Annotated in this window: 51 protein-coding genes (2 of these 51 cut by a window edge); 30 read left to right on the forward strand and 21 right to left on the reverse strand. The window is 63.5% G+C overall.

The genetic code is table 11. The features are described 5' to 3' along the window. Positions 1-10, reverse strand: the start of a protein-coding gene (locus AU381_RS20480) for a DUF3175 domain-containing protein (protein ID WP_064243572.1). It extends 290 nt beyond the left edge of the window; 10 of the gene's 300 nt are visible here — the first part of the coding sequence; its start codon is at positions 8-10; its stop codon lies beyond the left edge, outside the window. Positions 11-27: 17 nt separating this feature from the next. Beyond that, a complete protein-coding gene (locus tag AU381_RS20485; RefSeq protein WP_064244162.1) occupies positions 28-243 on the reverse strand; it encodes a hypothetical protein in 216 nt (71 codons plus the stop codon). A gap of 164 nt (positions 244-407) precedes the next feature. On the opposite strand from AU381_RS20485, the gene AU381_RS20490 reads away from it, so the two are divergent. Further along, a complete protein-coding gene (locus tag AU381_RS20490) occupies positions 408-734 on the forward strand; it encodes a hypothetical protein (protein ID WP_064243573.1) in 327 nt (108 codons plus the stop codon). Between the two features lie 171 nt (positions 735-905). On the opposite strand, the gene AU381_RS20495 is transcribed toward AU381_RS20490, so the two are convergent. Beyond that, entirely contained in the window at positions 906-1169 is a 264-nt protein-coding gene (locus AU381_RS20495; protein WP_064243574.1) for a hypothetical protein, read from the reverse strand. A 114-nt stretch (positions 1170-1283) separates the two neighbouring features. Beyond that, complete coding sequence (locus AU381_RS20500) at positions 1284-2567, reverse strand: DUF763 domain-containing protein (RefSeq protein WP_064243575.1); 1284 nt, start codon at positions 2565-2567, stop codon at positions 1284-1286. A 155-nt stretch (positions 2568-2722) separates the two neighbouring features. On the opposite strand from AU381_RS20500, the gene AU381_RS20505 reads away from it, so the two are divergent. Then, the gene (locus AU381_RS20505) at positions 2723-3271 is read left to right on the forward strand and encodes a DNA-3-methyladenine glycosylase (RefSeq protein ID WP_064243576.1); all 549 of its coding nucleotides are present in this window, start codon (positions 2723-2725) and stop codon (positions 3269-3271) included. Positions 3272-3372: 101 nt separating this feature from the next. Here AU381_RS20505 and AU381_RS20510 read toward each other — a convergent pair whose 3' ends face one another. The 3 genes from AU381_RS20510 to AU381_RS20520 form a co-directional block, all read right to left on the reverse strand. After that, the gene (locus tag AU381_RS20510) at positions 3373-4467 is read right to left on the reverse strand and encodes an ATP-dependent DNA ligase (protein WP_064243577.1); all 1095 of its coding nucleotides are present in this window, start codon (positions 4465-4467) and stop codon (positions 3373-3375) included. 16 nt (positions 4468-4483) lie between these two features. After that, positions 4484-6601, reverse strand: coding sequence for a catalase (katE, locus tag AU381_RS20515; protein ID WP_064243578.1), 2118 nt, complete (start codon positions 6599-6601; stop codon positions 4484-4486). A 116-nt stretch (positions 6602-6717) separates the two neighbouring features. After that, positions 6718-7179 carry a YbhB/YbcL family Raf kinase inhibitor-like protein gene (locus AU381_RS20520; RefSeq protein WP_064243579.1) on the reverse strand — a complete coding sequence of 154 codons (462 nt, stop codon included), beginning with the start codon at positions 7177-7179 and terminating at the stop codon, positions 6718-6720. A gap of 253 nt (positions 7180-7432) precedes the next feature. Here AU381_RS20520 and glgA point away from each other — a divergent pair, with 253 nt between their 5' ends. Together glgA and AU381_RS20530 are read left to right on the forward strand one after the other, a co-directional pair. After that, complete coding sequence (glgA, locus tag AU381_RS20525; RefSeq protein ID WP_064243580.1) at positions 7433-8887, forward strand: glycogen synthase GlgA; 1455 nt, start codon at positions 7433-7435, stop codon at positions 8885-8887. 143 nt (positions 8888-9030) lie between these two features. After that, on the forward strand, positions 9031-9939 hold the full coding sequence (locus tag AU381_RS20530; RefSeq protein ID WP_064244163.1) for a DMT family transporter: 909 nt from the start codon (positions 9031-9033) through the stop codon (positions 9937-9939). A gap of 194 nt (positions 9940-10133) precedes the next feature. On the opposite strand, the gene AU381_RS20535 is transcribed toward AU381_RS20530, so the two are convergent. The 5 genes from AU381_RS20535 to AU381_RS20555 form a co-directional block, all read right to left on the reverse strand. Further along, entirely contained in the window at positions 10134-10973 is an 840-nt protein-coding gene (locus AU381_RS20535) for a fumarylacetoacetate hydrolase family protein (RefSeq protein ID WP_064243581.1), read from the reverse strand. Between the two features lie 150 nt (positions 10974-11123). Further along, positions 11124-11906, reverse strand: a complete 783-nt coding sequence (locus AU381_RS20540; protein WP_064243582.1) for a BA14K family protein — start codon at positions 11904-11906, stop codon at positions 11124-11126. 206 nt (positions 11907-12112) lie between these two features. Then, complete coding sequence (locus tag AU381_RS20545; RefSeq protein WP_064243583.1) at positions 12113-13342, reverse strand: adenylate/guanylate cyclase domain-containing protein; 1230 nt, start codon at positions 13340-13342, stop codon at positions 12113-12115. A 38-nt stretch (positions 13343-13380) separates the two neighbouring features. Then, on the reverse strand, positions 13381-13944 hold the full coding sequence (locus AU381_RS20550; protein ID WP_064243584.1) for a methylated-DNA--[protein]-cysteine S-methyltransferase: 564 nt from the start codon (positions 13942-13944) through the stop codon (positions 13381-13383). Between the two features lie 98 nt (positions 13945-14042). After that, positions 14043-14933 carry a GNAT family N-acetyltransferase gene (locus tag AU381_RS20555; RefSeq protein WP_064243585.1) on the reverse strand — a complete coding sequence of 297 codons (891 nt, stop codon included), beginning with the start codon at positions 14931-14933 and terminating at the stop codon, positions 14043-14045. Between the two features lie 246 nt (positions 14934-15179). Between AU381_RS20555 and AU381_RS20560 the strand changes: the two genes are divergently transcribed. The 12 genes from AU381_RS20560 (at position 15180) to AU381_RS20615 (ending at position 29899) form a co-directional block, all read left to right on the forward strand. Further along, positions 15180-16508, forward strand: a complete 1329-nt coding sequence (locus AU381_RS20560) for an NAD(P)/FAD-dependent oxidoreductase (protein ID WP_064243586.1) — start codon at positions 15180-15182, stop codon at positions 16506-16508. Positions 16509-16515: 7 nt separating this feature from the next. Then, positions 16516-17643 (forward strand): acetylornithine deacetylase, encoded by a 1128-nt coding sequence (gene argE / locus AU381_RS20565; RefSeq protein WP_064243587.1) that lies wholly within the window; start codon positions 16516-16518, stop codon positions 17641-17643. 122 nt (positions 17644-17765) lie between these two features. Next, positions 17766-18689, forward strand: a complete 924-nt coding sequence (locus AU381_RS20570) for a 2-hydroxyacid dehydrogenase (RefSeq protein ID WP_064243588.1) — start codon at positions 17766-17768, stop codon at positions 18687-18689. 129 nt (positions 18690-18818) lie between these two features. Then, on the forward strand, positions 18819-19175 hold the full coding sequence (locus AU381_RS20575; protein WP_064243589.1) for a cupin domain-containing protein: 357 nt from the start codon (positions 18819-18821) through the stop codon (positions 19173-19175). Next, entirely contained in the window at positions 19175-19639 is a 465-nt protein-coding gene (locus AU381_RS20580) for a GNAT family N-acetyltransferase (RefSeq protein WP_064243590.1), read from the forward strand. The genes AU381_RS20575 and AU381_RS20580 overlap by 1 nt, the downstream gene beginning before the upstream one ends. 91 nt (positions 19640-19730) lie before the next feature. Further along, positions 19731-21776 (forward strand): hydantoinase/oxoprolinase family protein, encoded by a 2046-nt coding sequence (locus tag AU381_RS20585; protein WP_064243591.1) that lies wholly within the window; start codon positions 19731-19733, stop codon positions 21774-21776. A gap of 1 nt (position 21777) precedes the next feature. After that, on the forward strand, positions 21778-23745 hold the full coding sequence (locus AU381_RS20590) for a hydantoinase B/oxoprolinase family protein (RefSeq protein WP_064243592.1): 1968 nt from the start codon (positions 21778-21780) through the stop codon (positions 23743-23745). A 48-nt stretch (positions 23746-23793) separates the two neighbouring features. After that, positions 23794-24684, forward strand: coding sequence for a LysR substrate-binding domain-containing protein (locus AU381_RS20595; RefSeq protein WP_064243593.1), 891 nt, complete (start codon positions 23794-23796; stop codon positions 24682-24684). Between the two features lie 102 nt (positions 24685-24786). Continuing rightward, complete coding sequence (locus AU381_RS20600; RefSeq protein ID WP_064243594.1) at positions 24787-26250, forward strand: aldehyde dehydrogenase family protein; 1464 nt, start codon at positions 24787-24789, stop codon at positions 26248-26250. Between the two features lie 19 nt (positions 26251-26269). Further along, positions 26270-27313 (forward strand): tartrate dehydrogenase, encoded by a 1044-nt coding sequence (locus AU381_RS20605; protein WP_064243595.1) that lies wholly within the window; start codon positions 26270-26272, stop codon positions 27311-27313. A gap of 15 nt (positions 27314-27328) precedes the next feature. Then, positions 27329-28783: an NAD-dependent succinate-semialdehyde dehydrogenase gene (locus AU381_RS20610; RefSeq protein WP_064243596.1), complete on the forward strand. Its 1455-nt coding sequence runs from the start codon at positions 27329-27331 to the stop codon at positions 28781-28783. A gap of 99 nt (positions 28784-28882) precedes the next feature. Beyond that, complete coding sequence (locus tag AU381_RS20615) at positions 28883-29899, forward strand: aldo/keto reductase (RefSeq protein WP_064244164.1); 1017 nt, start codon at positions 28883-28885, stop codon at positions 29897-29899. Positions 29900-29980: 81 nt separating this feature from the next. Here the strand turns inward: AU381_RS20615 and AU381_RS20620 are convergent, their stop codons facing one another. Together AU381_RS20620 and AU381_RS20625 are read right to left on the reverse strand one after the other, a co-directional pair. Further along, positions 29981-31258: an NAD(P)/FAD-dependent oxidoreductase gene (locus tag AU381_RS20620; protein WP_064243597.1), complete on the reverse strand. Its 1278-nt coding sequence runs from the start codon at positions 31256-31258 to the stop codon at positions 29981-29983. Positions 31259-31270: 12 nt separating this feature from the next. After that, on the reverse strand, positions 31271-31939 hold the full coding sequence (locus tag AU381_RS20625) for a haloacid dehalogenase type II (protein ID WP_064243598.1): 669 nt from the start codon (positions 31937-31939) through the stop codon (positions 31271-31273). Between the two features lie 322 nt (positions 31940-32261). On the opposite strand from AU381_RS20625, the gene AU381_RS20630 reads away from it, so the two are divergent. The 7 genes from AU381_RS20630 (at position 32262) to AU381_RS20660 (ending at position 40772) form a co-directional block, all read left to right on the forward strand. Then, positions 32262-33098 (forward strand): GNAT family N-acetyltransferase, encoded by an 837-nt coding sequence (locus AU381_RS20630; RefSeq protein ID WP_064243599.1) that lies wholly within the window; start codon positions 32262-32264, stop codon positions 33096-33098. 13 nt (positions 33099-33111) lie between these two features. Beyond that, positions 33112-34485: an aspartate aminotransferase family protein gene (locus AU381_RS20635; RefSeq protein ID WP_064243600.1), complete on the forward strand. Its 1374-nt coding sequence runs from the start codon at positions 33112-33114 to the stop codon at positions 34483-34485. Positions 34486-34777: 292 nt separating this feature from the next. Next, entirely contained in the window at positions 34778-35494 is a 717-nt protein-coding gene (locus tag AU381_RS20640) for an HAD-IA family hydrolase (RefSeq protein WP_064243601.1), read from the forward strand. A gap of 80 nt (positions 35495-35574) precedes the next feature. Continuing rightward, positions 35575-37185 (forward strand): ABC transporter substrate-binding protein, encoded by a 1611-nt coding sequence (locus tag AU381_RS20645; RefSeq protein WP_064244165.1) that lies wholly within the window; start codon positions 35575-35577, stop codon positions 37183-37185. Between the two features lie 112 nt (positions 37186-37297). Further along, positions 37298-38248: an ABC transporter permease gene (locus AU381_RS20650; protein ID WP_064243602.1), complete on the forward strand. Its 951-nt coding sequence runs from the start codon at positions 37298-37300 to the stop codon at positions 38246-38248. Between the two features lie 2 nt (positions 38249-38250). After that, positions 38251-39111, forward strand: coding sequence for an ABC transporter permease (locus tag AU381_RS20655; RefSeq protein ID WP_064243603.1), 861 nt, complete (start codon positions 38251-38253; stop codon positions 39109-39111). Further along, positions 39111-40772, forward strand: coding sequence for an ABC transporter ATP-binding protein (locus AU381_RS20660; protein ID WP_064243604.1), 1662 nt, complete (start codon positions 39111-39113; stop codon positions 40770-40772). The genes AU381_RS20655 and AU381_RS20660 overlap by 1 nt, the downstream gene beginning before the upstream one ends. A 161-nt stretch (positions 40773-40933) precedes the next feature. Here AU381_RS20660 and AU381_RS20665 read toward each other — a convergent pair whose 3' ends face one another. Then, the gene (locus tag AU381_RS20665) at positions 40934-41410 is read right to left on the reverse strand and encodes an Lrp/AsnC family transcriptional regulator (RefSeq protein ID WP_064243605.1); all 477 of its coding nucleotides are present in this window, start codon (positions 41408-41410) and stop codon (positions 40934-40936) included. A gap of 244 nt (positions 41411-41654) precedes the next feature. On the opposite strand from AU381_RS20665, the gene AU381_RS20670 reads away from it, so the two are divergent. After that, positions 41655-42980, forward strand: coding sequence for an NAD(P)/FAD-dependent oxidoreductase (locus AU381_RS20670; protein WP_064243606.1), 1326 nt, complete (start codon positions 41655-41657; stop codon positions 42978-42980). A 270-nt stretch (positions 42981-43250) separates the two neighbouring features. Here AU381_RS20670 and AU381_RS20675 read toward each other — a convergent pair whose 3' ends face one another. The 3 genes from AU381_RS20675 to AU381_RS20685 all read right to left on the reverse strand — a co-directional run bounded on the left by AU381_RS20675 (position 43251) and on the right by AU381_RS20685 (position 46989). After that, a complete protein-coding gene (locus AU381_RS20675; RefSeq protein WP_064243607.1) occupies positions 43251-43688 on the reverse strand; it encodes a hypothetical protein in 438 nt (145 codons plus the stop codon). Between the two features lie 227 nt (positions 43689-43915). Continuing rightward, entirely contained in the window at positions 43916-45232 is a 1317-nt protein-coding gene (locus AU381_RS20680; RefSeq protein ID WP_064243608.1) for an HlyD family type I secretion periplasmic adaptor subunit, read from the reverse strand. Further along, positions 45232-46989, reverse strand: coding sequence for a type I secretion system permease/ATPase (locus tag AU381_RS20685; protein ID WP_064243609.1), 1758 nt, complete (start codon positions 46987-46989; stop codon positions 45232-45234). Before AU381_RS20685 ends, AU381_RS20680 begins: the two co-directional genes overlap by 1 nt. Positions 46990-47416: 427 nt before the next feature. On the opposite strand from AU381_RS20685, the gene AU381_RS20690 reads away from it, so the two are divergent. The 5 genes from AU381_RS20690 to AU381_RS20710 all read left to right on the forward strand — a co-directional run bounded on the left by AU381_RS20690 (position 47417) and on the right by AU381_RS20710 (position 53229). Further along, positions 47417-48658: a capsular polysaccharide export protein, LipB/KpsS family gene (locus AU381_RS20690; RefSeq protein ID WP_064243610.1), complete on the forward strand. Its 1242-nt coding sequence runs from the start codon at positions 47417-47419 to the stop codon at positions 48656-48658. 4 nt (positions 48659-48662) lie between these two features. Next, a complete protein-coding gene (locus tag AU381_RS20695; RefSeq protein WP_064243611.1) occupies positions 48663-49433 on the forward strand; it encodes an ABC transporter permease in 771 nt (256 codons plus the stop codon). Further along, positions 49430-50089: an ABC transporter ATP-binding protein gene (locus AU381_RS20700; protein WP_064243612.1), complete on the forward strand. Its 660-nt coding sequence runs from the start codon at positions 49430-49432 to the stop codon at positions 50087-50089. The genes AU381_RS20695 and AU381_RS20700 overlap by 4 nt, the downstream gene beginning before the upstream one ends. Next, the gene (locus tag AU381_RS20705; protein WP_064243613.1) at positions 50090-51427 is read left to right on the forward strand and encodes a KpsE/RkpR family capsule polysaccharide export protein; all 1338 of its coding nucleotides are present in this window, start codon (positions 50090-50092) and stop codon (positions 51425-51427) included. It abuts the gene before it with no gap. Between the two features lie 173 nt (positions 51428-51600). Beyond that, positions 51601-53229 (forward strand): calcium-binding protein, encoded by a 1629-nt coding sequence (locus tag AU381_RS20710; protein ID WP_156528642.1) that lies wholly within the window; start codon positions 51601-51603, stop codon positions 53227-53229. A gap of 29 nt (positions 53230-53258) precedes the next feature. Here AU381_RS20710 and AU381_RS20715 read toward each other — a convergent pair whose 3' ends face one another. Both AU381_RS20715 and AU381_RS20720 read right to left on the reverse strand, forming a co-directional pair. Continuing rightward, the gene (locus AU381_RS20715; protein ID WP_064243615.1) at positions 53259-54686 is read right to left on the reverse strand and encodes a mannose-1-phosphate guanylyltransferase/mannose-6-phosphate isomerase; all 1428 of its coding nucleotides are present in this window, start codon (positions 54684-54686) and stop codon (positions 53259-53261) included. Next, positions 54683-56131: a phosphomannomutase gene (locus AU381_RS20720; protein ID WP_064243616.1), complete on the reverse strand. Its 1449-nt coding sequence runs from the start codon at positions 56129-56131 to the stop codon at positions 54683-54685. The genes AU381_RS20715 and AU381_RS20720 overlap by 4 nt, the downstream gene beginning before the upstream one ends. A gap of 172 nt (positions 56132-56303) precedes the next feature. Here AU381_RS20720 and AU381_RS20725 point away from each other — a divergent pair, with 172 nt between their 5' ends. Beyond that, complete coding sequence (locus AU381_RS20725; protein ID WP_064243617.1) at positions 56304-57179, forward strand: DUF1698 domain-containing protein; 876 nt, start codon at positions 56304-56306, stop codon at positions 57177-57179. Positions 57180-57241: 62 nt separating this feature from the next. Here the strand turns inward: AU381_RS20725 and AU381_RS20730 are convergent, their stop codons facing one another. Next, positions 57242-57671, reverse strand: the end of a protein-coding gene (locus AU381_RS20730; RefSeq protein WP_064243618.1) for a hypothetical protein. The gene runs 1100 nt beyond the window's last position; 430 of the gene's 1530 nt are visible here — the last part of the coding sequence; its start codon lies off the right edge, out of view; its stop codon occupies positions 57242-57244.

Consider the following 57671-nt stretch of genomic DNA (forward strand, 5'->3'; position numbering starts at 1 on the left):
TCTTGCCCATCGGGCTTTACGGGCGGTTCAGCGCAGCCACACGGGCACCTCGGAAGCCTGCCGAAACTCGCGCGCCCGGTCCTTCCAGCCGAGCTTTTCCCAGGCGAATTTCTGGGCGGCCATCCTTGCCGTTTCCTTCGTGGGATAAATATCCGGCAACACATAGTCCTTGTCGCCGCAGGAGAGCAGCGCTCTACCGCTCTTCAGATCAAAATGAAGCTGCAGGCATTCCTCCGCATGCATCGAATCCCTCCCGGACATGATCAATAACAACGGCTGCTGCGGGTAGATGGTTCCCAAGATCGTGAAGGAGATCCGCGGAAAATCAGCATTGTTTCCGTGAAGCATCCCTGCTGCGGGAACAACGTTGGCTGCCCGGAGTTTAGAGCGCTTATGGGAGGCCAACCATGAACAAGCACGGAAAAGCGCGATCCTCGACCGTGGCACGCCCCCTCGACCCGCCCGGTGTCGACGAGCCGATCGATGCATTGGGACGTCATGCGAGAAAGACACGAAGCCCGGTCCGGCAACAGATCACCGATATCGGCGAGCGCATCGCCGAACTCGAGGCCGAGATCGATGCCATCGCCACCGAGGCGCATACGGCCGTCGGGACACTCCCGGGCGCCGATCGGATAGAAACCGCGAAGGATGTGGTCGCCGAGAAGCGAGAGGAGATCCAGAGGCTGAAGGCGCGCCTGAAAGAGATCGAACGGCTTGTCGCGACACGGTAGCGGCTCCAGGAATTCGCGTATCCGCGGCGCGACCAACGCTACTGCATGCTTCCTTAAATCGTAGCCGACTTAAGGATAAATCGGTATGTCACCGGCCGCGAGCTCGGGAAGCAAGCTGCTTTGCTTCTCCGCCGGCCAGAAAAGCGTTCCGTTGCAGCAGCGTCCGCAAACTCAGTCGCGGTCGATGAACTTGAAGAAGCGGCTGACTTTCCCTTCCGCAGTCCGGTCCTGGTAGAGGAAGGCAAGCTTGTTCTCGTCGAATATCCTGAAAAAATCTTCCCAGGAGATTTCCTCCAGCCTCTGCTCTGGCTTGCCGAAGTCGATGCGCAGCAGACCGCCGTCGGATGCGCCCTTGACGCGTGCCGGATGGCCGTCGCGGCCCTCCGCCCATTTTCGGATCGTGTCGTGATCGGTCGTGGTCTTCGAAGCGCTCACCGAAACCTCCTTCAGCTATTGGGTCTCCCCGCAGCGGAGACGCAGCGGGCAAGTGTGCCGCCGCCCTCCGCTCGTCGACTCTAATCTACCGGTACGGTGATTGTTCCCGTCAGCTCAGTTTCGGGTACGGCCTTTGAGCGCGGCTGCCGCGCCGTCTGTGCCGGCTCCCTCTCCCTCCCAGCCGAATACGCTGCGCCCGCCAAATCGGGACGAATCCCTGAACTCCCCTGCGACGATCTCCTTCAAGTCCGGCCCGGTGACGTAGCGCTCCATCCGGCGCGACTGCTCGTCGAGGCGCCTCAAGGCGGCCAGTTCTTCCTCTCGCCCGAGCCGACCCTTCTGCACTGCCGATTTCATCACATTGATCGTCTCGTCATAGACCTTGAGCGGCACCGGAAAGGGATGCTGGTCCTTGCCGCCATGGGCGAGCGAAAAGCGCGCCGGATCGGAAAAGCGGCAGGGGGTACCGTGGACCACTTCGGCGACCATGGCGAGCGCCTTGACTGTGCGTGCGCCGACGCCCGGCACGAGAAGCAGTTCCTCGAAGTCCTTCGGCCCCCGATCGGCGGCGGCGGCGAAATTGCCGTGCAGGCGCCGCATGTTCACGTCGCTTTCGCGCACATCGTGATGGGCCGGCATGACGAGGTGCGGCAGCATCGGCTGGGCCGGGGCCGCCATGGCGGTACCGCGAGATTCGATCGTCGCCACCTCGCGCACGAGCCCATCCGGGCCGAGCGCGCTCAGAAGATCGAGCTGGCTTGCCCGAGAGCGAGCCGCGCGCCGGTCCGCCAGATTGATGATCTCGCCCTGTCCCCGCCCCTCGATCGCCGCATGCGGCGAATCGACGAAGCTTTCCAGGCCCTCGGAAAGCCAATGATAGCGCCGCGCCTGCCGCCGATCGCCGTTCATACCCTGCTGGACGACGACCCACTTCGCATCGTCCGTGACGATGAAACCGTGCAGGTAAAGATCGAAGCCGTCCTGAACGGCGGCACTGTCGACCTTGGCGACGAGGCGGCTCGCATCGGCAAGCGCCGCACCGTCGAAGCCAATGCGATCGCCAATCGTGACAAGTTCACCCGGCGTCTTTCGGGAATGCTGGCCACGGCCGCCACAGACGTGAATGCCGAGTTCGCCCGAAAGCGGCGTCAGGCCGCGTTTCAACGCACCTATGACGCTGGTGGTGATCCCCGACGAATGCCAGTCCATGCCCATCACCGCGCCGAAGGACTGGAACCAGAACGGATGGGCAAGCCGCCTCAGGAACTCGTCGCGGCCGTAGTGGTGCACGATCGCCTCGGTGATCAGCGCGCCGAGCCTTGTCATGCGGTCGCCGAGCCACTTCGGGACCCGCCCGCCATGCAGCGGTAGATCCGCATTGCCTGCGCGTTGCGCCATTAACTGAGTCCTTCGTATGTGGTCTTTATTCCAGACTACATGCTTCGGATGTTCGCGGAAAGTTCTCAGTGGCTGCGTGAGGAATCCAGGTGCAACGTTGGCGAGCGTGATGGACAAGACTACATAGAGCCGGCACAAAAGAAGGAGCCCATCAGGTGCAGTGGGATGACAGCTTCTTTGCACGGGACGCCGTCGCGGTCGCCGCTGATCTGATCGGCGGCGAATTCGCCGTCTCAGGCATCGGCGGCATCATCGTCGAGACGGAAGCCTATCTGCCGGACGATGCGGCCTCCCACAGCTTCGCCGGCGCCACGAACCGCAACCGCTCGATGTTCGGCCCGCCGGCGCATGCCTATGTCTACCTGTCCTACGGCCTTCACTGGTGTCTGAATTTCGTCTGTCTGCCCGGCAGCGCCGTCCTCATCCGCGCCATCGAGCCGAGATGGGGGCTGGAGACGATGCGGCAGCGGCGGGGCGTTTCGCAAGAAAGGCTGCTCTGTTCCGGCCCGGGTCGGGTCGGCCAGGCCCTGGCGATCGGCAAGGAGGAGGACGGCTTGCCGCTCAACGGAGAACCGTTCCGACTGAGCCCGCCGGTCAAACGGCCCCCCGTTTCCGCTGGCCTTCGCGTCGGGATCTCCAAGGCCGTCGAACACCCCTGGCGCTTCGGACTTAAGAACTCGCCCTTCCTCAGCCGCAAGTTCTAGATGCATGTCGCCCAAAAGTGCGCAGCGGTTTTGGGACAACGACATGCATAAAAACAAAGACCTAAAGCGCGTCGCATGCACCCGTTTGCACGCGACGCGCTTTAGATGCGGGGTTCGATCTGCTCGTAGGTGCATTGGCGCGGGTCCTTGTCGGGACGCCAGCGCATCAGCTTCGTGCCGTGGCGAAAGCGGCGGCTGCTGGCGTGATCGAACCTCACCTCCACGACCAGCTCCGGACGGACCGGTTCCCATTCGCCGCTGCGCTCCGTGCTCCAGCGGCTGGGGCCGCCGGGGGCCTTGCCGGTAAAGCCAGGCGGCTCGCACAATGCCTCGAGGCGACGCGTCAATGCAGGCCGTTCCTTATCGGCAATTGTCGCCGTGAAGCCCACGTGGTTCAGAGTCCCGTCAGCATCGTAAAGCCCGAGCAGGAGGGAGCCGACAAGCGCACCGTTGCTCTCATAGCGAAAGCCGCCCACCACACAATCGGCGGTCTTCAGGCGTTTGACCTTCACCATCGCCCGCTCGCCGCATTCGTAGGGACCGTCTCGACGCTTGGCGACGACCCCGTCAGTAGCCCCCGCTTCCCACGAGCTGAGCCATCGCTCGGCCTCCTGCCGGTCCAGAGTGAAGGGCGAAAGCTCGAGCTTATCCTGAATGGCATTCTCGGCTGCGAAGGCTTCGAGTGCCGCTCTCCGGGTCGCAAGAGGCTTGTCGGTCAGGATTGCTCCCTTCGCGTCGACCAGCATGTCGAACAGGATGAGGCGGGCGGGCGTCTGCTGCGACAGCTTCTGGACGCGGCTTGCCGCCGGGTGCAGGCGCATCTGCAAGGCGTCGAAGGAGAGGCGCCCGTCGACTTCGATCACCAGTTCACCGTCAAGGACGAATTGTGACGCGCCAAGCCGGCGCAGCAAAACGATAACCTCCGGGAAAAAGCGCCCGAGCGGCTTGCCGGATTTGGCCCTAAGGTCGACGTCCCCGCCGGATCTGAAGGCAAGGCAGCGGAAGCCGTCCCATTTCGGCTCGTACTGCCATGCGCCAGCGCTCGGGAGCTCCGTAGCCGTGCGCGCCTCCATCGGCGCAGTGCTGACCGGCAGCGGAAAGCCGCCAGTCGATGCCCCGCCGCTGACCGCCTTTGCCGCACGGGTCAGCGGCGGCCCGCTCCCCCTTGTAGCTCTTCCCTGAGCAGGCGACGCCATCCTCCGACTCCTTGGCCTACTTCAGTTTGACGGAGGGCTCTCTGGCCCAGACACGCAGCTTGCCGAGTTCCTTGAGGAAAGAGGCGACACTTTCCGCGTCTGTGAGCTCGATCGTTCCCTCGTCGAGGGTTTCTGCAATGCCGGCCCTCTGCAGAAGGGGAAGTGCCGCACCCGCATAGCCGATATATTTGCAATGGGCGAAGGCGTCGGCCACGAAATCGCGGGCGGTGGCGACGTCGAGCAGATCGGCAACCGCCTCTGCCGAGGGGAGCAGGGCCACCGCGTCGTAGAGCACGGATGGCCCGCCATCGAGCATCTGGTGGGCGACGATCCACTTCCCATCCGAGGCGGTGAAGCCGCCGACCTTCGGAGAGACCAGCTCAAAGGCGGCCTTTTGCTCCGTGACCGCAGCGATCAGGGCATTGACAAGCGCCGCATCCGCGCCATCCGTCGCCAGAATTCCGAGCTTGCGACCCTCGAAGCGCTTCGGTCCTCGCTCGATGATGCTCAGCGCCGGCGACGGATCGAGATCCTGCCGGGTTGCCACCGCGGCTTCGGCCGGCTTCGGCATAACTTTGAGACCGAGCGCATGGCCGACCTTAGTTCCAAGCGTCTCGTCTATGTTCAGCAGATGGGCGATCATGCGCTCGCGAATCACCGGAGCCTGTACCTTGCTCAATTCGAACGTCAGGGCGTCGGCGATATGCCGCTGCTCGGGCGGCGTCTGGCTGATGAAGAACTGGCGGGCCTGACTGTAATGATCCGCAAAGCTTTCGGCCCGAATGCGCAGCTTCGGCCCCTGCTCCTCCGACGCGAAGTGGCGGAAGCCCTTCATCGGCGACTCGCGCGGTCCCTCACCCCAGGAATTCGGCTGGTAGTTCACCCGCCCGACCGGATTGCGCATGGCCATATGGCCGTCCTGCTGAAAGTGCTGGAAGGGACATTTGGGGGCGTTGATCGGCAGATGCGTGAAGTTCGGACTGCCGAGCCGCTTCAGCTGCGTGTCGAGATAGGAAAAGTTGCGTCCCTGCAGCAGGGGATCGTCGCTGAAGTCGATGCCCGGCGGCACGTTCTGGGTCATGAAGGCGACCTGTTCGGTCTCGGCGAAGAAATTCTCCGGCATGCGATCGAGAACCAGCCGCCCGACCGGCTTCGTCGGCAGGACCTCCTCCGGAATGATCTTGGTCGGATCGAGAATGTCGAACTCGAACTTGTCGGCAAAATCCTGGTCGAAGAGCTGCACGTGCAGCTCCCACTCCGGGAAGTTGCCGGACTGGATGGCCTGCCAGAGATCGCGCCGGTGGAAGTCCGGGTCCGCGCCGTTGATCTTCACGGCCTCGTTCCAGGCGACCGACTGCAGCCCGAGCTTCGGTTTCCAGTGAAACTTGACGAAGGTCGACTCGTCCTTGGCATTGACGAAGCGGAAGGTGTGAACGCCGAAGCCCTCCATGAAGCGGAAGGAACGCGGGATAGCCCGGTCGGACATGACCCACATGATCATGTGCATGCTCTCGGGCGTCAGGCTGATGAAATCCCAGAAATTGTCATGGGCCGATTGCGCCTGCGGGAACTCCCGGTCCGGCTCCGGCTTGACCGCGTGAATGACGTCCGGAAACTTGATCGCGTCCTGGATGAAGAAGACCGGGATGTTGTTGCCGACGAGGTCCCAATTGCCCTCCTTGGTGTAGAACTTGACCGCGAAACCGCGCACGTCCCGCGCAAGATCGAAGGAGCCCTTGCTGCCGGCGACCGTCGAAAAGCGCACGAAGGCCGGCGTCCGTTCGCCCGCTCGCTGAAACACGTCCGCCCGCGTGTAGGCGGCAAGCGATTCATAGGTCTCGAAAAAACCATGGGCGCCATAGCCACGGGCATGCACGACGCGCTCGGGGATGCGCTCGTGGTCGAAGTGAAAGATCTTTTCACGGAAATGGAAATCCTCGATCAATGTCGGGCCGCGCTCGCCGGCCCGCAGGCTGTTCTGGTCGTCGGCAACCGGCCCGCCCTGAGCCGTCGTCAGGACCGGAGTATCCCCTTCGGCAATCTGATGAAGCTCTCCGCCGTTACCGCGGATGGCTTTCTGGTCATGAATTGCGGCCGGCTTCGAGTTGTTCGGCGCAGAGGGTTTCTTGGCCATTGCAGCACTCCTTGAGCGAGGACGGAATGGGCACGAAACCGTGCTCGTCGCGGTTGGTTCCCCCCACGAACGGAATTTTGGAAAGGCATGGGCGACCGACGTCGTTCCCGGCGCCGTCAGCCTTGACAGGTACCGACGAGATCGGCCTCTGCGATCCGGTGCTTGCGAGCCTCGGCCCAGGCCTGAGCGGCCCCGACATCGTCCGAGATCGAGATGTTGCGTGTGTTCAGAGCGGCGAGTTTGAAGTGATAATGATGCACGCCTGTCCCCGCCGGCGGCTGCGGCCCGTCATAACGCGCGTTGCCGAAGTCGTTCCTGATGAATTTGATGGCATGCTCCGGTCCGGTATCGGCGGCCTGCGAAAGCTCGGTCCAGTCGGCGGGTATGTTGACGATGGCGCAATGCCGAAACACCCCCCTGACGGCGTCCGGATCCTCGACGATCAATGCGAAGCTCTGCGTTCCGTCTGGCGTACCGGTCCATTTCAGCGGGGGGAAAATGTTCTCGCCAAAGCGTGTGTACTTCTTCGGGATCGTCTGGCCTTCGGCGAAGGCGGGGCTCATCAAGTTTAAAGTCATCACCTGTCTCCTTCCATGTTGGGCACATTGAACGAGCGCGCGATCGATTTCGATTGTACTCTCAAAGCGGATCGGTGTTGAGGTCTCGGCAGGCAAATAGGCCGCGTGAACGGACCGGCCACCCCGAAGCCGAGCTTTCCAAAATATCTATTGGGGGGTGGAACTTTGCCCACGGGGTTTGTGTTGAAGGAGGTGCAAAGTGGGGCGGCGATCGGCCAGCAGCGGCCAACAGATTTTTCCGGAAACGCGATCTATGAACGTTCTCTCCGTGGCTGCCGAAATTTTCCCTTTGGTGAAGACCGGCGGGCTGGCCGATGTTGCCGGATCGCTTCCCAAGGCATTGAAATCGCACGGGATTCGCATGCGTACCCTGGTGCCGGGCTACCCTTCCGTGGTCGGGGCTCTCGACGAAGCGACCCCGATTGCGCGCTATGAATGTCTTTTCGGAGAGAGTGCGACGCTCCTGGCCGGACGGGTCGCCGGGCTGGAGCTCTTCGCGCTCGACGCGCCGGGGTTCTTCCACAGGTCAGGGGGTCCCTACACTGATGAGCACGGGATCGATTATCCGGACAACTGGAAACGCTTCGCCGCCTTTTCCTTCGTCGCTTCGCAAGTCGCAGCCGGCTTCGTGCAGCACTGGCGGCCGGACATCATTCACGCTCACGACTGGCACGCGGCCTTGAGCCTCGTCTATCTCAAATACGCATCCGACGTGCAAATCCCGCGCGTCCTGACCGTTCATAACATCGCCTTCCAGGGACAGTTCCCCGCCCATCTCTTCTCCGCGCTCGGCCTGCCGGACAAGGCCTATTCCATCGACGGCCTCGAATATTATGGTGATCTCGGATACCTCAAGGGCGGCCTGCAGGCCGCGGATGCGATCACCGTGGTCAGTCCCACCTATGCTCGCGAAATCATGTCACCGACCTTCGGAATGGGCCTCGAAGGGGTGATGAATGCGCGTCACGACGACGTGGTCGGCATCGTCAACGGCATAGACACCGACGTCTGGGATCCTGCGGCCGATCCGTATATCGGGCATTGCTATTCGGCGAAAACACCTCTCCCGCGGCTGCCCAATCGCGAGGCGCTGCTCGATCTTTTCGGCCTGCCGCAAACCAGCGGTCCGGTGTTCGCCAGCATCAACAGGCTGACCTGGCAGAAGGGCATGGATCTCCTGGCAGCCGTCGTCGACGAGATCGTCGCGCTGGACGGCCGGCTGATCATTCACGGAAACGGCGACGCCGATATCGAAGAAGCCTTCCTGGACGCCGGCCGGCGTTTCCCGCGACATATAGCTGTGCGGCTCGGCTACGAAGAGGAGTTCGCCCACAAGATTCATGCCGGGGCCGACGCCATGCTCGTTCCCTCCCGCTTCGAACCCTGCGGGCTGACGCAGCTCTATGCGCTCAGATACGGCTGCGTGCCGATAGTGGCGCGCACCGGCGGCCTGTCGGAAACGATCATCGACGCCAATGTCGCCGCCCTGCAGGCGCAGGCCGCCACCGGGGTACAATTCTCTCCGGTCGATACGAACGGATTGCGACATGCTCTACGCCGCACCGTCAAGCTCTATCGGCACCGGCACGTCTGGGAGAGCCTGCAGCGGCAGGGGATGAAGACGGACTCGTCCTGGCACCGCAGTGCGGCGAAATATGCGGAGCTCTACGGGGACCTCACCGCGGCCGACATGCGCTTGGCCGGTTAGAGCATCCAGTATCATCCCGCCCGAAGCAGCTGATCCGCTGGAATTGACATCTCATTCGCAACGCTGATGGGTTGATCAAGAACGAAGAATGGATTGCCGCGCCGGAATATGGCAATGGCTGCGCGCTCCAAGAGGACCACGCCATGGCCGTCGAGACCGTACCCGCAGCATCCACCGCATCAAACGCCGCCCGCACGGGCGTGCTGGTCATGCTTCTCGGCATGCTGATGTTTTCGCTCAACGACGTCATGGGCAAATGGTTGGTGGCGACTTATTCGGTCGGTCAGGTGGTGCTGATCCGCAGCCTCGCCGCGGCCGTCCTGCTCATCCCGTTCCTCTGGCTCGGCGGCCCTCGCAGGCTTCTCGCTCTCGAGCGGCCCGGCCTCCAGCTTGCCCGGGTCGTCGCTTCGACCGCGGAGGTCTTCGCCTTCTATTTCGCGGTCGTCTACCTGCCGCTCGCCGATGTCATGACCTATTGGCTGGCGGCTCCAATCTATGTCGCGGCCGCCTCTCCGCTCCTGTTGAAGGAGCATGTCGGCTGGCGGCGCTGGACGGCGATCGCCATCGGTTTCGTCGGCGTCATCATCGCGCTCGAACCGTCGTCTGAGGCCTTCACCCTGCCGGCGCTGATTTCGATCCTCGGCAGCATGTGCTTCGCCGTCATGATGGTGTCCGGGCGCTCGTTGCGCGGCACGCCGGATACGACGCTCGCCTTCTGGCAGCTCGTCGGCGCGGCGATTGCCGGCCTCCTCTGGGCGCCGTTCGATTGGACGCCGCTGAAGCCCGTCGACGCGGGGCTGCTCTGCCTGCTCGGCGTCGTCGCCATGATCGCCCATGTTCTCGTGAACCGGGCGCTGAAGCTTGCCGACGCCGCGACGGTGGCGCCGCTACAATACACGCTGCTCTTCTGGGCAATCATTTTCGGCTGGTTGATCTTCGGGGACACGCCACGCCTGTCGATGGTGCTCGGCGCCGGCCTCATCGTCGCCTCGGGCCTCTTCATCTTTTTCCGCGAACAGCAGCTCAAGCGACAGGGACGGCTGAAGGGTTAGGCAGGACGGCCTGGCCCCTCATCCGCCTGCCGGCACCTTCTCCCCGCAGGCGGGGCGAAGGACGCGTGCGGCAGCGCCTCGACTCCCTCTCCCGCAAACGCGCGCGGATCGGTGGCTGCGGCATACCCCTTCTCCCCGTCAGAACGGGGAGAAGGTGCCGGCAGGCGGATGAGGGGCAAACCCCGGCCGCCGGATCAGTCGTCAGCGACCACCATCTGCTTCTGCGTACCAAGTCCCTCGATGCCAAGTTCGATGACGTCACCGGCTTTCAAATACTGCGGTGGCTTGAAGCCCAAGCCGACGCCGGGTGGGGTACCGGTCGAGATGATGTCGCCCGGATGCAGTGTCATGAACTGCGAAAGATAGCTGACGAGATAGGCGACGCCGTAGACCATGGTCACGGTCGAGCCATTCTGCTTGGTGACGCCATTGACGTTCAGCCACATTGCGAGGTTTTGCGGATCGGCGACCTCGTCGCGGGTCACCAGCCAGGGACCGGTCGGACCGAAGGAATCGCAGGACTTGCCCTTGGTCCATTGGCCCGAGCGTTTCGTCTGGAAATCGCGCTCCGAGACGTCGTTGATGACGCAATAGCCGGCGACATGGTCCATCGCTTCGGCTTGCGACACGTATTTGGCCTTCTTGCCGATCACGACGCCAAGTTCGACTTCCCAATCCGTTGCGACCGAACCGCGCGGGATGATGACGTTGTCGTTCGGTCCGACGATCGCCGAGGTGGCCTTCATGAAGACCACCGGCTCAGGCGGAACCTCGAGGCCCGATTCCGCCGCGTGGTCCGCGTAGTTGAGGCCGATGCAGATGAATTTTCCGGTGCCGGCGACGCAGGCGCCGAACCGAGGCGTACCCTCGACCAGCGGGAGGCTTTCGATGTCGAGACCGCGCGCCCAGGCAAAATCGGCGATCGTCGGACCCGCGACGTCGGCGATCACCGCCGAGAGATCGCGAATTCGGCCGGCACTGTCCAGAACGCCGGGCTTCTCTGCCCCTTCAGGTCCGTAACGCAATAACTTCATTCTGCTCCTCCACGCGGTCGAGACGAAAGACTGCGCCTGACAAACCAAAGGACGCGGTGGATGTAAAGTTGTTTCGCAAGCTGCCGTAAGAAAAGCGGAACCTCGCAGATCCGGGTCGCGCCGGGAAAGGGCTCCCACCACCGTCTCGGCTTACCGACACTGGCGACGCGGCCCGCCATCATAAGGCTGGTAAGTGTTATCTTCCGGGCGGTATGAGCGATATCGACTAAAGCAATAGTCGACATGTTCAAGCGACAGGTTCCCAACTCCACTCGCATCGGCCGAAAGGTCCATTTCCGTTGGAAAAGCGTCGGCGTTTTCCCCAGGGGTGGGTGGCGGGAAGTCATCTTCCGACGGGGTTCCAGCCGCATCCATGTAGGGGGAGATGCAGGTCCGGCGGCCGCCGCTAAAGGATGTATAGCTGTTGTCGCGGGCGCGGTAGGACCGATAGCGGTTCGCGCACCAATCTACGTGCGCCGTCGGCCTGGTCTCGAACGCGGGTTGCACCTCGCCGGGCGCCGTTTCAATTGAGCCGGTGGGCGCCATGTCCAAAGGTTCCGAAAGGCGTTCCTTCTCGCCACCGTTGCTCGTTGTCGTCAGTTCGGGCTTCGGAGCAAGGTCCTCCGACGCCTCTTTGCCTCTTGCGGTCACTGTTGGTACCGAAGCCGGCCCCCCCGTAGACTCGTTGTCTTTTGCGTTCACCACGGGCTCGGTGGCATCGGCTGGCGCCGAGCGGGCGGGGAGCCGCTCATATTGCTGGGCCGCCGTGTTCACTGCGCGCGGCTGCTCGGTCCATATTCCCGACTGATTCATGTCGAGCCGCGGCTCGCGTGCCGGGTTCCCGTTGAGGATGAAAGTTGCGACAGCCGCTCCACTCAGGAAGAGCGCGAGGGACAGTGCGAACCCGCAAAGTCCAGCCAACAAGCCTTTCACTTGATCCTCCTTCGTTTGTACGTACGAAGAATGCGACCGCTCCGCCACAGGTTCCCCCCGAGGCGTGCGAATCCCTTGAATTTTGAAGGGTCAGAGCACTGGGGCGCTTCCGGCCGAGGTGCCTGATATACGATGAACCAGATTTTACCGCGCCGGCCGCCAGGCCGGGTAGGGAACGCGAGTCATTTCAAATACGCGGTCCCGGCCTACTTCGCACCCGAAAAGGCAAACACGTCGATCGGTTCGTCCAGCCCCCGCAAGGCGTAGGAGCCGAGATTTTCCAGCTGCCGCGCGCATCCTCCCCTCTCGACGAAGGCCCTTGACAGGAGAACCGGGCGCTTGAGCTCCTTGGTAAGGCTCTCGAGGCGGGAGGCGATGTTGACGGCCGGCCCGATGACGGTGAAGTCGAGGCGCTTGCGCGAGCCGATATTGCCGTACATCACATCGCCGACATGGACGCCGATGCCATAGCCGAGCGCATCGTGGCCCTTTTTGAGGTTTGCCTCGTTGAGCCTGGCAAGGGCGGCCTGCGCCTCGTCGATGGCGCCGAGAAGCTGACTGCAGGCGCAAGGATCCGAGAGCGGGAAGATCGCCAGCAGGCCGTCGCCCATGAATTTCAGGATCTCTCCGCCATGCCGCTCGATCGGGTCGGACATCGCGTCGAAATAGCCGTTCAAGAGTTCGATCACGTCGTCGCGTGGCCAGAGGTCGGACAATCTCGTGAAGTCCCGCAGGTCGCAGATCATGATCGCCGCGCCCACCGTGACGCCACTGCCTCGTCTTGTCGCGCCGGCCAGGATCTGTTCGCTCGCATGCGGCCCGACATAGGTTTCGAGGAGCGTACGGGCGAGGCGGTTTTTCAGCCGGATCTCGCTGACGAGCGCCAGCGCCGGCAGAATATCCGAGAAGAACGCGATATCATCCGCGTCAAAGCCGCCCGGCCTGTCGCTTGCAAAGGTGATCGCGTGGCGCTTGCCGAGCGTATGGTAGAGCGGCCAGACGATGTAGTCGGTTAGTCCCTCAGCCCGGAGTTCGGCGTAGAGCGGGTAATCCGGACCGTCGGCTGCCGGGTCGTCGAGATGCCGGCGCACCGCGTCAGCCCCATTGTTGACCTCATGAAGAGCGCTGTTCTGGTATTGCGCCGAGTCTTCGACGGCATAGTCATAGGTGTCGATCTCCGCCTCTGTCAGTCCCTTCCGCCACAGGATCCGCGCGCCAATCCATTGGGGGTTATGAATCCTGAAATGCAGGGTTGCGCGGGCAACGGGCACGCCCGCCTCCGACAGTCGCTGACATAGCTCCACGAAGATGTTGTCGATGAAGCGTTCTTCTCGCGTCTCCATCACGAGCCAGTCGAGAATCTTCCGACGCTTGGCAGGCCATCGCCCGCGGCCCTCGCGAGGGAAAACCAACCGCGCCTCAGACAAGGTCTGCATTGCTACCTCCCCGGCCGGGCTACTGTCGCGGCCATTGTTCAGAATGCCAAGGATTGTTGCGCTGGTTCCGGCGGACCGACGCGAACGCCTTCCAATTCGAGCATGCGCAGCTTCGTCGAGGCGCCGCCCGGCGCGGAAAACCCGCCGACCCTGCCGCCGGCCGCCAAGACGCGGTGGCACGGAATGATCAGCGCGACCGGATTTTTCGCCATCGCCTGGCCGACGTCGCGCGCTGCCTCCGGTCCGGCACCGAGCTCCTTGGCCAAAGCGCCATAGGTCGTCGTGCGCCCCCAGGGGATCTTTCGCGCCGCTGTGTAGATCTGCTTGAAAAAGGCGTCCTGCTCTTCGAGATCGAGCTCGACACCGGAAAAATCCGTTTCCTGGCCCTCGAAATACCGCTTCACCTCGGAGACAGCCTCCGCGACCGCCTCCGGCGGCTCATGAGGTTCGGCACCGGGCACACGCCTGAGGAGAAGGCGTTCGGTCGCCTCCGCGCTTCTCGTCGGCAACTGGAAGCGTGCAATACCGCGCTCGCTCCAGGCGATGCCACAGAAGCCGGCCGCCGTTTCGAAGATCAGATATTGGTGCGCTGTCCGGCCCATCGCCGCAGCCTCCCACGATTCTCAGCTTCCCTGAAAATCGTGCGCCGAGGCTGCGAATTCAACCCGTTTCTTGGGCTGGTAACAGGTGCGTTCGACGTCTATCCCAGGGCCTGGGTGGCCAGGGCATAAATAATCGGCGCTTCGCTACCCGCTTCTTCAGGCAACCAAGGTCGCCTGAGCGACATGCTGGTGACCGTGTCATAGACCGGAAGCCCCGATTGCGCGAGGAATTCGGCGAAGGGGCCGCTCTTCTGGCGGGTATCGAGACGAAGGAAGTTTCCCGCATGATCGGCGACATGCGGTCTCGTCACCGCAATCGCGTCCTCGTCGTTTGCCGCGACGAGCGGGCCGATCAAATGGCCGCGCCCGAACCGCCGGCAAAGCGAAAAGGCCGCAATCTGGTCGCCGCGGACAAGCGCTACGCCTTTGGATATTTCTAGCAGCCGCGCCAGCACAGGCCTGCGGTCGGCGCGATAGGCTGCGACATCGAGAGCGGCAATCTCATCGAGATCGTCCCTCGCCAGCGCGCGCAATCTCGTTCCCGGCGGCAGGGAACCGTCCGGAGGCGCGACCGCCTCGCCGTTGCATTGATAGACGGTTCGCTCGGCAATGAAACCGAGCGAACTATAGAGCCGCCGCGCCGAGCGGGTCGCATTCAGGCCGATCGCCCGTGAGCCCGTTTGCGCCAGCACGTGGTTCATCATCCACCGTCCGGCACCGAGCATCTGCAGGCGCGGCGAGGTGATGACCATGCCTATGTTCGTGAAATCCGGAGCATAATCGAACCACATCGCCGAGCCGAGGACACGGCCGATCGCATCCCGCGCCACGACCCCTTTGCCAAGCTCGCGGACGATCTGCCAATCCTCCGCCCTGTGCGGCCAGCCAACGGACATCGACAAGGCATGGAGCGCGTCGAGATCGGCGTCAGTGATATCGCTAATGGTCAGCTCGAAGGAATCCAACCGTTTCGAATTGGTTCTTTCCATGTTTGTCCTGCCCTCGGAGGCATCAGCTCGACTTGTGCAATGCGGGCACTTGGGCGTGGAGCCCGCTGTCCCGTCTCAGTTGTAGCCGCTTGCCCGCAACACAAAACGCTTCAGAACTTTCGCAATTCGAAACTTTCCACCGAAGGCTCGAGTCATTCGGCAAGCACATGCCTGCCCGGGACCTATTCTGATGCAACGAAGCGGCAATTGATGCCGTTCTCTCCTGCTCGCTTTCAGAGGTGTCCAATGTCTCCTCCCGTCCGCCGCGTCGCCAGCAGCCAGGACATTCCGAAATCTGCGGATGTCGTCATCCTCGGCGGCGGCATGGCCGGCGTGGCGACCGCCTACGAACTCGCCAAGCGTGGCACCTCGGTCGCGCTCATGGAAAAGGGCGTGATTGCCGGCGAGCAGTCGAGCCGCAATTGGGGCTGGTGCCGCCAGCAGAACCGCGATCCGCGCGAACTGCCGCTCGCCCAGCTTGCGCTTGATATCTGGGCAAACTTGAACGCTGAGATCGGCGAGGAAACCGGCTTCCGCCGCACCGGCCTCGTCTATGCGACGACCCGCAAGGCCGATCTCGACACCTGGGAGCGTTGGGGCCGGGTCGCCAGGGATTTCGGCGTCGACACCCGCATGCTCGGCGGCAGCGAGTGCTCGGCCATGCTGCCCGGCAACAGCCGCAACTGGATCGGCGGCGTCCACTCGCCGACCGACGGCCGCGCCGAACCGGAGCTTGCCGTGCCGGCGCTAGCACGCGCAGCGCAGCGCTCCGGCGCGGTCATTGTCCAGAACTGCGCCGCACGCGAGCTCGAAATGGAAGCCGGACGCATCTCAGGCGTCGTCACGGAGAAGGGCTCCATCCGAGCATCGTCCGTTCTCGTCGCCGGCGGCGCCTGGAGCGGGATGTTCCTGCGCCACCACGGCATTCGCTTCCTCCAGGCCTGCGTCAAGTCGAGCTCCTTCTATACGATCCCGTCGCCGGCGGTGACGGAAGGTGGCATCGCGATGGAGGACGTGACGATCCGGCGGCGCCTCGACGGCGGCTACACGGTGGGCATCAGCGGCCTCGGTCAACTGCAGGTCACCCCTTGGGGCATTTTGCAGGCCCGCGCGTTCTGGACGACCTTCCAGGTCCGTCGCAAGGGCCTGACCTACGCGATCGGTCGGCAATTCTTCCAGGGGCCGGAGGCGATCCTGCGCTGGAGGGCCGACGGCCTCTCGCCTTTCGAACGGATCCGCACGCTCGACCCGCGACCGGACCAGCACCTGATAGAACGCGGCATCGCCCGGCTGGTCGCCGCCTACCCGTCGCTCGCCGGCATTCGCCCGGCCCAGAGCTGGGGCGGCATGGTCGATTCCACCCCCGACGCCATACCGGTGATCTCCGCCGTCCGGTCGCATCCGGGGCTTTTCATCTCCTCCGGCTTCAGCGGCCACGGCTTCGGCATCGGTCCCGCGGCCGGCAGGCTGGCGGCGGACCTCATCCGCGGAGACAGACCCTGCGTCGATCCGGCACCTTACCGCTATGAGCGGATGATCGACGGAACCGATCTCGGCAAGCCTGGCATGCTGTGAGGAGAGAATGAAGACGCCCGAAGACATCCTCGCCCAGCTCGTATCCTTTCCGTCCGTGGTCGGAACGGCAAACCACGCGATCGTCGAATGGATTCGCGCCTATCTCACGGAACTCGGCGCCAAGGTCAGCGTGCTGCCCGGCCCGGAAGGCGACCGCTCGAACCTTTTCGCGACGATCGGCCCCGTCGACCGGCCGGGGCTCATATTGTCAGGGCACATGGACGTGGTGCCAGCCGCCGAGCCGACCTGGACAAGCGACCCGTTCATCCTCAGGCGCGAGGGCGAGCGGCTTTGCGGCCGCGGCACGAGCGACATGAAGGGCTTCCTGGCTTGCGCTCTCGCAGCCCTGCCGGCAATTGCCTCCCTGCCACTGTCCCGGCCTCTTCACCTTGCCTTCTCCTATGACGAGGAAGCCGGCTGCTGCGGCGTTCCGCACCTCATTTCCCGACTGCCGGATCTCTGCGCCAAGCCGGAGGGCTGCATCGTCGGCGAGCCGAGCGGCCTGCGCGCCGTCCGCGCCCACAAGGGAAAAGCCGCCGCACGCATCGAGATCATCGGCCGCGCCGGCCATTCCTCGCGGCCGGACCTCGGTCTCAATGCCATCCACGCCATGGCGGAAATCGTCGCCGAGGCAGTCCGAACCGCCGACGACATGACAGCGGGACCGTTCGACGACAATTTCGAGCCGCCCTATTCGTCGCTGCAGGTCGGCACCATCACCGGCGGGCAAGCGGTGAACATAATTCCCGACCGCTGCACGATCGAGCTCGAGGCGCGCGCCGTGGCGGGCGTCGATCCGGCCCGGCTACTCTCGGGCATCAAAGCGAAACTCGAAGGCCTGACCGAACGAGGCTTCAAGACAGGCTGGGAAATCCTGAGCGCCTATCCGGCGCTGTCGCTCAAGGACGATGCGCCGCTTGCCGTTCTGCTGCGCGACCTGACCGGCCAGGAGCCGCTCCCTGCGGTCAGCTACGGCACGGAGGCGGGTCTCTATCAGGCGGCCGGCATCGACGCAATCATCTGCGGCCCGGGAGATATCGCACGTGCCCACAAGGCGGACGAGTATATCGAAATCGGCGAACTCATCGCTTGCCGGAACATGATCGAGGCGCTGGGGCAAAGACTGCGCGCCTAACCACCGCTCATCCGGCAAGGCGGGAGATAAATCAGTGCCATGTGCCGTGGCGCAGGCCTGCTTCGGAGCATTCTACCGGCACGTCGAGGCAAGGATGGACTTTGAGACCAGTGGGGAAGACGATGGCATTTCTGTTCAATTCTGATGCCGAACGGGCGAAAATCTTTGCGGCCGAATTCGCCCGCGAGCTCCCCTCGCTGCCTTTCGTCACGGACGCCGGCAGCGTCGATCCGGCGGCGGTTCGCTATCTGCTGACATGGACCGCGCCGCAGGACCTCGAGCGCTACGTCAATCTCGAGGTGCTGTTCTCGATCGGGGCCGGTATCGACCAGTTCGCCCTCGACCGCCTGCCGAAGAGCGTCAAGCTCGTCCGGATGATTGAGGACGGCATCACCCGGATGATGCAGGAATATGTGACGCTCGCGGTCCTTGCGCTGCATCGCGATCTTCCCGGCTATCTCGGCCAGCAGGGCACTGGCGAGTGGCGCATGCGCCCGGTCCGGCAGGCGGCGGAGCGGCGCGTCGGCATCATGGGTCTGGGAAATCTGGGCGAGGCGGTTCTGGACCGCCTCCGCCCCTTCGGTTTTCCGCTGTCGGGCTGGAGCCGCTCGCCGCGCGAAATCCCGGATGTCGCCTGCCACCATGGCGCCGAGGGGCTGACCGAATTCCTCTCAGTCCAGGACATACTGATCTGCCTGCTGCCGCTTACTGCGGAGACGCGCGGCATTCTCGATGCACCGCTCTTCGCGAAACTCCCACGAGGCGCCGGCCTGGTGCATGCCGGACGCGGGCCGCAACTCGATATGGACGCCCTGGTTGCCGCGTTGGACCGCGGCCATCTCGCCGGCGCCGTGCTCGACGTCACGGATCCGGAACCCTTGCCGGAGGGCCACCCCCTCTGGCGTCATCCGAAGGTGATCATCACCCCGCATATCGCCAGCGTCACCCAACCGGAGACCGCAGCAAAAACCGTCGTCGCCAACATCCGCCGCCACGAAGCCGGCCTCGACCTCGTCGGCCTCATCGACCGCGACCGCGGCTATTGAGACGGAGGCTGACATGCGGCGGGCGAAAATCAGGAAAGAACGTACAGGCACCCCCCTTTGCCCGGCAGGGCAGAGGGGGGTGCCGCCGGATCGCACAACAAAGACTTTTAACAACCCGAAAGGAAAACCATGTCTCTTCTGAAGACCATCGACACCAACCCGCAATTCGAGCCTAAGCGGTCGACGCCGACGGCGGAGCGGTTGATCTCCGGCAATCCATCCTTCAAGACCTGGGCGCAAGACGTCGCCCGCGACGGCATGATCAATACTGGTGTCTGGGAAGCGACCCCTGGCGAGACCCGCTCGATCAAGGGGGAAACTTTCGAGTTCTGCCATATCCTCGAAGGCGTCGTCGAACTGACCGAAGAAGGTGGTGCGGCGCCGATCACCTATCGCGCCGGCGACAGCTTCGTGATGAAACCCGGTTTCAGGGGCGTCTGGCGGACCATCGAGACCGTCCGCAAGATCTACCTCACGGTCGGCTGATGACGACACTTCCGGATCTTCCAGTCTACGAGATCCAGCGGGACGGCTACCGGCTCAGCACCGACCGTAGCCGGCTCGACCTCGACCTGATCCACCGATATCTCGCCGAGGACTCCTATTGGGCCCGCGGCCTCGACCGCGCTTTGTTCGAGCGCGCGCTCGACGGCTCGCTGCCAGTCGCGATCTACGCACCGGACGGCAGCCTCGCGACCTTCGCCCGGGTGGTGACCGACCTGGCGGTCTTTGCCTATCTCCGCGACGTCTTCACCCTGCCCGCCCATCGCGGGCGGGGACTTGCCGCCTGGCTGGCCGAGGCCATCCGCCAGCATCCGGAACTCGCTTCCGTCACCAGCTGGATGCTCGCGACGCGGGATGCGCATGCCGTCTACGAGAAGGCTGGCTTCCGGCCGGTTCCGCATCCGGAATATTACATGAGCGTGCCGAAGCGGGAGGAGACTCCATAACCGCGGGTTATGGAACACCCCCATCTTCGTCTTGGCCCTTCGTCAGTTCCTAGCCGATGCTGGCTGGCGAAAGAACCAAGGAAGACAGGACATGAGCTATCGCATCGGCGTCGATGTCGGCGGATCCTTCACCGACTTCGCGGTCTTCGACGCAACCAATGGGCGTCTCGCCACCCTCAAGGTGTTTTCCCGGCCGGACGAGCCGGGCGCCGAAATCACGGCCGGACTAACGGCGCTGAAGGCGCGAGACGGTCTCGATCCGGCGGAGGTTGGCTACTTCACCCACGGCACGACGGTCGGCGTCAACACGGTGATCCAGCGCAACGGCCACGACCTGGCACTGTTCACGACCCGCAACTTCGAGGACGTGCTGCAGGTCGCGCGGCTGAAGATTCCGCAGATCCACAATCTCTATTCGGTGCGGCCCAAGCCGCTCATCCCCAGGGACCGTGTCTTCGGCATCGCCGAACGGACCCTTGCAACCGGTGAGGTCCTCACGGTTCCTCACCGCGAAGACGTGGCGGCGGCGGTTGATGCCGCACGACGGGGCGGCTGCAAGGGGATCGTGCTTGCCTTCCTCAACGCCTATCGCAATCCTGAGAACGAAAGAACCGTCAAGGCGATGATCGGCGAGCTCGCGCCCGAGTTGCCCGTCTTCTCCTCGGCCGAAACGTGGCCGATCATCCGCGAATATGAGCGCACGATCACCGCCGTCATCAGCGGCTATGTCCAGCCGCGGGTTGCGCGCTACCTTGACCGCTTCGAGACGGTGCTGCGCCAGGAAGGACTCACTTGCCCGCTGCTCATCACCAAGAGCAATGGCGGCGTCATGGGCATCGGCGAGGCCCGCCATGACTGTGTGCAGATGATCCTCTCCGGCACCGCCTCCGGCGTCATCGGCGCCGGCTATCTCGCCAAGGCCAGCGGCTTCAACCGGGTTCTCAGCCTCGACATCGGCGGGACCAGCGCCGATGTCGCCGTCATCATCGACGGTGAACCGCAATACGGCACCGGCGAATTGATCGGCGATTTTCAGATCCATATCCCCTCGGTTTCGGTGAGTTCGGTCGGACAGGGCGGCGGCTCGGTCGCCTGGATCGACACGCTCGGCATGCTCCAGGTCGGTCCCGACAGCGCGGGCTCAACTCCGGGCCCGGCCTGCTACGGGCGCGGCGGCATCCGACCGACGGTGACGGACGCAGTCGCCGCCTGCAACCTGATCGGTGATATGCCGCTCGGCTACGGCGCCGTCGACGTCGATCGCGCGGCGGCGCGCGCGGCGATCGCACAGCTTGCGCAAGCGCTCGGCAACAGCGTCGAGACCGTTGCCGGCGATATCATCAACATCTCCGTCTCCGGCATGTATGCCGAAGTGAGCGGGCTCATCTCCCGCTTCGGCATCGACCCGCGCGACTTCCATCTCTTCGCCTTCGGGGGCGCGGGCGCGATGCTCGCCTGTTTCCTGGCGCGCGAACTCGACATGAAAGGCGTCGTCGTGCCGCCGACACCCGGCGTCGTCTCGGCGCTCGGCGGCCTGATCGCCGATCTCAAGAATGATTTCATCCGCACCGTCTATTGCGACGTGACCGCCGAAGGACTTGCCGACGTCACCGCTCCTTATGCCGATCTCGGCGCACAAGCCGAGGACTGGCTGCGCAACAAGCAGGGGTTTGCGGGAGAAGCGAGCGTCAAGGTCCTCGCCGACATGCGCTACCAGGGCCAATCCTACGAAATCGAGGTCCCCCTTGAAGGCGCATGGCTCGCTGCGCGGAATGTCGCTGCGGTTGCGGACGCCTTCCATGCCGAGCATGCCCGCTTGTTCGGGCACTCGTCACCCACGGCGCCGGTGCAGTTGGTCAATCTGCGCCTCACGATTTCGGGCGCGACGCCGAAGCCCGCCCTCCTTCCCCTCGCCCCCGCCGAGGCCCCGGCAACGCCGCGGCTGGAGGTCGAGGCCTGGTTCGACGGTCGGGCAACGCCGACGCTTGTCTATCATCGCGCCGATCTACGGGCCGGCCATCGTTTCGACGGTCCTGCCATCGTCGCGCAGGACGATACCACAACGGTCGTCCCGCCCGATTTCGTCGTCAATGTCGATCCGTTCGGCAATCTCCTCATCACGCGCCGGGAGGCCTGACATGGCGATCGACCGCAGAAACCTCAAAGTGCTTGCCAACTTCTGCGCCGCGGCGGCCGACGCCATGGCCTTTACGCTGATGCGCACCGCTCACTCGGCCTTCGTCAAGGAAACGGAGGACTTCTCCTGCCAAATCGTGACGCGCGATGGTCTCGCCTTCGCAAGCCCCCGCCAGTTCGGCGCGCCCTGGTACAGCGGCATCGACTATGCGCCGCTCCTTAAGATGTTCGATGACTATGCCGAAGGGGACATCTGCATCACCAACGACCCCTATAGCGGTTTCGTCGCGACCCATTCGCCGGACATCCATATCTGGAAACCGGTTTTTTACGAGGGGAAGCTTGGCTGCTTTGTCGTCGGCCACATCCACAACACCGATGTCGGCGGTGCCGTGCCTGCCTCGCTTTCCCGATCGCTGACGGAGATCGAGCAGGAAGGCTTGCGCATCCCACCGGTCAAGCTCGTCCAACAGGGCATCCTGAATGAATTCGTGCTCAGCACGATGGCCGCCAATGTGCGGCTGCCGGAGCAGAATATCGGCGACCTCCACGCCCAGATCGCCTCGGTCAATATCGGCGAGCGAAAGCTGCATGAGATCATCGCCCGCTTCGGATACGACGATTTCATCGACGGCGTCGGGCAGATCCTCGACTATGCGGAACAACAGACCCGGGCGATACTCACCCGCGTGCCGGACGGGGAGTATTTCTTCGCCGACTATGCCGACGAGGACTCGGTCGGCGGCAGGCCCTGCCGGGTGGCGCTCACCCTGCGTGTGAAAGGCGACGAGGTCGAACTCGACTATACCGGCAGCGATCCGCAGCTCGGCTCGTCGCTCAACATGCCGACCGGCGGACGCGAGCGCCACCCGCTGGTCATGGTCGGGCTCACCTACGTGCTCTACACGCTCGACAACAGCCTGCTCTTGAACGCCGGCACATTGCGGCCGGCCCGCGCCGTGCTGCCCGAGGGCACCATCGTCAATTGCGAGCGGCCGGCGGCTGTCGGCATGCGATCGCTCACCTGCGCGATGACGCAGATCGTCACCGTCGGCGCGTTCGCGCAGGCGCTGCCGGAGCTCATGCCTGCCGCCTCGCCGGGCGGCAATGCGATCATGAACATCAAGACCAGCGCCCGGAACGGCCGCCCGGTCATGGCTTCGATCGGTCCTGTCGGCGGCGGCGGCGGCGGAACGCCGATCCGCGACGGCAGCGATGGTGCCGGCGGCGCCACCGGCTTCCTGCGCAACACGCCGATCGAGATCAGCGAGGCGGAAGTGCCGATCCGATTCCTGCGTTACGGGCTGCAGCCGGATACCGGGGCGCCCGGGCGGCATCGCGGCGGCCTCTCGGCCATCATGGAATTCGAGGTCTCGGCGCCTGAAACGGTTGTTACCGCCCGCAACCGCAACCGCTCGATCATGCCCTCCTGGGGGCTGAACGGCGGCCATGCGGGTGTCGTCTCCCGCTTCATCCGCAATCCCGGCAGGAGCGGCGAAACCGATCTCGGCAATACCGACGTGGTACGTTTGGATCCCGGCGACGTGATCCGCGTCATCGGACCGGGTGCCGGCGGCTATGGCGACCCCTTCGAGCGGCCGGCGAAAGCCGTGCTATGCGATGTCCGCCGCGGCGCCGTTACGCTCGAAAGCGCCCGTCGCGACTATGGCGTGGCGATAGTCGCGGGCGAAGTCGATGCCGACGCAACGGCCGCCTTGCGCTCCAAGCCCCGGCCGAAGCACGGCACCTTCACCTATGGCGCCGAGCGCATCGCTTTCGAAAAGATGTGGACGCAAGAGCGCTACGAGCTGCTCACCCGGTTCCTCGCCGACGTTCCGGTCGGCTGGCGCTTCTTCCTGAAGCATCGCATCTTCGAGGCGGTCGGCTCGCTCTGCGCGAATGACGCGACCCCGGTCGACCGACAGATGGGCGCGATCTTCCGCGATATGCGCGAGAGATATGGGCTTTGATGGCTTGCCCGCGTCGGCTAAGACTTTGGCGTGCGAGGACGGGGAGCGATGAACGCGCGCCAGCTTGAAATCTTCCGGGCGATCATGCGCGACGGCTCGATCACCGCCGCAGCCAACTCGCTCGGCATCTCCCAGCCGGCCGTGAGCAAGCTCCTGCACCATTTGGAAAGCCAGCTTGGCTACGTGCTCTTCGACCGGATCGCCGGACGGCTGGTGCCGACGATGGAAGCGAACATTTTGTTCGCCGATGCCGATCGCGTCTTCCGCGAGGTGGAGGCTTTGAAGTCGCTGGCGAGGGACATCGGCGCGCAGAAGATCGGTCTCTTGCGGCTGGGCGCCAGCCTGCCGGTGACCTATTCCGTGCTTCCCAAGGCGCTTTCCGGATTTCGCGGCCGCCACCCGGAGGTGAAGGTGCATTTGCACGCGCTGCCGAAGCGGGAGATCGCCGAGGCGCTGCTCCTCGGCGACATCGATCTCGCCGTGACGCTCTCGCTCATCCACGCGCCGACCGTGCGCAGCGAAGTCCTTTGCGAGGTACCCGTCGTCGCGGTGATGCGCGCCGGCGAGCCGTTTGCCGAGCGGTCCGAGATCACGCCCGCGGACCTCGAGGGCAAGGCCCTGATCTCCTACGGCTCGCACGCCGAGATCGGGGCGGCAATGGACTCCGCCTTTGCCGAAGCCGGCCGGCAGCGGGATGTCGCAATCCAGATTGCCTCTTCCGTCGGCGCCGCGCCGCTGGTGCGCGAGGGTCTGGGAATAGCGCTCGTCGACGGGCTCGTCGCCTGGCGCGATTTCGAGGGTCTGGTCGCCCGCCCCTTCCTGCCGCGGATCGCCATGCAGGCGGTCGCAGCGACCAACGACGCGCGCCCCGCCTCACGTTTCGTCGAGCCGTTCCTCTCCTGCCTGAGGGCGGCGCTGGAAGGCCAAAGATTGCGCTGAAACGCTCGTCGCAAACAGCTTATTCCATCACCGTCATCAATACAGTCGACCGAAACTGCCGGTGAACCGCCGCTAGTCTTGCCCGGACGGCAAGGAGCAGCGATGACCCTCAGTTTCAATCCCGATACGCTCGAACTCCCCTCCGGCCATTTCATCGATGGCCGCTACCTGCCCGCGACCGGCCGGCTCGCCATGCACCGCCCTTCCGATGGTGTTGCCTTTGCCGAATGTCCTGTGGCGGGAGAAGACCTGGTCGATCAGGCGGTCATCAGCGCTCGCCGGGCGCTCAAGGAGAGCGGCTGGTCGGGCCTGCGGCCGCGCGATAGGACCCGGGCGCTCTCGCGCTGGGCCGACCTCATCGAAGCGGAAGCGGCGACGCTTGCGCGCCTCGAAGCAGTCGCCTCGACCCGCCCTGTCGGTCACCTCGTCGAGGGCGATATCGCCATCACCGCCGAGCAGATCCGCTTCTTTGCCGAGTTTGCCGACAAGGAAGGCGGCGATCTGGTGCCGACCGACGACGACAATCTCGGCATGATCATGACCGAGCCCTATGGTGTCGTCGGCGCGATCACGCCCTGGAATTTTCCGGTCTCGATGGCCGGCTGGAAACTCGGGCCTGCGCTCGCCGCCGGCAATGCGGTCGTCTTGAAGCCGTCCGAGATAACTCCCTTCTCGACGCTCTATCTCGCCGAGCTTTCGGTGCGTGCCGGCCTTCCGGCCGGGCTCGTCAATGTCGTGCTCGGCGACGGACCTACCACGGGAAACGCCATTACGGGGCATCCGGGCATCGGCAAGGTGAGCTTCACCGGTTCGACGGCCGCCGGAGCGGCGATCATGGAGAACGTCGCCCGCACCGGCATCAGGCCGATGACGCTCGAGCTCGGCGGCAAGAGCCCGCAGCTCGTCTTCGCCGATGCGGATCTCGGGTGTACCGCTCAAGCAATTGCCCGCAACATTCTATCCAATGCCGGCCAGGCCTGTGTCGCCGGTTCGCGCGTGATCGTCGATAGGAAGATCGCCGATGCGCTGACCGAAGCACTCGTCAAGCACATGAGCGCCATCCTGCCCGGCCCGACCTGGGACGAGGCGAGCCAATATTCGCCAATCATTTCCGAGCGCCAGATGGGCCGGATCGACGCAATCGTCCGGGCAGCCGCGGCTGCCGGCGGCGAATGCCTGCTCGGCGGCAAGCCGCTCGACCGGGAGGGCTATTTCTATGCGCCGACATTGATCACCGGCGTCGACCAGTCCTCCCCGGCCGTGACCGAGGAAATCTTCGGGCCGGTGCTGACGCTGCAGACCTTCGACGACGAGGAGGAGGCCCTGGCTCTCGCTGATCATCCGACCTACGGGCTCGCCGCCGGCGTCTTCACCCGCGACCTGTCGCGCGCCGTGCGGGTGACGCGGCGGCTGGAGGCCGGTACCGTCTGGGTCAACCGCTACGGCCGCTCGCGCGACCACATCCTGCCGACCGGCGGCTACAAGAGCTCCGGCATCGGCAAGGATCTCGGCCGCGAGGCCTATCTCGCCAACCGCCGAGCCAAGAGTGTGCTGATCAATCTGTGAAAGTGGGGCACGAACGAACATGAAAACCTATTCGATCGCGCTGATACCCGGCGATGGCATCGGCAAGGACGTCACGGCGCCCGCCTGGCAGGTGCTGGAGAAGGTCTCCAGGCACGCAGGCTTCGAACTGAAGTCCACGACCTTTCCCTGGTCTTGCGAATATTACAAGGAGACAGGCGCGATGATGCCGGCCGACGGCATCGAGACGCTCCGCGCCTTCGACGCAATCCTGCTCGGCGCGGTCGGCTGGCCGGCCGAGGTTCCCGACTCGGTTTCGCTGCACGGCCTGCTCCTGCCGATCCGCAAGGCTTTCGTCCAGTACGCCAATATCCGTCCGCATCGGCTGCTCCCCGGCGTCGAAGGTCCGCTGAAGGCACGCGGTTTCGACATTCTCTGCATCCGCGAGAACACCGAGGGTGAATATTCAGGCGCCGGCGGCCGCGTCCATCAGGGCACGATCGACGAAGTTGCCGTCGAGACGTCGATCTTCACCCGGGCAGGCGTCGAGCGCATCCTGCGTTTCGGCTTCGAACAGGCCCGCGCCCGCCGCGGCAAGCTCGCCTCGGTGACGAAGTCGAACGCCCAGAAATATTCCATGGTCTTCTGGGACGAGATCACCGAACGGCTTGCCGGCGAATATCCGGACGTGGCCGTCAGCAGCTATCACATCGACGCGATGGCGGCCCGCATGGTCATGGCGCCGGAAAGCCTCGACGTCGTCGTCGCCTCCAATCTTTTCGGCGACATCCTGACCGACCTTGGCGCCGCCATTCAGGGCGGCCTCGGCTTTGCGGCCTCCGCCAACATCAATCCCGATCGCAGCGCTCCGTCGATGTTCGAGCCGGTGCACGGCTCGGCGCCGGACATCGCCCATCTCGGCATCGCCAACCCGATCGCCGCGATCTGGTCGGCGGCGATGATGCTCGACCATCTCGGCGAGGCGGGCGCGGCGGAAGTGATCATGGCGGCGATCGCCGCCGCGACATCTGCCGGCATCGGCACCGTGCCCGGCAAGGACAGAACGGAAACCATCACAGCCGCGGTTCTTGCCGCGCTCGACTGATCACAGGGGAACGACATGCTGAAGTTGAACGACAAGGAACTTTTTTGCAAAGCCGGCCTGATCAACGGTGCATGGATCGGCGCAGCCTCCGGAGACGTCGTCGAGGTCATCGACCCCGCGGCTCAGGAAGTCCTCGGCACGGTTCCGGACATGGGAACTGACGAGACCCGCGCCGCGATCGAGGCTGCCCAAGCCGCTTTCGGACCGTGGAAGAAGAAGACGCATGCCGAGCGTGCCGCGCTGCTCGAACGCTGGCACGCGCTGATGATCGAGAATCTCGAGGATCTGGCGCTGATCCTGACCCTCGAGCAGGGCAAGCCGCTCGACGAAGCGCGCGGCGAGATCCGCTATGGCGCCGCCTTCGTGAAATGGTTCGCCGAGGAGGCCCGGCGCATCGGCGGCCATACGATCCCCTCGCCGACGCCGGACCGCCGCATTGTCGTGCTCAAGGAAGCGGTCGGCGTCTGCGCCATCGTCACGCCTTGGAACTTCCCGAATGCGATGATCACCCGCAAGGTCGCTCCGGCGCTCGCCGCCGGCTGCACCGTGGTGATCAAGCCCTCGGAATTCACGCCCTTTTCGGCGCTCGCTCTTGGCGTGCTCGCGGAGCGCGCTGGCATTCCGGCCGGCGTCGTCAACATCGTCACCGGCATGCCCGCGGCGATCGGCAACGAGCTCATGGCCAACGAGACGGTGCGCAAGATCTCCTTCACCGGCTCGACCCGGGTCGGTTCTCTGCTGATGCGCGGCGCTGCCGACAGCGTGAAGCGGCTCTCCCTCGAACTCGGCGGCAACGCCCCTTTCATCGTCTTCGACGATGCCGATCTCGACCTCGCGGTGGAAGGCGCGATCGCCTCGAAGTTCCGCAATGGCGGGCAGACCTGCGTCTGCGCCAACCGGATCCTGGTGCAATCGGGCGTCTATGATGCATTCGCCGAGAAGCTCGGCGCGCGCGTCAACGCCATGAAGGTTGGTCCAGGCACGGAAACAGGCATTGCGATCGGGCCGATGATCAACCAGGCAGCGATCGAGAAGATCAACCGTCATGTCGAGGACGCACTTGCCAAGGGCGCGAAGATCGCCGCGCGCGGCAGATCGGTGTCGGAAGGCAAGCAGTACACCGCCCCCATCGTGCTTACCGGCGCCACCACCGACATGCTGCTCGCCAGCGAGGAGACCTTCGGCCCCGTCGCTCCGCTTTTCCGCTTCGAAACGGAGGAGGAGGCGATCGCCATCGCCAACGGCACGCCTTTCGGCCTCGCCGCCTATTTCTACACCGAAAGCCTAAAGCGCTCCTGGCGCGTCGGCGAAGCCTTGGAATTCGGCATGGTCGGCCTCAATACCGGCGCCATCTCTACTGAAGTCGCGCCCTTCGGCGGCGTCAAGCAATCCGGCCTCGGCCGCGAGGGCGCGCAGGTCGGCATTGAAGAGTACCTCGAAATGAAGAGCTTCCACATCGGCGGGCTGTAGGTTTTTCATTTCTGAAAAACAACCTGCGGAATCGAAGCTTCTGATCGCCCGAGATCCGGTGGCATGTTGCGGCATCGCTTCACAACGGAAGGGAACGCCATGCTTGCCATCGACATCTCCGCCGTCAGCCATAGATCATTGGGACGCTCAGGCCTCTCCGCCGGATCGATAGGTCTGGGATGCTGGGCGATTGGAGGCTACTTCACCCTCAATGGAAAACCGGACGGGTGGGGCGATGTGGACGACGAACAGTCGATCCGCGCCATCCGTCTTGGCCTCGACATGGGCGCATCGCTGATCGACACGGCCGATGCCTATGGAACCGGGCACAGTGAGGAGGTGATTGGCCGAGCCTTGAAAGGACGAAGAGGCGACGCAATCATCGCAACCAAGTTCGGATATACCTACGAGCGTGCCGCCCGCGCTCTTGTCAGCACCGATGTCAGCCCCGCCTATGTCGAGGAGGCCTGTGCGGCATCGCTTCAGCGCCTGGGTACCGACTATATCGATCTTTACCAAATCCATGTCGGGGAGCTTTCGGATGATCAGGCGGATGCGGCCGGCGAGATGCTGGAAAAACTCGCGGAAAGGGGTGCCATTCGGTTCTGGGGCTGGAGCACGGACAACGCTGCCGCCGCGAAGAGGATGGTGAAGTTCCCGCATTTCGTCGCCGTGCAACAGGAACTGAACGTCTTCGTGGACGGCCCCGACATGCTGACCATGTGCGAGGCCAACGATCTCGCCAGCCTGAACAGGTCTCCGCTGGCAATGGGGTTCCTGACGGGAAAATTTGGCCCGGACATGCGCCTGCCGCAAAACGACGTCCGCGCCGCCGGCCATAGCTGGGTACGGTTCTTCGAGGACGGCAAGGCACGAGCAGACTATCTCCAGCGCCTCGCGCAGATCCGGGAGCTCCTTCAAACGGGCGGCAGGACCCTGGCACAAGGGGCGCTCGGCTGGACCCTCGCCCGTTCCCCTGGTACCTTCCCCATACCTGGCTTCAAGACGGAGGCGCAGGTGCGCGAAAACCTCGGCGCTTTGGAGATGGGGCCGCTGCCGGCTGCAACAATGGCGGAAATCGGTGAGCTTCTCGGTCGCGGGATCGAGCAGAACTGACAGCCCTTCATTCCGGCGTTCAGGCGAATGTGGTATTGCCGCCTCAGCGTGCCGGGCTTGCCGAGTCCGGCATCACTCCGCTTACTGCACCCTGTCCAGCATCTTGTAGTACATGCCGACCAGCGGCAGGAACCACGGCTTGCCGAAATGTCCGGGCACCGCCGGCCAGGCGAGATCCTTGACCGGATTGCGATCCGCCTTGCCGAGAATCGCGTCGGCGATCAGCATCCCCATATGCGTCGACATCTGCGCGCCGTGCCCGGAATAGCCCATGGCGTACCAGAGCCCGTCCGTGAAGCCCGCCCGGGGAAAGCGGTCCTTGGTCATGTCGACGAGGCCGCCCCAGCAATAGTCGATCTCGACCTTGGCGAGATGGGGGAAGATCTCGGCGAGGCTGGCGCGCAGGATAGCGCCGCTTTTTTCGTCGGAGCGCTGGTCCGATGTCGCCGAAAATCGCGCCCGGCCGCCGAAGATCAGGCGGTTGTCGGGCGACAGGCGGAAATAGTTGCCGATGTTGAGAGAGGTCACGCAGGTGCGGTTGCCGGGCATGGTGGCGGCGACCTCGGCCTCCGTCAGCGGCCGCGTCGCGATGATGAAGCTGCCCACCGGAACGATGCGGCGGCGGAAATAGCCGAAGGCGCCGGTGGTGTAGGCGCCCGTTGCCAGCAGTACCGTATCCGCCGTCACGCTGCCGCGCGGCGTCGTCAATTCCTGCTTACCGCCTAGAATGCGCCGGCCCGTCACCGGCGCGTTCTCGACGACGATCGCGCCGTGGCGGACGGCCGCCTCGGCAAGGCCGACGACGAAGCGGCCCATATGCATCATGGCGCTCTTCTTCGAAAGCATCGCACCATGGAAGCAGGCCGCGCCGACTTCGTCCTTCAGGTCGTTTCTCGTCAGAAGCGCCGTATCCGGGTCGACCTCGCGATTCACAACCTCGAAGTTCCGGGCGATCGCGTCGAAATGCGCCGGTTTCGACGCGAGTTTCAGCTTGCCGGCCCGCCGGAAGCTGCAGTCGATACCCTCCTCCGAGGCAATCCTCTCAATCGTGTCGACGGAGGCGTCATAGGCACGGTAGAGCGCTGCAGCCCGCTCGGCCCCGAGTTCCGCCTTGGCGGCGACGAAGCTGTGGGCGATGCCGTTGTTGAGATGGCCGCCATTGCGGCCGGAAGCACCGGAGCCGACCGCGCCCGCCTCCAGCACCATCACTTTCGCACCGGCCAACGCAAGCTGGCGTGCAGCCCCGAGGCCCGTGAAGCCGCCGCCGATGACGGCGACGTCATAGTGCCCCTCGACCGGTGCGCGGCTGCCCCTCTCAAAGGGGCGGGCCGTATCGTGCCAGTAGGACTTGAACTGCATGTTAATCTCCCGTCAGAGCCCGACGACACCAGGCAGGCCGGAAATATCCTTGATCTCCGTATAGCCATAGTAGGGATTTGCCGGCTCGTGGCCGCGATTGACCCAGACCTTGTTCTTGATGCCGAGATCGTGCGCCGACATCAGGTCGTAACGGAACGAGGACGAGCAGTGGAGAATGTCCTCCGGGCCGCAGCCCAGCATGTCGAGCATGTATTCGAAAGCCTTGAAGCGCGGCTTGTAGGCCTGCGCCTGCTCGGCCGTGTAGACCGCGTGGAAGGGGGCGCCGAGCTTCTCGACATTCGACATGATCTGCGAATTCATCGCGTTCGACAGGATGACGAGCGGGATCTCCCTGGCGACCTTGGCAAGCCCGGCCGGCACGTCGGCATGCGGGCCCCAGGTCGGCACGCGTTCATAGACCACGCGGGCGGCCTCGTCGCGGAATTTTATGCCGTTGCGCTTGCAGGTGCGCTCCAGGGAATTGTGAACCACCTCGGCATAGGGCTTCCAGTCGCCCAGGATCTCGTCGAGGCGATAGGCGGCGAAATTCTTGATGAACTCCTGCATGCGCGGCTCATCGAGCTGCTCGCCGTAAAGGTCGCGCGCCGCTTCGGCCATCTGGAAATTGGTCAATGTGCCGTAGCAGTCGAAGGTGATGTATTTCGGACGGAAGCTCGCCATGCTCATTTCTCCTCTTCAATGACGCGATCCGGAATGTCTGAGAAGGATCATAGGCAAGCGCCCGGCCCTCGGCCTGCGTGATTTGGCGTGGATCGAAGCAGATTGTACCGTATCCGCGGCTGGCTTTGGCACATGGTTGTGTGCTCTTGACCGGCGGCTGCGGACTCTTCCCGTCTCCGGCCCCCTTCGCCGCCGCCCTGCCGGCATAAGATGCGGCGACCCGCTCACGTAAAGGTATAAGATACCGCCCCGGCTGCCGCCTTCGGACGATCTGCCGGTCGTCATTCCTTAACACTTACTGCAGGAAATCAAGGACCCTTCCATGCAGTTAAGTCAGATCGAACTTGCGACCTTTGGCCCCGAGCATCTGGAGAGCGCCGTCAGCCTCTCCAGGCAGGCGGCCTGGCCGCACCGCCTGGAAGACTGGCAGATGGCGCTGGCGCTGAGCCAAGGCGTCGTCGCGCTCGAGGCCGGCCGGGTCGTCGGAACCACTTTGGTGACCGCCTATAAGAACGACTGCGCCACCATCAACATGGTGATCGTCGACGCGACGATGCGAGGCCGTGGCCTGGGGCGCGGGCTGATGGATGCCGCCTTGCGGATCGCCGGCGACCGCCCGCTCCGGCTCGTGGCGACGATGGACGGCCTGCCGCTTTATGAAAAACTCGGCTTTCGCGAAACCGCTGCCGTGCTGCAGCACCAGGGCATCGCGAGAGACATGGCCGCACCCGCTGAAACCGCGACGGCGACCGCAGACGATATTGCGGCGATCGCCGCTCTCGACTGCGTCGCCTTCGGTGCCGATCGCCGGGAACTGATCGCCTATCTCGCCGAGGTCGGCGAGTTCGCGGTTATCCGTCGCAACGGCCGCGTCGCCGGTTACGCCGCTCTGCGTGCCTTCGGCCGTGGCGAAGTTATCGGGCCCGTCGTTGCCGCAAATGTCGACGATGCCAAGGCGCTCGTCGTCCACTTCATCGCGAGGCGCAGCGGCCAATTCGTCAGGGTCGATACCACGGCCGATACCGGCCTCTCCCCCTGGCTTGCCGACCAGGGGCTTAGCCATGTCGGCGGCGGGGTCGCCATGGAAAGGCCGTCCATTCGCCGCGCCGCCGATCGCGCGGCCACCACCTTCGCCCTCGCCAACCAGGCGCTCGGCTGATCTGGAGATCTTGATGTACAGCAATTCCCTCATCGAACTCGATCGCGCCCATCTGGTCCACCCGGTCGCCTCCTATCGCAGCCATGAGCGGACCGGCGTGCGCGTCCTGAAGTCGGCCAAGGGCGCGACGGTCACCGACGCCTCGGGGCACACGATGATCGACGGCTTTGCCGGCCTGTGGTGCGTCAATGCAGGCTACGGCCATGACAGTATCGTCGAGGCGGCGGCCCGGCAGATGCACGAGCTGCCCTATGCCACCGGCTATTTCGGCCTCGGCTCCGAACCGGCCATCCGGTTCGCGGCCGAATTGGCGGAGCGGGCGCCGGGCGATCTCAATCACGTCTACTTCACGCTGGGCGGGTCGGATGCCGTCGACAGCACGATCCGTTTCATCCGCTACTACTACAATGCGCAAGGGCGGCCTGAGAAGGACCAGTTCATCTCGGTCGAGCAGGGCTATCACGGTTCCTCGACCGTCGGTGCCGGCCTGACGGCTCTCCCCGCCTTCCATGCGGGCTTCGGCATCCCGCTCGACTGGCAGCACAAGATTCCCTCGCACTACAGCTATCGCAACCCCGCCGGCAGCGAGCCGGCCGCGATCATCGCCGCCTCGGTCGCGGCGCTGCGTGCCAAGGTCGAGGAGCTCGGCGCCGAGAGGGTGGCGGCCTTCTATGTCGAGCCGATCCAGGGCTCGGGCGGCGTGCTCGTGCCACCGCCGGGCTGGATGAGGGCAATGCGCGACCTTTGCCGCGAGCTCGACATCCTGTTCGTCGCCGACGAGGTGATCACCGGCTTCGGCCGCACCGGGCCGCTATTTGCCTGTACCGATGAGGACATCGTTCCCGACCTGATGACGACGGCCAAGGGACTGACATCCGGCTACGTGCCGATGGGCGCGGTGTTCCTGTCGGACAGGGTCTACGACACGATCGCCGACGGCGCCGGTACGTCCGCGGTCGGCCACGGCTACACCTATTCCGCCCATCCGGTCAGCGCCGCGGTCGGACTGGAAGTGCTGAGGCTCTACGAGAACGGACTTCTGGAAAACGGCATCAAGGCCGGTAAGCGATTGATGGCCGGTTTGCAGGGCCTCGGCGACCATCCACTGGTCGGCGACGTGCGCGGACGCGGCATGCTGGCGGCGATCGAGCTGGTCGTCGACAAAGTGCGCAAGACGCCGCTGCCGGCCGCCGCCGAACCGTCGCGCCGTATCTTCGACCGTGCCTGGGACAACGGCCTGGTGATCCGCGCCTTCGGCAACGGCGTGCTGGGCTATGCGCCGCCGCTCTGCTGCACGGAAGACGAAATCGACGCGATCGTCGAACGCACCCGGATGACGCTAGATGAGACCCTGGAGGACCCCGACATTCGCGCGGCCCTCGCCTGAAACGAGGCGGCTTTCCAGGCCGCGACGGGTCCTCCGTCGCGGTTTGGCAAACGGCAAGGAGATATACCGCTTTCCCCGCATATTCGGAATTTTGTGCCGCCATCCTTCTCCCATTCAGAGACTTCGGCGAACCGATACTGCCAAACTGGATGGGCTAAGGCGGTGGGAATGCCGGGAATGCCGAATTTCCCGGACCTATCGCACTCTCTGTCGGCCAGGTGAGGACAGCATTTTCTTCTGCAGGCAAGCCTAGCGCGAGCAAAACCGCCGCGCCTAATCGAGGAATAGAGACTTGGCAAAGACCTTCGCGGATTTCAAATATCTCACCTTCGACGTTGTCGGCACGCTGATAGATTTCGAAGGCGGCATCAAGGATTGTCTCGCCGGCATCGCCGAGGAGGCGGGCCTGGCGGTCGACGGCGAGGAGGCGCTGAAGCTCTACCGCGCGGCGCGCTATTCTCCCGATGCCGACCTCTTCCCGGATGATCTGGTGCGCGTCTATCTGGCGATCGCCCCGAAGCTCGGGCTTCCCGCCGAAGCGAAATACGGCGAACGGCTGCGCGACTCTGCGAAAAGCTGGAAAGGCTTTCCCGACAGCGCCGAGGCGCTCGCCCGGCTTGCCAAGCGTTATCGCCTGATCGCCATGACGAATGCCCGGCGCTGGGCCTTCGAGCATTTTTCACGCGAGCTCGGCAATCCCTTCTACGCCGCCTTCACCGCCGACGACACCGGCACCGAAAAGCCCGATCCGGCCTTCTTCGAAAAGGTCTTCGATTTCGTCGCTTCGGAAGGAAATTCGAAGGACGACATCCTGCACGTCGCCCAGAGCCAGTATCACGACATCGGCATCTCGCGGAAACTCGGGCTCACCAATTGCTGGATCGAGCGCCGTCACGCCCAGAAGGGTTACGGCGGCACGATCGAGCCCGCCGAATTCACCAAGCCGGATTTCCATTTCACCGCGATGGCGGAACTTGCCGACGCCGTGGAGCAAAGCAAGGCCGCCTGAACGGGAGGCGGATCATTCCATTGAACCCCGCGCAAAAAAGACGGGGCGATCGAAGCAACCACCAACGAATGGGGAACGTCATGAACGACAAGATCACCAACTGGACCAGAAAAGACGACGCGGTCGTCGAGAACGCCATTCGCCGCGGCGCCACCCGCCGCGAGCTTCTGCAGATGCTGCTCGCCGGCGGCGTCGCGATGTCGGCCGGCGGCTTCGTGCTCGGCCGTGCCGGCAAGGCGGTCGCCGCAACGCCGGTTGCCGGCGGCACCCTGAAGGCCGCCGGGTGGTCGGCCTCCACCGCCGATACGCTAGACCCGGCGAAAGCCTCGCTTTCCACCGACTATGTACGCTGCTGCTCCTTCTACAATCGCCTCACCTTCCTCGACCAGGGCGGCACGCCCCAGATGGAGCTTGCCGAAGCGATCGAGTCCAAGGACGCCAAGACCTGGACAGTCAAGCTCAGAAGCGGCGTCACCTTCCATGACGGCAAGCCGCTGACCGCCGAGGACGTGATCTTCTCGCTGAAGCGTCACCTCGATCCGTCGGTCGGCTCGAAAGTCGCCAAGATCGCCGCGCAGATGACCGGTTTCAAGGCGGTCGACAAGCAGACCGTCGAGATCACGCTTGCCAATCCGAATGCCGATTTGCCGACCATCCTGTCGATGCATCACTTCATGATCGTCGCCGACGGCACGACCGACTTCTCCAAGGGCAACGGCACCGGCGCCTTCGTCAGGGAAGTCTTCGAGCCGGGGGTGCGCTCGGTCGGCATCAAGAACAAGAACTACTGGAAGTCCGGCCCGAACGTCGATTCCTTCGAGTACTTCGCGATCAGCGACGACAGCTCCCGCGTCAACGCACTGCTGTCGGGCGATATCCACCTCGCCGCCTCGATCAATCCGCGCTCGATGCGCCTCGTCGAGAGCCAGGGCGACGGCTTCGTGCTGTCGAAGACGACCTCCGGCAACTACACCAACCTCAACATGCGGCTCGACATGGCGCCGGGCAACAACCGGGACTTCATCGAGGGCATGAAGTACCTCGTCAACCGCGAACAGATCGTCAAGTCGGCGCTCAGGGGCTTGGGTGAAGTGGGCAACGACCAGCCCGTTTCTCCGGCCAACTTCTATCACAATGCGGACCTGAAGCCGCGCGCCTTCGATCCCGAGAAGGCAAAGTTCCACTTGGAGAAGGCGGGCGTCCTCGGACAGTCGATCCCGGTGATCGCCTCCGACGCCGCGACCTCGTCGATCGACATGGCGATGATCATCCAGGCGGCCGCAGCCGAGATCGGCTTGAAGCTCGACGTTCAGCGCGTTCCCGCAGACGGCTACTGGGACAATTACTGGCTGAAGGCGCCGGTCCACTTCGGCAATATCAACCCGCGCCCGACGCCTGACATCCTGTTTTCGCTGCTCTATACTTCGGAAGCCCCGTGGAACGAGAGCCAGTACAAGTCGGAGAAGTTCGACAAGATGCTGATCGAGGCGCGCGGTTCGCTCGATCAGGAGAAGCGCAAGTCGATCTACAACGAGATGCAGGTGATGGTCGCCAACGAAGCCGGCACCATCATCCCGGCCTATATCTCGAACGTCGACGCGACCACCGCCAAGCTCAAGGGCCTGGAACCCAACCCGCTTGGCGGCCAAATGGGTTATGCCTTCGCGGAGTATGTCTGGCTCGAAGCCTGATTAAGTAATCGGCCGGGGGCATGCTGCGGTTCTCTGCAAGGGGACTACGGCAGTCCCCGGACCGGTTTTTCGCTTCGTTTGAAGTGGTTTCGAATGCCGAAAGGAAGCGCGCGTGAACAACCGTGTCCTATCGCTGGTGCTGAGCCGGCTGCTCATCGCCCTGATCACCCTGGTGATCGTCTCCTTCGCCGTGTTTTTCGCGACGACGCTCTTGCCCGGAGACACTGCGACGATCCTGCTCGGCCAGGCCGCCACGCCGGAGGCCGTCGAAGGCCTGCGCAAGGCCATGCATCTGGACGAGCCGGCGCTGTTCCGGTTCCTGCGCTGGATCGTCGGTCTCCTGCAGGGCGACCTCGGTACCTCCTATGCCAATGAGATGCCGGTCGCCGATCTGATCGGTGGGCGCTTCGCAAATACCCTGAAGCTTGCCGGCGTCACAGCGCTCTTTTCCGTGCCGATCGCACTCACGCTCGGGATCACCGCGGCGATGCTGCGCGGTTCGCTCTACGACCGCGCCGTCACCGTTCTGACCATCGGCGTCATCTCGGTGCCGGAATTCATGATAGCGACCTCCGCGGTGCTGATCTTCGCCGTTTACCTCAAGTGGCTGCCGGCGCTCTCCTTCGCCAATGAGGTCCATAGCCTCTCCGACATGCTGCGCATCTACGCCATGCCGGTGATCACCCTCACCTTCGTCATCGCGGCCCAGATGATCCGCATGACCCGGGCGGCGGTTATCGAGACGCTCAATACGCCCTATGTCGAGATGGCGCTGTTGAAGGGCGCCTCCCGGCCGCGCATGGTGTTTCGCCACGCGCTTCCGAATGCGCTGGGCCCGATCGTCAATGCCGTCGCGCTTTCGCTTTCCTATCTGCTTGGCGGCGTCATCATCGTCGAGACGATCTTCAACTATCCGGGCATCGCCAAGCTGATGGTCGATGCGGTTTCCACCCGCGACCTGCCGCTCATCCAAAGCTGCGCGATGATCTTCTGTCTCGGTTACCTGCTGTTGATCACCACCGCCGACATCATCGCCATTCTTTCCAATCCGAGGCTTCGATGACAATGACCACTACGAGCACATCGACCACCTCCGTCCGGAAGTCCGGAAACCGGCTTGGCTACCGCTTCAACGTCGTCGGCATCCTCGGCCTCACGGTCATCCTTTCCTGGGCCCTTGTCGCGGTCTTCGCACCGCTCATCATCCCGTATCCGGTCGGTGAGATCGTCGACCTTGATTACTTCGGTCCGATGAGCCACGACTTCTGGCTGGGCTCGGACTATCTCGGCCGCGACATGCTTTCGCGGATCCTGATGGGCGCCCGCTACACGGTCGGCATCTCGCTCGCGGCCGTCACGATCGCCTGCTTCTCGGGGGTGGTCCTCGGCATGATCGCAGCGGTCGCCGGCGGCTGGCTCGACACGATCTTGAGCCGCTTCCTCGACGCGCTCAACTCGATCCCGAGCAAACTCTTCGGCCTCGTCGTCGTCGCCGCCGTCGGTTCCTCCATTCCGGTGCTGATCCTGACGCTCTCGGTGATCTACATTCCCGGTGCATACCGCTTCGCCCGGGCGCTCGCAGTCAATATCAATGCGATGGACTTCATCACCGTTGCCCGCATCCGCGGCGAAAGCACGTGGTACCTGATCCGCTCCGAGATCCTGCCGAACATCGTCGGGCCGGTGCTCGCCGACCTCGGCATCCGCTTCGTCTTCATCGTCCTCCTGCTCTCCGGCCTCTCCTTCCTCGGTCTCGGCGTTCAGCCGCCCTATGCCGACTGGGGCGCGCTCGTGCGCGAGAATATCGGCGGCCTGCCTTTCGGCGCGCCGGCAGTCATGTTCCCCTCGCTCGCGATCGCCAGCCTGACGATCAGCGTCAACCTCTTGATCGACAACCTGCCGCAGAAAATCAGGGACCGCGCATAATGGCAAACCTCGTTGAAATCCGTGACCTGAAGGTCGAGGCCACCACCGATTCCGGGCGCCGGGTCGAGATCATCAAGGGGATCAGCCTGGACATTGCCGACGGCGAGATCGTCGCGCTGATCGGCGAGAGCGGCTCCGGCAAGACGACGATCGCGCTCACTCTGATGGGTTACGCCCGCCCCGGCTGCCGCATTTCCGGCGGCAGCGTTTCGGTCGCCGGCAAGAACATGGTTGCGCTCGGCGAAAAGGAGCGCGCCCGCGTCCGCGGCACCGAAATTGCCTATGTGCCGCAATCGGCCGCTGCCGCCTTCAACCCGGCCGCCACCATCATGGACCAGGTGATCGAGATCACCCGCATTCATCAGCTGATGTCGCCCGACGGGGCGCGCGCCAAGGCGGTCGATCTCTTCCGGGCACTGTCGCTGCCCCAGCCGGAAACGATCGGCACCCGCTATCCGCATCAGGTTTCCGGCGGCCAGTTGCAGCGCCTCGCCGCCGCCATGGCGCTTATCGGCGACCCGAAGCTGGTGATCTTCGACGAACCTACCACGGCGCTCGACGTAACCACCCAGATCGAGGTGCTGCGCGCCTTCAAGTCGGTCATGAAGGCCGGCGGCATTTCCGGCGTCTATGTCTCGCACGACCTTGCCGTCGTCGCCCAGATCGCCGATCGCATCGTCGTCCTGAAGGGCGGCGAAATGCAGGAGACCGGCACTACCGACGAAATCCTCAATGACGCCAAGCACCCCTATACGCGCGAACTGCTCGACGCCTTCGAGCCGAAGCCGCGCGGCACTGCCGGTCCAACCGAGCCGGCGCCGGCGCCGCTGTTGAAGATCGACACGCTCGTCGCGGGCTACGGGCCGCGGCAGGCCGACGGATTGCCGCTGGTGCGCGCCGTCAAGCAGGTCTCGCTCACGGTCGAGAAGGGTCGCAATCTCGGCATCATCGGCGAATCCGGCTGCGGCAAGTCGACCCTTGCGCGCGCCATCGCCGGCATCCTGCCGGCGGTCGACGGCAGTATCCATTTCGAGGGCCGCGAACTCGGCCGCAGCGCCCGTGAGCGCTCGCGCGAACAGCTGCGCGAGATGCAGATCGTCTTCCAATATGCCGATACGGCGCTCAACCCGGCAAAGTCGATCGAGGACATCCTCGACCGGCCGCTCGCCTTCTATCACGGCATGGGCAGCAGCGCTCGCATCGCCCGGATAGACGAATTGCTCGACATGGTGCGCCTGCCGCGCAACCTGCGCCACCGGCGGCCATCGGAGCTCTCGGGCGGCCAGAAGCAGCGCGTCAATTTCGCCCGGGCGCTCGCCGCCGAGCCGAAGCTCATCCTTTGCGACGAGATCACCTCGGCCCTCGACACCGTCGTCGCCGCCGCGATCATCGATCTCCTCAAGGAATTGCAGCGCGAGCTCGGCCTCTCCTATGTCTTCATCAGCCACGATCTGTCGACGGTGCAGGCGATCTGCGACGAGGTCGTCGTCATGTATGCCGGCGAAAAGGTCGAGCAACTCGCCTCGTCCGAGCTCGCGAGCGGCGCGAAGCATCCCTATTCCAAGCTGCTCTTCGCCTCCGTGCCGAAACTCGACACCGGCTGGCTCGATGGCCTCGACCAACGGCCGGAGCTGGCGCGGGCGTTCAGCAAGGCGGGGTAAATTTATGCCCCTCATCCGGCCTGCCGGCCACCTTCTCCCCGCAGGCGGGGCGAAGGAGACTCGCGGCGCCAGCTTCGTCCCCTCTCCCCGTCAATACGGGAGAGGGGTAGTCCTCTGGTTTAACCCGAGGAGAGGGGCAATCAAGGAACAACTACAGTAGTTTACACCGGAAACAGGCTGGTCAGCGGCATGTGCGATTTGACGATCGGCGATTTCAGCACGACGTAGCTGAAATACTTGTCGATGCCGACATCCATATCGATCAGCCGTTCCATGATCGTCTGATATTCGACGATGCCGCCGGTGACGAACTTCAGGAGATAATCGTAGCCACCGGAAACCAGGTGGCATTCCACGACGGAGTCGACCTTCTCGACGGCCGCGAGAAAACGGGCGAAATCGATCTGCCGATGGTTCTTGAGCGTGACCTCGGTGAAGACCGTCAGGGTTTGCCCCAGCTTGGCGATGTTGATCTGCGCCGAATAGCCGCCGATATATCCCTCGGCCTGCAGCTTCTTCACCCGCATCAGACAAGGGCTCGGCGAGAGATTGACCAGTTCGGCGAGCTCGACGTTGGTGATGCGGCCGTTCTTCTGCAGTTCGTATAGGATCTTGATGTCGATCCGGTCGAGTTTCATCGGCGCTCTCCAATTCTTTGGGCGGCGTTGCGGCTACCTGCGCTACTCAGCATCTTATGCGGCCAGGTGCAGCTGGCAAGCGGGAACAGGCGCAGCATGCCCTGATAAGCTTAGGAAATTTGCCCCAGAATAAATCTCCGGCAAGCCCCCGGCGAACCGAAGAATATGCTGTAGACGGGCAAAGTGCGGCACTCGCCCAAACGCCCAACGGCTAGAATGCCGCTCGGTTAGATTGGAGACGTCGATGCCCGCCCCGCTTCTTCACATCGAAACGACGCCCGCCTTGCCCGCGAGCGCCGACGCCGTCGTCATCGGCGGCGGCATTGTCGGGGTTTTTGCCGCCTACTATCTGGCACGGCGTGGCCTCAAGGTCGCCCTCGTCGAGAAGGGCCGGATCGGCGCCGAGCAGTCCAGTCGCAATTGGGGCTGGTGCCGGCAACAGAACCGGGACGCCCGCGAACTGCCGATGGCAACCAAGAGCCTGTCGCTCTGGGAGAGGTTTGCCGAAGAAACCGGCGAGGACACCGGCTTTCGCCGCTGCGGCCTGCTCTATCTCAGCAATGACGAAACCGAGCTTGCCGGCTGGGCGCGCTGGGGCGACTTCGCCCGCAGCGTCGGGGTGGCGACGCACATGTTGGACGGAGTGCAGGCGACTGAAAAAGGCGCCGCGACCGGCCGCCGCTGGAAGGGCGGCGTCTTTTCGCCGACCGACGGGACCGCCGACCCTTCACGGGCCGCACCGGTGGTCGCGCGCGCCATCATGAAGCTCGGCGGCACCGTACACCAGATGTGCGCGGCCCGCGGCATCGAGCTTGAGGCGGGACGCGTCAGCGGCGTCGTCACCGAAGCCGGCACGATCCGTACCCGGATTGCGGTGCTTTCCGGCGGCGCCTGGGCCTCCTCCTTCTGCCGGCAGCTCGGCATCCGCTTTCCGCAGGCCTCGATCCGTGCCTCGATCCTCTCCGTCGCGGCCGGGGCCGAGGGCTTGCCGGCGGCGCTGCACACGGCCGCAGTCTCGGCGACCCGGCGAAGCGACGGCGGCTATACGCTGGCGATCAGCGGCCGCGCCCGCGTCGATCCGACGCCGCAGCAGATGCGCTTCGCCCGGCATTTCGTGCCGATGTTCGCGCGACGCTGGCGGAGCCTGGCTCCCGGCGGGATAGAAGGCTGGAAGTCCGGCCACGAAACGCTTCAGCGCTGGCGGCTCGACAGCCCGACGCCAATGGAGTTCAACCGCATCCTCGATCCTCGCCCCGACCAGGCGCAGATACGGCTGACATTGGAGCGCGCCCGGGCGCTTTTACCTGCCCTTCAAAAAGTGCCGGTCAGCGCCGCCTGGGCTGGCTATATCGACAGCACGCCCGACGGCGTCCCGGCGATCGGTGAGGTCGCTTCGCTCCCCGGCCTGGTGCTTGCCGCCGGCTTCAGCGGCCATGGTTTCGGCATCGGCCCCGGCGCCGGTCACCTTGTCGCGGACCTCGTGACGGGTGAACCGCCGATCGTCGATCCGAAACCCTACCACCCCGACCGGCTGAACGGCTCGGCTTGGGGCAAGGTCGCCGATTTCTGACACGGCGCCGGGCAACAATCGTCAAGCCGCGTGGAGAGAGACCTGCGGGGAGGAAGTGAGATTCTCGCGCGCACACTTCGCCGCTCCGGCGACCTGGCGTCCGAAGATGCAGGATGCCGCAGCGGCGAAGTGCCTCCCCCGCTTCTGCGTCCTGGCCTCATTGAAGACGTTTGCCGGTCCCAAGTCACCGCGGATGAGCCGCCACAGACCCTTCCGACGACCCGCACCGCGGGTCGCCGCCGGAACATGGTCGAGCGAACGTCGCCTGCTCTAGCCGAAGAATATCTGGCGCAAGCGGGCAAACAGGCCCGGTTGATTTTCGACAAGCATCGCGCGGATGTGACGTGCCGCCGTCGACGCACTCACGGTGGCGCCGAAATGGCAATAGCAGATGACCTTGTGCAATTGCTCGTCACTCAGTTCGAAGAACCGCTTTGCCTCGCCGTAGCTGTCGCTATCCAGGCCAGCCGTCCGCAGGACCGGGTCCTCGAATGCAACGGAGATCGGCGTGCCGTCGCCGCGCATCGTTGCGCGTACATGCGCCGGCTGATACTCGGTCTCGTGCAAGGTCGAAAGCCGTCTGTGCGGGCTGCGTTCCAGGAGTTCCGCCCAGCGCTCCAGACGCTCGCTGCGCGACAGGGCCCGGCGCGGAAGGTCCTGTTTGACCTCGGCGACGCTTTGCAGTTCTTCGATTGCATGGTGCTTCATTGTGACCTCCTAATCAGACTTAGTTGGTCCCCCATTCCACCTCATACGCCTAATAAACGTGACTCCAACCGGGCGCGAAGTCCAATCACGAAAATGCCCGCGGACATTTAACCTGCGAAAACAGGCAGAATTCGTTCCCGCCGCACTCCAATGGGTCGCCAGCCTACGCGAGAAAGGCCGGCGCTCAGCGCCTGCTCGAGGCGCGCCGGCCTTTCCCTCGAGACCTCTCAGTCCTCGCGGAATGCGTGTCGCATCTGGTCGGTAAGCGGTTTCGCCAGATAGGAGATGACCGTGCGGTCGGCGATCTTGATGAACACCTCTGCCGGCATGCCGGGATAGAGAGACAGCCCCTTGAGCTTGGCAAGGCTCTCCGGCTTCGGGCGAATCCGCAGTGGATAGTAGCTGGCGCCGGTCCGCTCGTCGCTGACAAGGTCCGGGGCGACGGTCACCACCTCCGCCTCGACCTCCGGCGTCGTGCGCTGGTTGAAGGCGCTGAAGCGGATCTCGACCGGCTGGCCGACACGGATCTGGTCGATATCGTGGGTCGCTACCCGCGCCTCGACGGTCAGGTCGTCGGCCTCCGGTACCACGAGCATCAGTGTCTCGCCAGGGTTGACGACGCCGTTCACGGTATGCACGGCCAGCTGATAGACACGGCCCGGCAGCGGCGCGGTGATGTCGAGCCGCCGCAACTGGTCGGTCGCGGCCGTGCGCCGCTCCGCATATTCGGCGATCTTCGCCTCCACATCGGTGAGTTCCTTGGAGATCTCCGTGCGCCGATCCTCGTCCAATTGCAGGATCTGCAGGTCGATCTCGCTCGACTTGCCGCGCGCCTGGGCACGCGAGGCAATATGCCGTCCGCGATCGCCCTCGAGTTCCGCCCGCTGGCGCTTGAGAGTCGTCAAGCGCTGCATCGGCACGAGGCCCTGGCCGTAGAGTGAATCGACGCCGGTCAGTTCCTCGGCAATCAGCGTCAAGGCATCCTCGATCGCCTTCAATTGCACGGTCAGGCCCTCGATCTCATCGGCCAATTGCGTCTTGCGCGATTGAAGCTGCCCCTTCATGCCGAGCAATGCCGTGCGGCGGCTGGCAAAAAGCTTCTGTTCTCCGTCGACGAGTTTCGTTGCCGCAGCGCCGGAGATCAGGGTCACGACGTCCTTGTCGATCTCGAACGCCTCAGCGCCGATCCGCTCCGCCTGGAGCCGGGCACGGCGCGCATAAAGCTGCGCCAGCGTGCTTTCGACAATCGCAAGGTTCGCACGCACCGTAGTCCCGTCGAGCCGGATCAGCACCTGGCCGGCTTCGACGCGGTCGCCTTCCTTGACCTTGAGCTCGCCGACGATGCCACCGGTCAGATGCTGGACCTTCTTGACGTTGTCGTCGACGACGACCACCCCGCCGGCGACGATCGCGCTCGACAGTTCCGTCGTCGCCGCCCAACCGCCGACGCCGGCGACAAGGGCGAGCGCAAGCACCGAGACCCCCATCATGTGGCGACCAAGCGAGCGGCGCGCGCTCGACATCTGTTGCGTGCTGCCTCTCATTACTTTGCCTCCTGGCCTTCCGTGACGATTTTCAGCGGCGACGGGCGATCTGCCTGTTGCGGCCTCAACACCTTGCCGAGCACCTCCTCCTTCGGGCCGAAAGCCTGCATGCGCCCCTCGTTCATCATCAGGACGAGATCCGCGCTCGCAAGCGCGCTCGGCCGATGGGCAATGACCACCACGATGCCGCCGCGGCCACGCACATTCATGATCGCCTCGCCGAGTGCCTGCTCGCCCTCCGCATCGAGGTTCGAGTTCGGCTCGTCGAGGACCACCAGGAAGGGATCGCCATAGAGCGCCCGGGCGAGCGCGATGCGTTGGCGCTGACCGGCCGAAAGTGCGGTGCCGCCGTCGCCGATCTCGGTATCGAAACCGTTCGGAAGGCGAAGGATCAGGTCATGAACGCGCGCCGCTTTCGCGGCAGCGACGATGGCCTCGGAACTCGCATCCGCGGCGAAACGGCAGATATTCTGCGCCACGGTTCCGGCGAAGAGTTCGACGTCCTGCGGCAGGTAGCCGATGTGCCGCCCGAGCGCGTCGCCGTCCCATTGGTCGAGTGCGGCCCCGTCGAGGCGCACCGAGCCGCGATAGGCCGGCCACACGCCGATGATGGCGCGCGCCAGCGACGACTTGCCCGAACCGCTCGGCCCGATGACGCCGAGAGCGCTGCCGGCGCGGACGGTGAAATTGACATCCGTGAAGATCAGCCGTTGCGCCGCCGGAGGACCGCTCGCCAGTGCCTCGACGCTTAACCGCTCGTGCGGGTTCGGCAACGCGAGCGGCGTCTCAGTCTCCGGCAACGCCTTCAACAGCTCCTTCAGTCGCTGCCAGCTCTGCCGCGCCTGGACGAGCCCGCGCCAGTTGCCGATGGCGAGCTCGACCGGAGCGAGCGCCCGCGCGGTGAGGATCGAGCCGGCGATGATGATGCCGGGCGACGCCTGGCCCTCGATGACTAGGACCGCACCCGCGGCCAAGACGCCCGACTGCAGCGCCATGCGGAAAACCTTGGAAAGCGCCCCGTAGCCATTGCCGATGTCGGATGTGCGCCTGTTCTCTTCCCGGAACTCCGCATTACGGCGCTCCCAGAGCTCGCCAAGCCGCCCCGTCATGCCCATGGCCTGGACCACCTCGGCATTGCGCTGCGAGGCCTGGGCGAAGGCGTTCCGGAGGCTGCCCGCCTCGGATGCCTTCCTGGCCGGCGCCTGGGTGCCGCGATTGGTGAGGTAGGTGAGCAGCGTCAGGACCAGGCCGCCGCTGATCGCCACGAAGCCGATGACGGGATGGAACAGGAAGCAGATGGCAACGTAGAAGGGAAGCCAAGGGAGGTCGAACAGCGCCGCCGGACCGGCACTCGAAAGGAACGAGCGAACCTGATCGAAGTCGCGCAGTGCCTGAAGCCCATCGCCCTGCATCCTGAGCTTCAAGGGCGCCTTCACCACCGCCCGGTAGATGCGGCCGCTCAAGCTCTCGTCGAGCGCCCCGGCGATGCGCACCAGCATGCGCCCGCGGATCAGCTCGAAAGCCCCCTGGAAGGCGTAGAGCAGCAGGGCCAGCAGGCAGAGCGCAATCAGGGAGGGAATGCTGCGACTGGGCAGAACCCTGTCATAGACCTCGAGCATGAAGAAAGAGCCGGTGAGATAGAGGATATTGACGAGCGCACTGGCGATGCCGACACCGACGAAGGCGGTTCGGCAGCTGCGCAGGGCGGAGGCGGGATCGACGTTCCTGCCGTTCGGTACTGCTAAGGGTTCAGGCACTGGCTAGATTCTCCAGGTCAGCATTTCCGACCGCCTTGGCGGCCTTCTTGATGGTATTCCGGAGCGGGCGCGCCGGAGAATGAGGATGCGCGGTCATGTTTCCCTGTAGCTTAAATCATGCCTGCCTAATTTTTCAAAGTGCGCACGGAAGAGTTGTTCCCGGGGAAACAGGAGTTTATTCCAAAGGTTGCCGGTTGACCATCGAGGATGGACCCGGGTCGCTGCCGAGACGCTGCGGAAGATAAACGTGTCCCGGCGCTTCTGAGGCGCAGTTGTTTGTTTTTTGACTTCCTCGCAAAGCAGCACTTGCCCACTTTCAGATTCTTGCGCTCGCTCGACGGGACCTTTATGTGCAGGGCGAAGCGAACTTGATGTCGGTGATATTGGTGAGCAGGCAGTTGCCCCACGAGTTGACGGTGACGCTTCCATGAAGCGGCTGGCGACATTTGCCGTCCACGTGACCGAGTGGAAGAGGGCTTTCCTGGAGCGCTCGTTTCCCGAGCGACGCTTTCATTTTCTGCCGAAGAACCTGAGCAGGCCGGATTTGGAGAGGACCTGGAAGCCGCGCATTATCGCCGAGCGGCAATGCGAACTCTTCGTGTGGGGTACCGCCTTGCCGCCGGCGCTTGCGGAAATTGCGACGGCGCGAAACATTCCCGTCTGGTTCGTCGAGGACGGCTTCCTTCGATCTGTACGCCCGAGCGCCAGCCGCACGCCGCCGCTTTCGCTTACGCTCGACAGCAGGACGCCCTATTTCGATTGCCGCCGGCCATCCGATCTCGAAGTGCTGCTTTCGACCTATGACTTCGAGGCGGATGCGGCGCTCATGGAGCGGGCTCGCGCCGGAATAGCGCTTCTCTCGGAAAGCGGCATCAGCAAATATAATGGCGGGCTTCAGCGGACGGCGGAGGAGCTCTATGGGCCAAAGACACGCAAGCGCGTCCTGGTCGTCGGCCAGGTCGAGGACGATGCCTCGATCCGTTACGGCTGCCCAAGCCCGATGACCAACAACGACCTCGTGCGGCTTGCCGCCGCGGACCAGCCGGAGGCCCAGCTTCTTTACAAACCGCACCCGGATGTCCTGAGCCGTGTTCGCCCGGCACGGTCCGACCCGGCCGAGGTCGCGCATCTCTGCGAGGTAGTTACCGAAAGCTTGCCGCTCGCCCAATCGCTGCTCACGATCGATCATGTCTATACGATCACCTCGCTGGCCGGCTTCGAGGCGCTGATGCGCGGCATCAAGGTGACGACGGCAGGGTCGCCCTTCTATGCCGGCTGGGGGCTGACCGATGACAGGCAGACGATCCCTCGCCGCGGCAGGAAGCTTTCGCTGGAGGCGCTTTTCGCCGGCGCCTATCTCCTCTATCCTCGCTACTTCGACCCCGAAACCGGAGAGCAAACGTCATTCGAAGCGACCGTCGCCGCGATCAAGCGGCAACTCCAGGAGCCGGGCACCCAACGCCCTTCCCACCCGTCCTGGCGTCCGTGGGGGCCCTACGGCGTTCTCGGCTGGCGACATCTGCTGACCGCGGTCGTGGCGCCGGCGATCCGCCGTGCCGGCAACGACCGCGACGCCGAAGATTTCCGGGCCGATCCCATCGGCTTCTTCCGCGGCCTCTCCGACCCGCGGCTGAGATTGATCGGACGCATTCTCTATCCGTTCGGGTGACCGTGTGAGCAACCTTTCCACCCATATCCGCGTCGTCGGCGCCCTTCTCGTCCGGGAAATGGCGACGCGCTTCGGCTCGAAGCCCGGCGGCTATGTCTGGGCGCTGCTCGACCCGGCCGCGCATATCCTGATGATGACGGTGATCTTCCAGGCGATCGCCCGCGCCCCGGCGCTCGGCACCAGTTTTGCGCTGTTCTTCGCCACCGGCTACATCGCGTTCCAGTTCTACCAGGCGATGTCGAGTTATCTGAACAGCGCGGTGCGCGCCAACAAGGCGCTGCTCAGCTACCCCAATGTCGCGCCGATCGACACGGTCGTCGCCCGTTTCGTGCTGCAGGTCGGCACCACGTCGCTCGTCGCTTTCATCGTGCTCGGCACGATCGTCGCCACCATGCGGGTCGAGACCAGCCTCCACTGGCCGGCAATCCTCGAGGCCGTGGCGATGGCCTGTGTCTTCGGGCTGGGCGTCGCGATGGTCAATTGCGTGCTCTTCCTCAAATATCCGCTCTACGAGCAGGTCTTCAACATCGTCAACCGGCCGCTTTTCCTGATCTCCGGCGTCTTCTTCCTGCCCGATTCGATCCCCGCGCCCTACCGCGATCTCGTGCTCATCAATCCGCTCGTCCACGTCATCATGGGCTTCCGCAAGGGCTTCTATCCGGAATACCGCGCCATCGGCCTCGACATGACCTACCTTTACGGAATCGCATTTCTGACATTGTTTGCCGGAATGCTGGTCTTCACCCTTTCCCGAAAGACGCTGAGAAACGAATGATCCGGTTCGAGCAGGCGACGAAATATGCCCGCACCAAGGGCATCAAGAAGCCGATCATCGAGGATGCCTCGCTCACCCTCAACCGGGGCAAGAGCGTCGGCCTGCTCGGCCGCAACGGCGCCGGCAAGTCGACGCTGCTCAGATTGATCGCCGGCGCGATCAAGCTCGACAGCGGCCGAATCATCCGCCGCGGCAAGATCTCCTGGCCGCTCGGCTTTGCCGGCAGCTTCCAGTCCTCGATGACCGGCGAGCAGAACGTGCGCTTCGTCGCCCGCATCTATGGCGTCGATACGGAAGAACTGATCGCCTACGTCGAGGATTTCGCCGAGCTCGGCCCCTTCTACAAGGCACCGGTCGGCACCTATTCCTCCGGCATGAAGGCGCGGCTTGCCTTCGGCTTGAGCATGGGCGTCAACTTCGACTATTATCTCGTCGACGAAATCACTGCGGTTGGTGACTCAAATTTTAAGAAAAAATGTCAAGCTGTCTTCGAGACCAAGCTCCAGGATTCGGATGTGGTCATGGTCTCGCACAGCACGGGGACGATCCGCGACTATTGCGATTGCGGCGTGGTGCTGGAAAAAGGCAAGCTGACTTATTATGAAGATGTCGAGGACGCGATCCGCGCACACGACAAGAACATGAAGGAAAACTAAATGGCGGCAAGCAAAGACGCGGCAGCGAACAAGCCTGGGCCCGCGCAGGCCGCCGACAAGCCAGCCACCACCTCCCCAGCCGGCAAGGGTGATGCCAAGAGCAAGGGCATCGCCGTGCTCGAAGGTCTGCTCGGCAAGGAAAGCGCCCCCGTCATTCCGCTTCCGGGGCGCAACAAGATCGAGCCCGCCAAGAAGGCCGGCAAGAAATCGTGGCTCAAGGGGCTGCGCTGGCGTCACGCCATCATCGGCGCTTCCTTCCTGGGGCTTGTTGCCGTGCCGGCAACGCTTGCTTCGCTCTACATGGCATTCATCGCAGCCGACCAGTATCACAGCACGACCTCCTTCGCAGTGCGCAGCATCGAAGGCGGCGTATCGACCGATATCCTCGGCATGTTCACCCAGGCCTCCGGCGGCAGCACGGTTTCGGACAGCTACATCCTCATGGACTATATCCTGAGCGAACGGATGGCCGCGGCGGCGGACCGCAAGTTCAAGCTGGAAGATGTCTACGCCACGCGCGGGCTCGACTATTTCTACGGCATCGGCTCGGGGCTGCCGATCGAGGACAAGCTCGCTTATTGGCGAGACATGGTGAGCGTCAATTTCGACCACGCCTCAGGCATCATGCAGGTGAACGTCAAGGCTTTCGACCCGAGGCAGGCGCGGGAGATCGCCCAGTTCATCGTCGACCAGAGCGACAACCTCGTGAACAGCCTGTCGCTTTCGGCGCGCAACGACGTGCTGAGGGCCGCGCAGGACGAGGTGCTGGCGGGCGAGGCGCGACTCTCCAAGGCACGCGCGGGGCTGCGCGACTATCGTGACAAGTCCCAGGAAATCAGCCCCGAGGAAGGCGCCAAGCTTGCCGTGCAACTGATCGGCGGGCTGGAGGCCGAGCTGACGAAGCTCAACGCCGATCTCGCCGCGGCCAAGAGCCAGATGAGCGAAGACACGCCGCGCATCCGCGTGCTCAAGACCCGCATCGAAAGCCTGGAACAGCAGCTCGCCGTGGAACGCCAGCGGTTGGGCACGGGCGAGAAAGCGGCCACGGACGACCCCAACGCCCCGGACGTCGCCGGCCGCATCGCTGAGTTCGAGGAACTGGAGACCGAACGCGAATTCGCCGAGCGCGCCTATACGGCGGCGCTGAGCTCGCTGGAAAAGGCCCGCATCGAAGCGAACAACCGGCAGCGCTATCTGGCGCTGTTCATCGAGCCGACACTTTCGGAAATGGCGCAATATCCGAGCCGGCTGCTCAACGCCCTGCTTGTTACCCTCGGCCTCCTGTTTGCCTGGGGGATCGGCGTGATGAGCTATTACAATATTCGGGATCGAGCCTGACCGCTGCAGAGCCCGCCGGGATTCGGGCTGCCTTCGAACCGCACGGCCGGTGCGGTGAAGGCGGCCCGTCGCTTTTCAGGTAGAATTGCTGTCGGCTTTCTAAATTCACGGTTGATTTGCCGGCCGAAAAAACCTAATCCTGCAATATTTTCAAGCAATTTCAGGGGGCTATGTTGGGTGTAACAATCTCGGTTTCCGATGAATACGGCCTGGATATGCGGGACTTCGATTTCAGCTCGCTCCTCTACGCCAATTCCTATTCCCGCAGTTCGACAACGCTCACGGCCTACTACGGCAGCTGGGCCGATCAGTTTCGCGGCAGCGGATTCAAGTATGACAGCAACGGCTTCCCGACGGCGGGCACGGTAACGAGCTATGCCGTTCTCTATGGCGGCGTGCGCATGGTGCTCATCTCCGGCACGTCGATCGCCGCGACCAAGATCGCCGCGGCAGCCAAGACGAGTTCGCTCTCGGATGACATCGCCATCATCAGCACGGCCCTTGCAGGACATGATCTGATCGACGGTGGAGATGACCCGAACTATCTCCGAGGCTACGCGGGCAATGACACCATTTCCGGCGGAAGCTCCCTGGACGAGCTGTACGGCGACGATGGAAACGACAAGCTTTCCGGCAAGTCCAACGTCGACTGGCTGTACGGTGGCAACGGCAACGATGTGCTGAATGGTGGAGCCGATTATGATTATCTCTACGGCGGGGCCGGCTCCGACACGGCATCTTACGCCGGGGCATCCTCGGGTGTAACGGTCAGCATCGCCGATCCCTTTGCCAGAACGGGAGACGCTTCCTACGATAATTTGTACTCCATCGAGAACCTGGAAGGCTCCAGCTATTCGGACAAACTCGAAGGGGACGCAAACGCCAACATCCTCAGCGGCGGTAACGGCAATGACGAACTCCAGGGCGGCGCCGGCAATGACAAGCTGAGCGGCGGACGGGGGGGCGACAAGCTCTACGGCGGCTCAGGGTACGACACGGCATCGTATGAGGCCTCGACCGTCGGCGTGACGGCGAGCCTCACCAATCCATCGGCCAATACGAATGAGGCCGTGGGCGATACCTACAACTCCATCGAGGCCCTCGTTGGTTCAAGGTTCAATGATGTGCTCTCCGGCAATGCCGGCGCCAACAACCTCTTCGGTGGCGATGGAAACGATACCTTGGTTGGCGGGGCAGGCTTCGACTCCCTCTACGGAGGCAACGGAACGGACACGGCCTCCTACGCAGGCGCGACCGCAGGCGTGATTGCCAACCTGGGCGACATGAGCGGCAATACCAACGACGCCACCGGCGACAAGTACATTTCCATCGAGAACCTTGTCGGTTCGAGTTTTGCGGACGGACTTTACGGGACCTCAGGGGCGAACAATCTGGCCGGCGGGGGCGGCAATGACCGACTTCACAGTTATTCCGGAAACGATGTGATCTATGGCGGGGCTGGAGCCGATCAGCTCCATGGCGGCTACGGCGCTGACAAGTTCATATTCCGGGCGCTTTCCGATTCCAGCGCAACGTCGTTCGACTCGATCTTCGACTTCTTGCTGAGCGAGCAGGACAGGATCGATCTCTCGGCGATCGATGCAAACTCCAAGGTCGCGGGCAACGAGGCGTTCAGCTTCATCGGCTCTTCGGCCTTCACTGGCTCGGGCGGTCAACTTCGCGTCGTCAAGCAGAGCTCGGACACCTACATCTACGCCGACATCAACGGCGACAAGGTTGCCGACCTGACGATCCATCTGGACGATGCAGTGTCCCTGACGAAGGATTATTTCGTCCTCTGATCGCACAGGAGACTGGCTTCCTGATCCGGTCAGTTCCGTCCGAACTCGTCGGAAATGCGGATGATGTCATCCTCGCCGAGATAGGAGCCTGTCTGGACCTCGATCAGCTCGAGCATGATCTTGCCAGGATTGGCGAGGCGGTGAACTTCGCCGAGCGGGATATAGGCGGACTCGTTTTCCCTGAGGATCTCTACCGTTTCGCCGACAGTGATTTCCGCCGTACCCTTGACTACGATCCAGTGCTCGGAGCGGTGGTGGTGCTTCTGGAGCGATAGCTTTCTTCCAGGCAGGACGAAGATGCGCTTCACCTGGAACCGATCGCCAGCCAGGATGGATGTATAGCCGCCCCAAGGACGATAGCATGTCGGATGTATCTCCGTAAGTTTCGACGTCGCCGCCCTGGCCTCCAGGTGCTTGACGAGCTTGCCGACGTCCTGGCTGTCGTCCATTCGCCCGACATAGACCGCATCTTCGCTGGCGATGGCGACGACGTTCTCAAGACCACTCACGACAAGATGGGGGCCATGCGACATGATCAGGGAGCTTCGCGTGCCGACCAGCGTAGTGTTCGCGGAAGCGACGTTGTCGTCTTCATCCTGCGTACCGATTTTCCAGACCGAGTCCCAGCTGCCGAGGTCCGACCATCTGAAGGTCGAAGGGACCACCGCCGCCTTCGCGGTCTTTTCCATGATCGCGTAGTCAATAGAGATATTGGGACTCTTTTCGAAGGCTCCGCGGTCGAGGCGCAGAAAATCGAGGTCCTTCAATGCGCCGGCGACCGCCAGTTTCGCCGCCTCCAGCACCTCCACGGCATAGGCTTGCAGCTCTTCAAGCAGAACCGGAACGGCGAACATGAACATGCCGGAATTCCAGCAGTAGCCACCAGTGGCAAGCATCTCGACGGCAACCCCCGACACGGGCTTCTCGATGAAGCGCTTCACTGCGTGGGCGCCACTCGGAAGGATCTCGCCAACCTCGATATAGCCATAACCGGTCGCGGGTTCGGTCGGTGTAATTCCGAAGGTGACCAGCTTGCCCTCATCCGCCGCGGCTAAAGCGGTCAAGTTCGCACGAAGGTATCTCTCGTCGACGGCAATCTCGTGATCGGAAGCCAGGACCTGGATAATGGCGCTCTCGCCGAACAATGTCGCGGCGACGAGAGCCGCGGCCGCGATGGCCGCAGCGGTGTTGCGCGCCACCGGCTCGAGCACGATGCTGCTGAGATCACTCTCGACTTCGCGCGCCTGTTCCGCCACCAGGAAGCGGAACTCCTCATTCGTGACGACGATCGCCGGCTCGTAGGTCGCCGAATCGGAGACCCTGGCCAGCGTGTTTTGAAAGAGCGTTCGGTCACCGATGAACCGAATGAATTGCTTTGGCGCCGCGGCACGGGAAAGCGGCCAAAGCCGCGTGCCTCGGCCACCCGCCATGATTACCGGTACAATCTTCCTGGTCAAAGTTCATCCCCTCGCAGGCCATCGCCTTTTCCCCTATAGGTGCTCGCCCACAGCCGCAACCGGTCGAGGCCGGCTTCGAGCAACTCTACTGCGGCCGTTTCCGTCGGGGCCTCAACGTAGCAGCGTATTTCCGGCGCGTTTCCGGAAGGACGAAAGTGAATGACGCGCCGATCCGCTAGGGCCACGCGCAAACCATCGATGTCCTCCCGTGAGGAGACCTTACCCATTCTCTGCAGAAAGAGGCTGAGGTTGGCGTCCGAAGCACGCAAGTGGTCTAGCAGCTCCACGCTTCTTTCGACAGGGAACCGGTCCAGCCGATCGGAAGCGGAAAACGGCAGGCCGTACGAGCTAACGATCTGAGAAAGCGACTTTCTCAGGGAGGAGATTCGCGACAGTGCAACCAAAATCGGCAGCATGCAATCGCGTGTCGGCAGGGCGTCAAACGCATGACCGTTCAGGTTGCAGGAGCTTGCTAACAACAGACCGCCATTCGCCTCGAAGCCGACGACGCGCTCTTTGCCCGCTGCTAGAGCTTCCTTCATACCCTCTATGACGAAAGGAGAACCGACCTTGGTTCGGGTGACAGAGAGCCCCAACGCCTCAATGCCAGAATTGGACGTGACCGGCGTGACCACCGCGTCAGCCCGCAGGAACTCGGCCGCCATCAGGCCCAGGAGGTCCCCGCGCAGCGGAACGCCCCTCTCGTCGGCGACAAGCGGTCGGTCGCCGTCGCCGTCGGCGGAAACGATCGCGTCGAGATCATGGAAGCGGGTCCAGTCCGCCAAGAGCGCCGTCGTCTCGCTCGAGATCGCTTCCGTATCGACGGGTATGAACGTTTGCGACCAGCCGAGAGGCACGATCTCCGCCCCATAGCGGGAAAGTACCTCAACGATCAGATCGCGAGCGACCGTGCTATGCTGGTACACTCCGATCTTCAACCCTGCCAATGCACCAGGGGGAAGCAACCTCGCATTGCGTCGGAGGAAGAGATCGATGCACCTCTGTGAATGGTCCTCAGCCGCACGGCATTCCCCCGCAGCCATCGGGCGCCGGTGCATCGCAATCTTCGTGATAGCAGCCTCATCCGACTTGTCGATCTCGCCGTCCGGCCTGTAGAACTTGATCCCGTTTCGGTCGGCTGGAATATGCGAGCCGGTGACCATCAGGCTGGGCAGATTGTTCTTGAAACCGTAGAGCGCCAAAGCAGGAGTCGGCACGGTGCCGCAATCGCCGACCCTGAAGCCGAGATCGCTGAGGGCGCCGACGCAGATCGCGGCTATGGGGGGGCTGGACTCACGAAAATCGCGGCCAATCAGAATGGAACCACCCGGCTTGGCCCTGCCGCTTTCGATCAGATACCGACCGAAAGCATTCGCATAGACCGCAGCCCCGGCCCCTACCAGATCAACAGATAAGCCGCGCAGGCCACTGGTCCCAAATTTCATAAGATTCGACTGTTTATCCCTAAGATGTGGTCTCATACATCGCGATCCTTTGGCGTGCAACGTCGCCCGCCCATTATCCCTAGTGAACGCGGGGGGTGCCTCTCTGCTTCTTCACCGGGCGAAGACCTTGCGTGCGTCTTACGCGTTTCATAGGTTGAGATGCGCATCGCAGATGCGCGTCATCAACGAGGAGGGGAATACTTTGTCAGCGAGATACGACCGTTCAGACGACGATTGCCGTGCATTTCTAAGGCACGAACTGCCCCACTATCACATCGTACAGCTGAACGACCGCGTTCGCACACCGGGCAGGGTGGATCGCAATCAAGAGTTCTCTTATATCGGTCTTAAGGCCGGCGAACTCAAAGGACGTAGTGTCTTAGATGTCGGCGCGCTTGATGGCGTGACTGCATTTAACGCGGAGAAAGCCGGCGCGTCGGCGGTACTTGCGATTGACGTCGAAGATCCGGCGCTTCAGGATTGGGGGTGGTCGGGCCCTCCGAAGAGCTTCTCCGGGCATGGTGAAATAAAGAACCGCGTCTTTCCAAAACTGAAGGAATTTTTCAACAGCGACGTTGAGCGTCGCAAGATGACTGTTTACGAGCTCTCTCCAAAAACAGACGGGCCTTTTGATGTAATCTTCTTTTATGGAGTACTCTACCATCTCAGACACCCTCTGCTCGCCTTCGACAAGTTAAGGGCCGTGTGCAACGGGGCTATTTGCGTAGAGACTCACATTTGTAATTACGATCCTCTGGTGCCATCTTCGCTCTTCTATCGCGACGATGTGCTCGATAAAGCGGACAGTAATTGGTCGGGTCCGAGTGAATCCTGCGTTGCTTCGTGGATGCTAGATGCAGGATTCTCTACAATTTACGCTGAGAAGAAGCCGAGAATTCAGTCTCGACAACGGTTTATCGGTTTCGTCGACACACCGTTTTTCGAAGTGAATAAAGATAATTTCCAACTCCTGAATGACGCTTACTTTTCAGAGGTTCGGCGTGAGACGGAGAGCAGAATCCGAACCGGCAGGCTTTGGAGATTTTAAAGGTGACGGCGGCGGCTCCGGCCTAATGGAGCCGCCGCAGCCAAAATTCCGGCCAACGAAGTTCAATCGTAAAAGCGAAGATGCGGCTCCCCATACTGGTCAAGTACGGCGACGAAGTCGTTGTGCAACTTGCCGAACGTTGCGATGTCCGCAGAGCAGACACAAACCGATGAGGCAGGGTTAACGGGTTCGTCCGGCAACGACCGGCGAAAAACTATTCCCGGAAAATTCTTCTCCAGAGCCTGCATCACCCAATTCGCCGTAACACGTTCCGCACTCTTGCGATATGTGAGCGACAAGGTATCGGTGCGACTTACTTGAAAATCTACAGCAATCCCGCCAGGATTCCGCTCATGGGCCGCTTTCACCTGTTGTTGTAAACGCTTCAGCAGATTTGTTTCGGCTCTCGGTGATGGGCTGTGCCCGGAGAACCGAGATAAAGCCTGCGTCGAGTATCCAGCGACGACCTGTTTTGAATCGAAAAGCTGGTGG

The sequence above is a fragment of the Sinorhizobium glycinis genome, assembly GCF_001651865.1.
In the GTDB taxonomy this organism is placed as follows: Bacteria; Pseudomonadota; Alphaproteobacteria; order Rhizobiales; family Rhizobiaceae; genus Sinorhizobium; species Sinorhizobium glycinis.

Coding starts and splice junctions, on each gene's coding strand:
- AU381_RS20500 (WP_064243575.1), bottom strand. CDS start 2,567: ATGGCGCAACGCGCAGGCAATGCGGATCTACCGCTGCATGGCGGGCGG.
- AU381_RS20590 (WP_064243592.1), top strand. CDS start 21,778: ATGGCGATCGACCGCAGAAACCTCAAAGTGCTTGCCAACTTCTGCGCC.
- AU381_RS20630 (WP_064243599.1), top strand. CDS start 32,262: ATGCAGTTAAGTCAGATCGAACTTGCGACCTTTGGCCCCGAGCATCTG.
- AU381_RS20680 (WP_064243608.1), bottom strand. CDS start 45,232: ATGAGAGGCAGCACGCAACAGATGTCGAGCGCGCGCCGCTCGCTTGGT.
- AU381_RS20570 (WP_064243588.1), top strand. CDS start 17,766: ATGGCATTTCTGTTCAATTCTGATGCCGAACGGGCGAAAATCTTTGCG.
- glgA (WP_064243580.1), top strand. CDS start 7,433: ATGAACGTTCTCTCCGTGGCTGCCGAAATTTTCCCTTTGGTGAAGACC.
- AU381_RS20675 (WP_064243607.1), bottom strand. CDS start 43,688: ATGAAGCACCATGCAATCGAAGAACTGCAAAGCGTCGCCGAGGTCAAA.
- AU381_RS20645 (WP_064244165.1), top strand. CDS start 35,575: ATGAACGACAAGATCACCAACTGGACCAGAAAAGACGACGCGGTCGTC.
- AU381_RS20575 (WP_064243589.1), top strand. CDS start 18,819: ATGTCTCTTCTGAAGACCATCGACACCAACCCGCAATTCGAGCCTAAG.
- AU381_RS20585 (WP_064243591.1), top strand. CDS start 19,731: ATGAGCTATCGCATCGGCGTCGATGTCGGCGGATCCTTCACCGACTTC.
- AU381_RS20600 (WP_064243594.1), top strand. CDS start 24,787: ATGACCCTCAGTTTCAATCCCGATACGCTCGAACTCCCCTCCGGCCAT.
- AU381_RS20655 (WP_064243603.1), top strand. CDS start 38,251: ATGACCACTACGAGCACATCGACCACCTCCGTCCGGAAGTCCGGAAAC.
- AU381_RS20520 (WP_064243579.1), bottom strand. CDS start 7,179: ATGACTTTAAACTTGATGAGCCCCGCCTTCGCCGAAGGCCAGACGATC.
- AU381_RS20490 (WP_064243573.1), top strand. CDS start 408: ATGAACAAGCACGGAAAAGCGCGATCCTCGACCGTGGCACGCCCCCTC.
- AU381_RS20620 (WP_064243597.1), bottom strand. CDS start 31,258: ATGCAGTTCAAGTCCTACTGGCACGATACGGCCCGCCCCTTTGAGAGG.
- AU381_RS20555 (WP_064243585.1), bottom strand. CDS start 14,933: ATGGAAAGAACCAATTCGAAACGGTTGGATTCCTTCGAGCTGACCATT.
- AU381_RS20690 (WP_064243610.1), top strand. CDS start 47,417: ATGAAGCGGCTGGCGACATTTGCCGTCCACGTGACCGAGTGGAAGAGG.
- AU381_RS20485 (WP_064244162.1), bottom strand. CDS start 243: ATGCATGCGGAGGAATGCCTGCAGCTTCATTTTGATCTGAAGAGCGGT.
- AU381_RS20615 (WP_064244164.1), top strand. CDS start 28,883: ATGCTTGCCATCGACATCTCCGCCGTCAGCCATAGATCATTGGGACGC.
- AU381_RS20725 (WP_064243617.1), top strand. CDS start 56,304: ATGCGCGTCATCAACGAGGAGGGGAATACTTTGTCAGCGAGATACGAC.
- argE (WP_064243587.1), top strand. CDS start 16,516: ATGAAGACGCCCGAAGACATCCTCGCCCAGCTCGTATCCTTTCCGTCC.
- AU381_RS20700 (WP_064243612.1), top strand. CDS start 49,430: ATGATCCGGTTCGAGCAGGCGACGAAATATGCCCGCACCAAGGGCATC.
- AU381_RS20595 (WP_064243593.1), top strand. CDS start 23,794: ATGAACGCGCGCCAGCTTGAAATCTTCCGGGCGATCATGCGCGACGGC.
- AU381_RS20580 (WP_064243590.1), top strand. CDS start 19,175: ATGACGACACTTCCGGATCTTCCAGTCTACGAGATCCAGCGGGACGGC.
- AU381_RS20545 (WP_064243583.1), bottom strand. CDS start 13,342: ATGCAGACCTTGTCTGAGGCGCGGTTGGTTTTCCCTCGCGAGGGCCGC.
- AU381_RS20670 (WP_064243606.1), top strand. CDS start 41,655: ATGCCCGCCCCGCTTCTTCACATCGAAACGACGCCCGCCTTGCCCGCG.
- AU381_RS20610 (WP_064243596.1), top strand. CDS start 27,329: ATGCTGAAGTTGAACGACAAGGAACTTTTTTGCAAAGCCGGCCTGATC.
- AU381_RS20535 (WP_064243581.1), bottom strand. CDS start 10,973: ATGAAGTTATTGCGTTACGGACCTGAAGGGGCAGAGAAGCCCGGCGTT.
- AU381_RS20530 (WP_064244163.1), top strand. CDS start 9,031: ATGGCCGTCGAGACCGTACCCGCAGCATCCACCGCATCAAACGCCGCC.
- AU381_RS20705 (WP_064243613.1), top strand. CDS start 50,090: ATGGCGGCAAGCAAAGACGCGGCAGCGAACAAGCCTGGGCCCGCGCAG.
- AU381_RS20510 (WP_064243577.1), bottom strand. CDS start 4,467: ATGGCGTCGCCTGCTCAGGGAAGAGCTACAAGGGGGAGCGGGCCGCCG.
- AU381_RS20635 (WP_064243600.1), top strand. CDS start 33,112: ATGTACAGCAATTCCCTCATCGAACTCGATCGCGCCCATCTGGTCCAC.
- katE (WP_064243578.1), bottom strand. CDS start 6,601: ATGGCCAAGAAACCCTCTGCGCCGAACAACTCGAAGCCGGCCGCAATT.
- AU381_RS20560 (WP_064243586.1), top strand. CDS start 15,180: ATGTCTCCTCCCGTCCGCCGCGTCGCCAGCAGCCAGGACATTCCGAAA.
- AU381_RS20660 (WP_064243604.1), top strand. CDS start 39,111: ATGGCAAACCTCGTTGAAATCCGTGACCTGAAGGTCGAGGCCACCACC.
- AU381_RS20605 (WP_064243595.1), top strand. CDS start 26,270: ATGAAAACCTATTCGATCGCGCTGATACCCGGCGATGGCATCGGCAAG.
- AU381_RS20665 (WP_064243605.1), bottom strand. CDS start 41,410: ATGAAACTCGACCGGATCGACATCAAGATCCTATACGAACTGCAGAAG.
- AU381_RS20550 (WP_064243584.1), bottom strand. CDS start 13,944: ATGGGCCGGACAGCGCACCAATATCTGATCTTCGAAACGGCGGCCGGC.
- AU381_RS20625 (WP_064243598.1), bottom strand. CDS start 31,939: ATGGCGAGCTTCCGTCCGAAATACATCACCTTCGACTGCTACGGCACA.
- AU381_RS20720 (WP_064243616.1), bottom strand. CDS start 56,131: ATGAAATTTGGGACCAGTGGCCTGCGCGGCTTATCTGTTGATCTGGTA.